The following is a 57,671-nucleotide window of genomic DNA, read 5'->3' as shown; positions in this document are numbered from 1 at the left end:
GATCCACGCGAGTGACCGCAGGCACACGCTGGCACTGAGTCGGTCGTTCACCCGGCGGTCGATCTGGAGCGCCTGCCCGAGGAGCCGGACCGCCCGTGCTCTGTCCCCGAGCCGCCACACCGCAACGGCCAGCGCCCACAACGAATACGACCGATACACCGATTCGCCGTGCGCCTCGGTGATCGCGAGGACGCGCTGATGGCATTCGATGGCTCGTTCGGTGTCGTTCAAGAGGTCGTGCGTCATGCCGAGCCCCACGACGGCGGCGACCTCGTGGAGGTCGTTGCGTGCCGCGAACCCCTGGACGGCCTCCTCGAGGTGTACGCGCGCGTCGGGAAGGCGCCCCGCGAACAGTGCCGCGTATCCGACCGCGTGTTCGGCGTGCGCGCGGACCAGCGGATCGGTCGTCTGTGCGGCGACCGCCTGCGCCTCTTCGGCCAGTGTGTCCGATACCGGTATGTCCCCCTGCACGCCGGCCAGCACGCTGCCGGCGTAGAGCGCCTTGGCGCGATCGACCGAGGGCTCGGCCGGCTGCCCGGGCAGGAGGCGGCCGAGCCAGCGCCGTCCCTCTCTGAACAAACCCCGGGACAGCCAGAACGGGTACATGGCGGCTGCGATCCGAAGTCCGGACTCGGGACTGTCGGACACGCAGAAATCCAGCGCCTCGCGGATATTCGGTTGTTCCCGGCCCAGACGGGCGATCAACTCGAGCTGCCGGGAACTGATCCATTCGGATTCCGCCTCGACGGCCAACCGCTCGCACCAGTCACGGTGCCGACGGCGAAGCTCGGTGTAGTCGCCACTCTCCTGCGCCTTTTCCCGCCCGTAGGCGCGGACGGTCTCGAGCATCCGGAACCGCACCGCGGTACCCGACTCTTCCCGCGTCAGAATCGACTTGTCGACGAGGAACGTCACCGTGTCGAGAAGGTCCTCGGCATCGTCACTGCCGCAGACCTGTTCCGCAGCCTCGAGTTCGAAACTGCCCGCGAACACCGACAGCTGCGCCCACATCCGTTGTTCCGCAGGGGTACACAGGTCGTAACTCCAGTCGATGCACATCCTCAACGTCTGTTGCCGCGACGGCGCGTCCCTGCTGCCACGAGTGAGCAGCAGGTAGCGGTCGGTGAGGCGTTGCAGGATCTGGTCGGGCGTCATCGCGCGAAGTCGGGCGGCTGCCAGCTCGATCGGTAGCGGCAACCCGTCCAGCCGCTGACATATTCGGGCGATGGTGACCTTGTTGTCCTCGGTGAGCTCGAATCCCGGGACGGCGGCGGCGCCCCGCTCCGCGAACAGGGTGACCGCATCGTTGCGGGGCAGCCCTTTCGGCAGGTGATCGGGATCCGGGACGGGCAGTGGGGGGATCAGGAGCGTGGATTCCCCGCCGATCCCGAGCGGTTCGCGACTCGTCGCGAGAATCCGCAACCGAGGGCACGCGCGTAGCAGGGTTTCTGCGAGCCTCGCCGCAGCGGCCACCACCTGCTCACAGTTGTCCAGCACGAGCAACAGCTCACGCGGGGCAAGGAACTCGACGAGCACCTCATGTAGGGAGCACGCCGACTGGTCGCGCAATCCCAGTCCGGCCGCCACTACCCCCGCCAGTAGCGAATCATCGAACAGCTCAGCCAGTTCCACCAGTGTCACACCGTCGGAGAAGTTCCGTTGCGCTTTGGTGGCGGCACGCAGAGCAAGCCGGGTCTTGCCCACCCCGCCGATTCCGGTCAACGTCACCAGCCGGGCCGTCGACAACAAGTTCGTCGCCTCGGCCAGCTCCGTGCGGCGATCGACGAAGCTGGTCAGCTCCAGCGGAAGTCCACCCGTTCGGCCCGAATCCGCCGGTGACCAGGAGTGCCGGACCGAGGCTCCGCCCTGCACCGCGGCCGGTTCCGCATGCATGGCCATCTCGTCGACCGGGAACCCGTGATGACGTTGGGACTCACGGAGTTGCCGACCCAGTTCCACGGCGGAGGGCCGGACCCCGGGTTCGGCAGACATGGCACGTTCGACGATCGCGCTGACGTCCTCGGAAATGCCGTGCACGCGCGGGTCCGGAACCGGCTCGGCCGTGATTCGCACGAACTGTGCCATCAGTTGCTCACCGCTGCGTCGTTCGAAGGCCGCATGACCGGTGAACGCAGCGAACAGGGTGGCGCCGAGCCCGTAGACGTCGGCGGCAGGAGTCGGGGGCTCGCCGGCCACCACCTCGGGGGCGGTGAACGCCGGCGAACCCGTCACGATGCCGGACGCGGTTTCGAACCCGCCGGCGATGTGGGCGATACCGAAATCCGTCAGCGCCGGCTCGCCGTAGTCGGTGATCAGGATGTTCCCTGGCTTGACGTCGCGATGAAGGATCCCGAGGCGGTGCGCCGTCTCGAGGGCGCCGCCCATCTTCACCCCGAGTCGCAGCGCTTCGTCGGGCGGGAGCGGTCCGTGACGCCGGATCCGCTCGTCGAGAGAACCCTGAGCGTGGTACGGCATCACGATGAAGGGCCGACCGTTCGCGGTGACACCGGCGTGGAGAACAGTGACGATGTTGGGGTGACCCGTCAACCGGCCCGCCGCATGCTGTTCTCGCAGGAACCGTGCCCGGTTCTCCTCGTCGAGGTCGGCAGTGAGGACCTTGACCGCCACGGTGCGATCGAGCGCAGCCTGGGTGCACCGGTACACGACCCCGAATCCGCCGCGGCCGATCTCCTCGGCGTCCTCGAATCCGGCCGCCGCCAACTCCGCCGTGACCGAACCGGACACGTCGCGTTGCGTCGCGAACGGATCGACGTCCGTCATCGACTACATCGATTCATCCCGCTCGAGGCATTGCCGACGAATGCCACACTGCTCACCTCTCGACGATGTACCCCAGGATATCGCCGCACGACCCGGCCCGGCGCCGAAGATCGCAGCAAGCTTCGGACCAACCACCAGCTTTCCAACCTCCCGATCCGTGCGCCCAGCGGCTCCACTCCTCTATCCAGCCACGACAGTGGACCGCCGCGCCGCACCGCGGCGAAGTCGACGAGAAGGGTGAACACGGAGTTGGCTGCACAGCCGAAGGCGAACCGGGTGGCTCGGAATGAGCCGCCCGGTCGCCCTCAGATCGTGCGCCGGCGCACGTCCCACTTCGGTCGTTATCGCAGCGACCGCAAGCCCACGCGAACCTCGTCCACCAAATGCTGGGGCTGCTCCCAGGCGGCGAAGTGCCCGCCCTTGTCGAGCTTGTTGAAGTGGATGAGGTTGGGGTAGGCCTTCTCTGCCCAGCTGCGCGGTGCCTGATAGAGCTCGTCGGGAAAGACGCTCACGGCAACCGGGATGGAGACGCTACCGGCGGCGAAGAACGGGGCCTTGTTCTCCCAGTAGAGACGAGCAGCTGACAACGCCGTGTTCGTCAGCCAGAACAGGGTGATGTTGTCGAGTACATCGTCTCGCGTCAAGCCTTCGGGCTGTCCCGCGAAGACCCGAGAGATCAGCGCCAAACTCGCCGGGTCGTGGTCGATCATGAAGGCCGCCAGACCGACGGGTGAATCCGCCAATCCGATCAGTGTCTCCGGGCGTGACCCCATCTCCACGGCGTAGCCGATGTGCTGATAGAAGAATGCCAGCTGGTCGCACGCAGCCTGTTCGTCGTCGGACAGATCGGATGGCACGGGATGCCCGGTGAGGAGCGCCTGGTCGATCTCGGGTGGAACCACCTTAGCCATGTTGGTGTGAATGCCGAGCAGTTCCGGCGGTGCCTGCACCGCCATCGCCTCTGTCACGATCGCACCCCAATCGCCGCCCTGTGCCACGTAGCGGTTGTACCCGAGGCGTTTCATCAGCTCCACCCAGGCACGTGCGATGCGGTCGGGGCCCCAGCCGGTCGTCGTGGGCTTTCCCGAGAAGCCGTAGCCGGGCATCGACGGAATCACCAGATGGAAAGCATCCGATGCGTCGCCACCGTGGGCGGTGGGATTGGTCAGGGGGTCGATGATCTTCAGTTGCTCGACGATCGAACCGGGCCACCCATGTGTGACGATGAGCGGCAACGCATCCTCGTGCTTCGAGCGGACGTGAATGAAATGGATGTCCAACCCGTCGATCTCGGTGATGTACTGCGGCAGAGCATTCAGCTTCGCCTCGACCTTGCGCCAGTCGTATTCCGAGGCCCAGTACTGCGCCAGTGCCTTGCTCGTCGCGAGCGGTGTGCCCTGCGACTGATCGGCGACGGTTTCCGTTTCGGGCCAGCGGGTGGCCTCGATGCGCTCACGCAGCGCCTCGAGTTCGGTTTCGGGGAACTCGACTGTGAACGGCCGGATGGTGACGTCGGTTGTGAAAGACATGGAGGTTTCCTTGCTGTGTTGGTGTTGGTCGAGAAGGGGTTTCGTTGCATTGGTGACCCTGGCGGGACCAGGGAGCGATGACGTTGGTTCGGCCCTCGGGGAGCCTTCGACGGTGCGACCGTCTACCTTGGGTTGCTGCTGATCCAGCCGTCGAGGATCTCGTTGCCGATGGTGAGTTCGGCGCGGCGGTCCTGCCTCTGCTCGCGTTGACGGTCGTGCCGGCGCTGCTGCTGCATGGGGTTGTCGTGATCGCGGGGGATGTCGTGGCTGACGACGGCCGCGAGGGGGATGGGCGCCGGTGTGCTGGTGGATGCGGCCGAGACGCCGGCGGGGATGATGCCGACTGCGGCGGCGGCGACTCCGACGGTGGCGAACCGCTTCCAGGAGCTGCCGGTGGTGTGTGCCTTGGCTTGGTGGGGGTGTGTGCTGTTCATGCCGATAAGACTCGCAATTGCTGGGCGAGTGGAACGGCGAAGATCTACGTGCTTCACTACCCGCGTTTCCTACGCAGGTACCTGCGGGGACCAGCGAAGCCTTCGATGACTTCAGCCCGGTCAGCACCCAACGCATCGGGTGGCACTGCCCGAATTACGGATTTCGGGACTCGATGCTCTCCTGGCGGGCGATCCAGGCGGCAAGCTGCGCGCGGGATCGATGTCCGGTCTTCGTGAGGATCCGATCTACGTGTCCTTCTGCGGTGCGGGGCGAGATGACCAACTTTTCCGCGATCTCCTTGTTGGTGAGTCCCTGGGCCACCAGCTTTCCCACTTCTTTCTCACGAGGTGTGAGTTTCACCTTCGCTGAAGGAGTGGCCGGCGCCGCTGGCTCGGACGTGCGCTTGTGCAACGCGAATTCAATCGACGCGAGGTGTTCGAGACGTTCACCGGCCCGGGATTCTTTCTCGAATGCGGCGTCACCCAGCAGCTGACGGGTGCGTTGTTCGTAACGAGTCCGCGTGCGGATCAACGTGTCGTTTCCGAAGAGTGGAGAGCTCCCCATCTCGCCGCACAGTGTGCGCCCGATACCGAGCAGGCGGGCGGATCGGACGGGGTTTGCTTCCTCGATCGCGATCCACGCCAGAATCTCGGTGCATGTACTCACGCCCAACCAGTCACTCAATGACTGCTTCAGTTCGAGCGCTTCTTTCAACGAGTCCGAAGCGTCCGGGTACTTGCGCTGGGTCCAGAGGGCAAGTCCGCGGGCCCACAGCGCCCATGACGTCGAGAAGTGCTCCTTCAGCGACTTACCTGCGGCGATGGTTTCGTCCGCCCAGGCAAGGGATTGTTCCAGGTTTCCGGACAGGCAGTGCACTAAAGCGAGCTGAGCGCCGCCCAGCAGTGTCAGAGAATTGACTTCTCCTGACTCGGCGTGAAGTGCCATGCCTGCAGTCAGGTACTCCAGTGCGACGTCGAGATTTCCGTTTCCGAGCATCTCCGCCGCACCCCGGAACTGAACTGCAAACGCCTGGGCGGCTCGATCACCGATCGCTTCCGCGACGGCGCTGCATTCCAGCAAATACTGTTTGGAGGTCGGGTTGTCGCCCTGAACCATGGCGTTCCACGCGATCACCCAGAGCGCTTTCGCCCTCTCGCTGCTCGCCTCCCGGTCTGCCTCCAAGGCCCGGGACAGCCAGTACCGCCCGTCGCGCAGCAGACCACTCGCGTTCCAGAAGAACCACAGCGCACCCGCCATCCGGAGACCCGTTCGGGCCTCCCCGGGCGTGGACAGGCAGTACTCCAGCGCCGACCGCAGATTCGCCCGCTCGTGCCGCAGTCGACGGTTCCATACCAGCTGCCCTGACCCCAGTGACTGGCTCTCGCTGCGTTCGGACAAACGCAGGAAATAGTCTCGATGATTCCTGCGCCACGTGTCCTCGTCGCCTTGCTCGGCAAGTTTCTCGGCCGCGTAGTCCTTGATGCTTTCCAGCAGTTTGTATCGAACTGTCGATCCGGATTGGACCGTGGAAATGACCGATTTTTCGACAAGACTGGAGATTATCTCGAGAGCGTCCGGAACCATTTCCGGATCTGTGCAGACGCTCTCGACCGCATCGAAGTCGAAGCCGCCCGCGAAGACGGACAGCCGCGCCCACAAAACTTGCTCCTCCGGCGAGCATAGATTGAAGCTCCAATCGATGGCGCCACGCAGCGTTTGATGGCGCACCGGCCCGCCACGGTTTCCTCGGGTCAGAATTTCGAACAGTGCTCCCTCGCGCGACAGGACGCGGTCGAGGGGAAGGGACCTGATCCGGACCGCTGCGAGTTCGATCGCCAGAGGGATGCCGTCCAGCCGCTGGCACAGGCGTGCAACCTCCAGGCGGCTCACGTCGTCGAGGGTGTATCCGGGGACTACGGAGGCAGCGCGTTGCTCGAAAAGGTCGACCGCCTCGGAATGAAAGCTCTTGGCGTTCTGTCCGTCGGCGAGTTCAGCTTCGTCGGGGACCGGCATGGGGGGTACCTCGAACACCGTCTCACCCAGCACACCGAGAGGCTCCCGACTCGTTGCCAGGATCTCCACGCGGTCCGACCGCCGAACAATCTCGGCGGCGACGCTTCCGCTCGCATCGATCAGGTGCTCGCAGTTGTCCAAGACGATGAGTGCATGTCTTCCACCGAGGAATTCGAACAGGAAGTGACTACCGTCCGCATTCATTCCGTCTCGAATGTCGAGCGCCTCGGTAATCGCGCTGACGACAAGGTCTGGGGTGGAGATCGCGGCGAGATCCACAAACCAGACGCCGCCGGTGTAGGTTCTGCGAACTTCCGAGGCGACGCGGCACGCCAGCCGGGTTTTCCCTACCCCACCAAATCCGGTGAGGGTCACTATCCGGGAATCCGACAGACGTGCCTTGACGGCGGCTACTTCATTGCGGCGTCCGACGAAACTTGTCACCTCGCGAAAGAATTCGTGCGCATGGGAGACGAGTTGGTGAGGCGGCGGCACCATCACGTTCTCCTTTGGCTGCACCGTTCCCGCCTCGGCGTGCAGTGCCATCTCGACGACGGGAAAACCATGGAGGCGTTGAGATGCTCGGAGTTGCTGACCGAGTTCCGTGGCGGAGGGACGGCCCTCCGGGGTGCCTGACATGGCACGTTCGATGATCGTGCTGACGTCCTCGGGGACACCGTGCTTCCGTGGGTCCGGACCAGGCTCGGCGGCGATCCTCAGGAACTGGGCAACCACCTGCTCCCCGCTGCGGCGTTCGAAGGCAGCGTGACCGGTCACCGCAGCGAACAACGTGGCACCGAGGCCGTACACGTCGGCAGCAGCACTCGGGGGTTCGCCGGTCACCACCTCGGGGGCGGTGAACGCCGGCGAACCCGTCACGACGCCGGCGGTGGTTTCGAACCCGCCGGCGATACGGGCTATGCCGAAATCTGACAGTGCCGGCTCCCCGTAGTCGGTGAGCAAGATGTTCCCGGGCTTGACGTCGCGGTGCAGGATCCCGAGGCGGTGGGCGGTCTCGAGGGCACCGGCCATTTTCACCCCGAGCCGCAGCGCTTCGTCGAGCGGGAGCGGTCCGTGGCGCCGAATCCGCGCGTCGAGTGAGTCCTGGGCGTGATACGGCATGACGATGTACGGCCGACCGTTATTGGTGACACCCACATGGAGCACATTGACGACATTGGGGTGCCCGGTCAGCCTGCCCGCCGCGCGCTGCTCGCGCACGAATCGTTCCCGGTTCTGCTCGTCGAGGTCTGCGGTGAGGACCTTGATTGCCACGGTGCGGTCGAGCGCCGCCTGGGTACAGCGGTAGACGACGCCGAAACCACCGCGCCCGATCTCTCGAGCGTCCTCGAATCCGGCAGCCGCCAGGTCGGCCGTCACCGAACCCGACGCGTCGCGTTGCGTCGCGAAGGGATCGATGTCAGTCATCGACTACATCGATTCTTACGGCCCGAGCCACTGTCGAAGGAAATACACCACTGCTGGCCTCTCGAGGATGTACCAAGGATATCGCCGACTACGCCCACTCGGGGCGGGGTTCTCTCGGGATTCCCTTCAAGGGGCGACGAAGCCTCCGACTTCGGGGAACGCCGACTGCATCGCCACCCGCAAAGTTCGTGTTACGCGCAACTAAACACCCGCGCACTCGTTCCCGGGGCCTCGCGCTCTCGTGCGCGTCCGGCGGGGTCACTCGGGCGAAACTTTTCCTGCCCGAAGCGAGTAGCCCCGCACGTCGGCGGGTACCCGGCATCCACGCTGCCCCGGGCTCGACGGCCCCGAGTGGCAGCCAGGCCCCCTGACCGGTCCCCCTCGGCTGGGAGGCCGTCCGCCGCTCGTGGCCGGGGACGCCCCCCTCTTCCTCGGCCGCGGGCGGCTCCTCGTGCATCGCGCGCGGTGCTGTCAGGACGAGGCACGCTGTGCTGGCGATGGGGCGAGTGCCGCCCGAACCATGTGTAACAACTTCGCCGACAACAGAAGTGGAACATTTCGGCACTACCGGATACGGTCAGGGGCGTCAGATTTTCGCCGGACTCCAGTCGGGCGCCTCGACGAGGGCGACCTGCTTCAGGAGGTTCGCCGCCCGGCCGACGCCTTCGAGGGAATTGACGAGTGCGTCCTCGTGCTCGATGTTGAGGGTGCCGTCGTATCCGACCGCGCGAAGGTTGTAGACGAAATCCGCCCAGAACGTGGCGCCGTCCGGGTGGCCGAGACCGAGGGTGACGTAGTTCCAGGCCCGCCCCAGCGGATCGGTCAGGGGCCCGGTGTCGAGGAGTCCGTCGCGCTGCGCGGTCCAGGCGTTGATGCGAATGTCCTTCGCGTGCACGTGGAAGATCGACGTTCCGAGGGCGCGAATGACGGTGGGGATGTCGGCGCCCATCCACATCAGGTGGGACGGGTCCAGGTTCGCGCCCACCACGTCGGCGCCCACGCTGTCGATCAGCCGGAGCATCGCCGAAGCGCTGTGCACGAGTTGGCCTCCGCACGCTTCGACGGCGAGCTTGACGTTGTGGTCCCGGGCGAAGGCGGCGAGTTCCTTCCAGTAGGGGATTGCGACCTCGTTCCACTGGTAGGCGAGGACGTCGAGGTTCTCCGGCGGCCACGCCGTGGTGATCCAGTTGGGGTTCGTGTCACCCTTCGCGCCCGGCAGTCCGGACATGAGGACGACGGTCGGGACGTCGAGTGCGCTCGCGAGTTCGACGGTCTTGCGGATGACGGCGTCGTGCGCCTTTCCCGAGACCGGATGCAGTTGGTTGCCGTTGGCGTTCAGGGCGCTCAGTGTCAGACCCCGGGTGGAGATCTTCTCGGCGAACTCGGCGCGGGCGTCCGCGGACGAGACGAGTGCGTCGAGGTCGGCGTGCGGCGCCTCCGACCAGTTTCCCGTTGCGACCTCGACCGAGTTCAATCCGTGTTCCTGCGCGAGGTCGAGTGCTGTCTCGAAGGGCAGATGGCTGACCGAGTCGGTGATCAGTCCTATTTCCATACCTGTTCTTCCTCACACTCGGCGTCCTACAACTAGTACGTTCTAGTCCTCCTATTTGTCAAGACATTCTCAGCTGTGACTGTGCAGTGGTGTTCCCGCGAGAGCGAGGTGTGCCTCGCCGAGCGCTTCGGCCTGGGTGGGGTGCGCGTGCACGAGGGTGGCGACCTCGTCGGGGTAGGCACCCCAGTTGACGATCAGTTGGGCCTCGCCGATCAGTTCGCCCACGCGTTCCCCGACCATGTGGATACCGACGACCGGTCCCTCCGTCGCTCCGGCCCGCACCAGTTTGACGCCGCCGCTGGTTCCGAGGATCTGACTCTTGCCGTTGCCTGCGAGGTCGTAGACGACGGTGGCGACGTCTCCGTGCCGCTCGCGGGCCTGGTCTTCGGTGAGCCCGACCGACGCGACCTCGGGGTTGGAGTACGTCACCCGGGGGATGCCGCTGTCCTCGATCGAGGTCGGGCTCAGGCCTGCGATTGTTTCCGCGACGAAGATGCCCTGCTGGAAGCCGCGATGCGCGAGTTGTGGTCCGGCGACGATGTCACCGACCGCGTACACGTCCGGCTGTGAGGTGCGCAGCGAGTCGTCGACCGTGACGAAACCGCGGGAGTCGAGTGCGACGGAGTTCTCGGTGAGTCCGATGCCTGCGGTCCGGGGTCCGCGGCCGACCGCGACGAGGAGCAGGTCCGCCTCCATCGTGTCGCCCGACTCCACGGTGACGCTGACCGTGCTCTCGTCCTGGACCGCTTTCGCGAATCGGGTGCCGGTCATGATGGTGATGCCGCGTTTGCGGAGGGCCCGGGTGAGTTGCTTCGAGGACCACTCGTCCTCGGCGGCGACGAGCCGGGGCAGCGCTTCGACGATCGTGACGGCCGCGCCCAATGATGCCCAGATACTGGCGAACTCGACCCCGATCACGCCGCCGCCGAGTACGACGACGCGCTTCGGGAGCTCGGGAAACGTCAGTGCTTCGTCGCTCGTGAGGATTCGGCCGCCGATCTCGAGTCCGGGCAGGCTCCGGACCTGCGACCCGGTCGCCAGGACCAGCGAGGCGCCGGTGATCGTGCGGTCGCCCACGTGGACGGTGCGGCCCCCGCCGTAGCGGCCGGTGCCGTGCACCACCTCGATCTTGTGGCTGCGAACCAGCCCCTGCAGACCCTTGTAGAGGCGTTCGACTGTCGCGTTCTTGTAGGCGTGGACACCACCGAGGTCGATCCCGTCCAGCGTCGCACCGATCCCGAGGGCCGACGCGTGCGTGACGGTGTCGGCGACCTCCGCGGCGTGCACGAGCGCCTTGGTGGGGATGCACCCTCGGTGCAGGCAGGTGCCGCCGACCTTGTCCTCTTCGATCAGGGTGACGGTCTTGCCCAGTTGCGCGGCGCGGAAGGCGCAGGCGTACCCGCCGGATCCACCGCCGAGAATCAGGACGTCCGGTTGGTCGGACATGGGAGAACTCCCTCGGTCGGGCACGCCATGGGACGTGCAGCAAAGGTCGAGTGGACTGGTTTCAGCTCAGTGCGATCAGGGTCAACGGGTCCGACAGGATCTGCCCGATGGCCGCGAGGAATTTCGATCCCTTCTCGCCGTCGACCAGTCGATGGTCGAACGACAGGCTCAGCGTGGTGACCGACCGCAACGCGATCTCTCCCTGGTATTCCCACGGCTGCCTGCGGATCGCCCCGAAGCACAGGATCGCCGCCTCGCCGGGGTTGAGGATGGGGGTGCCCGCGTCGATACCGAAGACACCGACATTGGTGATCGTGATCGTGCCGTCGGCCAGATCTGCGGGCCCGGTCTTGCCCTCCTTCGCCGTGGTCGTCAGGTCCGACAGGGCGATCGCGAGGTCGCGCAGACCGAGGGTGTGGGCGTTCTTGATGTTCGGCACCATCAGCCCGCGCGGGGTTGCGGCCGCGATGCCGAGATTCACGGCGCGTTTGAGGACGATCTCCTGGGCATCCTCGTCCCAGGACGAATTCAGGGTCGGGTTGGTGCGCAGCGCCACGAGTAACGCCTTGGCCACCAACGTCAGTGGGGTCAGCCGCACGTCGGTGAAGTGTTTCGTTTCGCGCAGCTGATCCAGTAGGTCGAGCGTCGAGGTGACGTCCATCGTGACGAACTCGGTGACGTGCGGGGCGGTGAATGCGCTGCGGACCATCGCTGCGGCAGTGTGTTTGCGGACGCCCTTGATCGGGATGCGTTCCTCGTCGGCGTCCGGCGGGACGGCAACCGGCGACGTCGTCACCGGGGTGGCGGTGCGGTGGCGCTCGAGGTCGTCCCTGGTGACTTCACCGCGCACCCCGGTTGCGTCCACTTCGGTGAGGTCGACTCCGTGTTGTTTCGCGGCGAAGCGCACTGGCGGAGAGGCCAACGGCCGCAACGGAGCCGGGGCAGCTGTGATCCCGGTTTCCGCCACCGGACGCCGCTGCCGGCGTCGGCTGGACGAGTCCTCGGCCACGCCGTAGCCGACCAGGACCGGCGTCCGCTCGGCCGGGGCTGCGGGCGCGCTCGGCTCGGGTGCGTTCGCCGGGTCCTCGCCGGCGACGGCGACGTCGATGAACGGGCTGCCGACGTCGACGGTCGTCCCTTCCTCGGCGCGCAACGCGACGACCGTTCCGGCGTAGGGCGAGGGCAACTCCACGGAGGCCTTCGCCGTCTCGACCTCGGCGATGATCTGGTTGAGCGTCACGGTGTCGCCGACCTTCACCAGCCAGGTCAGCAGTTCGGCGTCGGTGAGGCCCTCGCCGAGGTCGGGCAGCAGGAATGTCTTGACAGTGGGCATGGGAAACTCCTGGTCCTACGCTGTGAAGGTGCGGTCGACGGCGTCGAGGATGCGGTCGACGTCCGGCAGGAAGTGCTCTTCGAGTTTCGCCGGCGGATACGGGACGGTGAAGCCGCCGACGCGGGCCACCGGCGCTTCGAGGTGATAGAAGCAGCGCTCGCTGATGCGGGCAGCGATTTCGGCACCGATCCCGAGGAACACGGGTGCCTCGTGCGTGACGACCAAGCGTCCGGTGCGCTGCACGGACGCGGCGACGGTGTCGACGTCGAGCGGGGAGAGGGACCGCAGATCGATCACCTCGATCGATCGTCCTTCGCCCGCAGCGACTTTCGCGGCTTGGAGTGCCGTCGTCACGAGCGGTCCGTACGCGACGACGGTGGCGTCGGTGCCCGGGGCGACCACCCGGGCCTTGTGCAGTGGGCTCGCCTCGGCAGCCGGGTCGATCTGCCCCTTTTCCCAGTAGCGGCGCTTGGGTTCGAAGAACAGCACCGGATCATCGGACGCGATGGCCTGCTGAATCATTGTCTGCGCATCGGCGGCATTGCTGCAGGTCACCACGCGAAGACCCGCGGTCGCGGCGAAGTACCCCTCCGGCGACTCGGAGTGATGCTCGATCGCGCCGATCCCGCCGCCGTACGGGACGCGGATGGTGATCGGCATCTTCACGTTGCCGCTGGTGCGGTAGTGCAGTTTGGCGACCTGCGAGACGATCTGGTCGAAGCCGGGGTAGATGAACCCGTCGAACTGGATCTCGCACACCGGCCGGTATCCGCGCATCGCGAGACCGACTGCGGTGCCGATGATCCCGGATTCAGCGAGCGGGGTGTCGATGACACGGTTGGGACCGAAGTCCTTCTGCAGTCCATCGGTGATGCGGAAGACGCCGCCGAGTTTGCCGATGTCCTCTCCCATGAGCACGACCTTCGGGTCGTTCTCGAGGGCGCGGCGCAGGCCGGCGTTCAGCGCCTTGCCGAGCGGGAGCGTGGTCGGGACGGCCGCGGAGATCGCTGTGCTCATGCGTCGGTTCCTTCGAAACTGTCGAGGTAGGCGGCGAACTGGCGCCGCTCTTCGTCGACGAGGGGATGGGGTTCGGCGTACACGTTGTCGAACAAGGACATCGGCTCGGGTTCGACGGTCTCGAGGCAGCCGCGGCGCAACGCCGCTGCGGTGTCGTCGGCGCGCTGCTGCACGGCGGCGAGGTAGTCGTCGTCGATCGCGCCTGCCGAGTCGAGAAGGGCGCGGATGCGGTCGAGGGGATCCTTGCGTTTCCATTCCTCGTCGAGCGCGGCCGGCCGGTACCGGGACGGGTCGTCGGACGTGGTGTGCGGGCCCATCCGGTAGGTGACCGCCTCGATCAGGGTGGGTCCGCTGCCTTCCCGTGCCCGTTCGAGCGCGGCCCGGGTCACGGCGATCACGGCGAGGACGTCGTTGCCGTCGACGCGCACGCTGGGAACACCGAAGCCCCGGCCCCGCGCGGCGATACTCACCCGCGATTGCAGACTGACCGGTTCGGAGATCGCCCACTGGTTGTTCTGGCAGAAGAACACCACGGGCGCGTTGAAGCTCGCGGCGAACCCGAAGGCCTCGGAGATATCGCCCTGACTGGTGGCGCCGTCGCCGAAGTAGGTGATCGCGGCGCCGTCGGAGCCGTCGAACTGCATGCCCATCGCATACCCGGTGGCGTGCAGCGCCTGCGCGCCGACGATGATCGCGGGGGTCGTCATGTTGTATTCGAACGGGTTCCAGCCCGAGTGCGTCGACCCTCGCCAGAACCTGAGCATGTGGGTGGGATCGACGTCGCGGCAGTACGCAACCCCGTGTTCGCGGTAGCTGGCGAAGACGAAGTCGTCCGGAGCGAGGGCGCGCGCCGACCCGACCTGCGCCGCTTCCTGGCCCAGCAGCGGAGCCCACAGACCCAGTTCGCCCTGACGCTGCAGCGCGGTCGCCTCCGCGTCGATCCGCCGCACCACGACCAGATCTTCGTACAGCGCGCGCACCGCCGGTATGTCGACATCGTCGACGAACCGGGAGTAGTCCGGATGACCCACTCGCGCACCGGCTTCGGTGACCAGCTGCACTACATCGTCATTGTCGAACACGAAAACCTCCGAAAGAGATGTCACGGGAGAGCCGGCCGCCCGCGGGTGACCGCTTCGGTCAGAATGTTGCATTCACACAATCATCAGGATTCATCATGCGCAAGTGGTGTCTGCCAAAATGAGCAGAATGCTCAACTATCGAGCTACGATCTCTGGAATACTGCGCTACATGACGAAACTCGATCGGACCGACGCCCGACTGCTGCTCGCCCTGTGCGACGCGCCTCGCGCCACCGGGGTGCAATTGGCGTCCCTACTGGGAATGGCACGGAATACCGTGCAAGCAAGGATGTCTCGCTGGGAAGAGCACCGCGTGCTCGCACCCGTCGACCGCTGCGTGTCACCCCGCGACCTGGGATACCCCCTGCAGGCGTTCGTCACCGCGGTGGTCGACCAGCACCGCCTCGAGAATGTCATCGAACACCTGCGGGACATCGCCGAGGTCGTCGAGGTCGTCGGCATCTCCGGTGCGGCGGACCTGCACATCGGCGTGGTCGCAGTCGATGCAGACGATCTGTACCGGGTCGCCGGTCTCATCCTCGCCGTGCCCGGGATCGAGCGCACCACGGTGTCCGTCGCGATGCGCGACGCCATCCCGTACCGAACCCGTCCACTGCTGGAGCGGATCGCCGAGGAGCAATGATGAAGGCGCGGCCCACAGTTGGGCCGCGCCTTCGCGAGTTCACCGGCTCGCGGCGACAACACTCCCGCTGATGTCTTCGTCGCTGCGAGTGGGACTTACCCGCGATCTGAGCACGAGAACCAGCACCACGGCGACGAGCATGACCGCCCCGACGACCCACAGGCCTGCGCGTGAGTTCCCGGTGGCGTCGAACAGCCACCCCGTGACGTACGGGGCGCCGAAACCGCTCATGTTGCCCACGGAGTTGACGACGGCGATACCTGCGGCGGCACCCGCGCCGGTCAGGAACGTGCTGGGCAGGTACCAGAACACCGGCAGGGCGCAGAACACACCGACCGCATTGACGGTGACCGCGATCATCGTCGTGAGCGGCGACTGCATGTACAGGGCCACCGGAATGGAGACGGCTCCGATCAGGGTGGGGACGGCGACGTGCCAGATCCGCTCACCGGTCCGGTCGGAGTGCCTGCTCCACAACACCATTGCGACGGCACCGACCGCGAACGGGACCGCAACGATCAACCCGGTGGTGAACAGCGAGAAGTCGGTGTCGAACGTCTTCTTGAAACCGGCGACGATGCTGGGCAGGAAGAAGCTGAGCGAGTACAACCCGTAGGTGATTCCGAAGTAGACGAGCCCCAGCATCCACACGCGGGAATCTGTCAGCGCCCGGCGCACCGACCCGCTGATATGGGAACCGGATTCGGATGCCTCGGATTCGAGTTCGCGAGTGAGCCACACCTTTTCGTCCTCGTCCAACCATGTGGCCTGCGAGGGCCGGTCCGTCAGGTAGAACCAGGTGACCACCGCGAGCACGACGGCGGGGATCCCTTCGAGCAGGAACATGACACGCCAGCCGGACAATCCGAACAGCCCGTCCCAGTATTGAATGATGGCGCTCGACAGCGGGGCCCCGAGCGCCGACGAGACGGGGAGCGCGAGAAGGAACAGACCCATCAGCCGGACCCGATAGGCACGGGGAAACCACAGCGTGAGGTACAGCAGGACGCCGGGAAAGAATCCCGCCTCGGCGATACCGAGCAGCATCCGCAGCGTGTACAGCGAGCCGGCATTGGGCACGAAGGCCATCGCCGCCGCGATGATTCCCCACGTGAGCATGATCCTGGCGATCCACCGGCGTGCCCCGAACCTGTGCAGCGCGAGATTGCTCGGCACCTCGAACAGGAGATACCCGATGAAGAAGAGCCCGGAGGCCAGACCGAACATGGTCTCGGTGAGCCCGAGTTCCTCGCTCATGGTCAGCTTCGCCAGCCCGATATTCGTGCGGTCGAGGTAGTTGACGAAGTAGGCCAGGCCGAGGAACGGAATCAGCCGCCGAGCGACCTTCCGGACCACCCTCGCCTCGATCTCGGGTTTCTGCAGTACAGACGACATGAATGACTCGGCTTCCTGAAGAGTGGGCGCCCGACCGGGCAACGTGATGCAGACCACTGTATGAGCCGGATCGCGTGGAAACCATGGAGAAATCACCCACACCGCGACAGGATCAATGGAGAGAATCACCGCCTTCGGCGACCAGGGTGTGCATCACGCCGTCGAGGCGTCGGAGTCGCCGCGTCCGACGAGCCCGTGCAGGAGTGAGTCGACGAGGAGCTCGGGTAGCTCCGGGTCGAGAGGTTCGCGGGTGAGCACGACCTTGAAGTGCATTGGGGCGACCAGCATTTCGATGGCGAGTCGGACATCGGTGGTCTCGGGCAGCTCACCCCGTCCGATTGCCCGCTTCACGATCTCACTCGACCGCGCGAAGCGCGTCTCCCAGTACCGGTTGCGCGCCTCGGTGGCGGCGGGGTCGTCGCCGGAGGCAGCCAGCGCCCTGTCGAAGGCGGAGCCGACCGGGCTGGTCAGGTACGTCGCGAGCCGACCGGCGTAGGCGATCAGATCGTCGCGAAGCGATCCGGTGTCGGGCACCTGGCCCCATTCTTCTGCTTCCTCGAGCAGCGCCTCGATCATCAGGTTCTCGCGCGTGCCCCACCGACGGTAGATGGATGTCTCGTGTACGCCCGCCCGGGACGCGACGTCCGCGACCGCCATGCCCGCCATGCCGTGCTCGTGCAGCGCGTCGAGAGCGGCATCGAGGACTGCGCGGCGGACTCGAGCGGAACGGCCACCGGGTCGACGCTGGGCTCCTTGATCACTCATGACCCCACCTTAACGCAAGACCCTTGCGTTTATGACGTGACTCAGCTCATACTGTTAATGCAAGTTTCTGGACTTAAGAAGGTGGGTAGTCATGACATCGCAAACCAGTGCGGAGATCACCGAGCGCAGCGAGACGGCGGACGGAATGCGCATCGACTGGGACGTACCCGTACCGATGGCGGACGGCACGATCCTGCGGGCCGACGTCTTCCGGCCCGACGACGAGGGCCGACACCCGGTGCTGATGACTCTCGGGCCGTACGGCAAAGGCTTGGCGTTCCAAGAGGGATTCGGGCCGATGTGGCAGCAGCTGATCAGCGCGTATCCGGAGGCAGCGGCCGGGTCGAGCAACCGCTACCAGGTGTGGGAGACCGTCGATCCGGAGAAGTGGGTTCCGGACGGATACATCTGCATTCGGGTCGATTCCCGCGGCGCCGGCCGCTCGCCCGGACTGTTGGACATGCTCAGCGAGCAGGAGGCCCGCGACTACTACGAGGCCATCGAATGGGCCGGCACCCGAGACTGGTCGAACGGCCGGGTGGGACTGCTCGGGATCTCCTATTACGCGGCCAACCAGTGGCTCGTGGCGGCACTGCGTCCGCCGCATCTGACGGCGATCTGCCCGTGGGAGGGCTTCACCGACTTCTACCGAGACCTGAACCGGCACGGTGGCATCCTGACCCGGTTCGGCCAGGCGTGGCAGGAGCACCAGATCTTCACCGTCCAGCACGGGGCCGGGGAGCGGGGCCGACGCAATCCCAACACCGGTGAGTTGGTCGCCGGACCGCCGACACTGACCGACGACGAACTCGTCGCGAACCGGGTCGACTCGATCGGGGAGGGGAAGCGCCGGGCGCTGCTCGACGAATTCGCGCAGGCCCGCACCCCGGACCTGACGCGGATCGAGGTCCCGGTGCTGTCGGCGGCGAATTGGGCGCACCGGTTGCACACCCGCGGCAATTTCGACGCCTACGCCCAGGTGTCCTCTTCACAGAAGTGGCTGGAGGCGCACGGTCACGAGCACTACGCGGAGTTCTACACCGACTACGGCGTCGACCTGCAGAAGCGATTCTTCGGCCACTTCCTCAAAGGCGAGGCGACCGGCTGGGGAGACCAGCCCCCGGTTCGACTGAACGTGCGCCACCTCGACGGCTCGTTCGAGGGCCGCGACGAACAGGAATGGCCGCTGGCCCGCACGCAGTGGACGCGGTTCCACCTCGACGCCGCGTCCGGAGCGATGAGCCCGACCGAACCACCGGCCGAGGGCACCGCCGAGTTTGCGGCGCTGGGGCCCGGTGTCGACTTCTGGACCGCGCCGCTGACCGGGCCGTTGGAGATCACCGGACCGGCCTCCGCCCGCGTACGTCTGGCGTCCTCGACCACCGACGCCGACCTGATCGTCACCCTGCGCGTGCAGGACCCCGACGGGAACGAGATCTCGCTGGTGGACGCGATCGATCCCCACGGTGCGCTCGGCGTGGGCTGGCTGCGCGCATCCCACCGCGAGCTGGACGAGGAGGCCAGTCTGCCGTACCGCCCGTGGCACCGGCATACGAGCAAGCAGCCGCTGACGCCGGGCGAGGCCGTCGATCTGGAGGTCGAGATCTGGCCTACTTCCATCGTCGTGCCCACCGGCTACCGGCTCGGCGTCACCCTCGCCGGCCGCGACTTCGACATGCCCGGCGACGGACCGTGGCCGGTGATCTACGGCATCGAGATGCGCGGCAACGGATTGACCCCGCACGACGATCCGGACGACCGGCCCGCCGGCATCTTCGACGGCACCACCACAGTGCACACTGGCCGGGACGCCGGCACCTCCCTGCTCCTTCCCGTGATCCCGCAGTAAGGGCCCGAAATCATGCGACGAATCATCGATCTGTCCGTGTCATTGCAGGCAGGTATTCCCTCCGACCCACCCGGTCATCGACCCGAGATCGACTACCTGGACCACGAACACACACGTGGTGATCTGCTGCAGTTCTTTCCCGGCGCTCGGGTCGACAACCTTCCCGACGGGGAAGGGTGGGCCATCGAGCGCGTCCAGCTGTCCACCCACAACGGCACCCACCTCGACGCCCCCTACCACTACGCGTCCACCATGGACGGCGGCCAGCGGGCCATCACCATCGACGAAGTCCCGCTCGAGTGGTGCTTCGGGCGCGGCGTCAAACTCGACTTCCGGCACTTCGACGACGGCTACGTCGTCACCACCGCGGACATCGACCGCGAACTGGACCGGATCGGACACACCCTCTCCCCGTTCGACATCGTCCTGGTCAACACGAGCGCCGGCGCCCGCTACGGCCACGACGACTACGTGAACACCGGCTGCGGCATGGGCCGCGAGGCGACACTGCACCTGCTGCGCCAGGGCGTGCGGGTCACCGGCACCGATGCGTGGGGTTGGGACGCACCGTTCATTTACACCGCCCAGAGGTACGCCGAGACCCAGGACGCCGGCATCATCTGGGAGGGCCACCGCGCCGGCCGCGAAATCGGGTACTGCCACATCGAAAAGCTCGGCAATCTCGAATCGATCCCGTCCTCGGGTTTCCAGGTGGCGTGCTTCCCCGTGAAGATTCACAAGGCCTCGGCCGGATGGACCCGCGCCGTGGCCATCTTCGACGAGGAGCAGGCATGAAAATCGGTTCCCTGTTCGTCGACGGTGTCCAGCGTTACGGCGCCGTCGACGACAACCACATCACCCTGTTGGCGGAGTCCGCCGACGTCTTCGACGTGCTCGAGTCGGACGACCCGAGCGTGGCCTCGACCGGTCACCGGCTGCCCTGGGATTCGACCACCGAACTGGCGGTGCCGGTTCCGGTCGCGAGCATCCGTGACTTCATCACCTTCGAACAGCACACCGCGGGCTCGCTGCGTGCGGTCACCGGGGCCGGCGCGATCCCGGACGCCTGGTACGAAGCGCCCGCCTTCTACTTCTCCAATCCCCACGCGGCGATCGGCTCGGGCGCAACGGTTCCGATGCCGCCGGGCTGCGAGGTACTCGACTTCGAATTGGAGGTCGCCGTCGTGATCGGCGCAGCCGGTTACAACCTGACCGTCGACGAGGCCTTCGATTATGTCGCCGGGTTCACGATCCTCAACGACTGGTCCGCCCGCGACCTGCAGGGACGTGAAATGCGGGTGGGCCTGGGAGCTGTGAAAGGCAAGGACACCGCCACCACCCTCGGACCGGTGCTGGTCACCGCCGACGAGTTCGTCGACCACGAGGTCGATGGTCGCTTCGACCTGAACATGGACGTCTTCGTCAACGGCACCCGCATCGGCGGCGACACCCTGGCGAACATGGCGTGGACCTTCGCCGAGTTGATCGCCTATGCCAGCCGCGGCACCTGGGTGCGGCCCGGTGACGTAATCGGCTCCGGAACCTGCGGGGGCGGCTGCCTCGCCGAACTGTGGGGATGGCGCGGCGAACAGCAACCACCACCCCTGCGAATCGGGGACACCGTCACCATGACCGTGGAAGGCATCGGCAGCATCCACAACACCGTGATCGCCGGACCACCACTCCACGAGGTTCCACCAGCGCGCCGCCGGCCCTCTGTCAGTGCGTCGTTCGGCGACGACCGCCGCGGAGAGGCTGCTCGGCTGTGAGCCGTGGGCTTCTCGCCGCCCGCTGATGGGCGGCGAGAGGCCGAATCAGAGAGTAAGGGCAGGCTATGCTCGCCCCATGGAGAATTCCGACTCTCCCTCCCCGCGGCTCGGCGAAGGGCTGTCCCTGCGCCGGATGCCTGCCCACTGGATGCTCGGGCGACTCGGCAAACGCGTCATGAGGCCGGGCGGACTCGGCCCGTCCCGGCGCATGATCGACACACTCGGCATCAGCGCGGACGACGACGTCGTGGAGATGTGGCCCGGTCTGGGACAAACCACCGCACTGGCGCTCACCGGCGAACCTCACTCGCAGCCTTCCTCGGCCGCGCCCTCGCACACCCCACCGTGCTGCCACGACTCGCCGACATCTGGCGGACCTTCCACCGTTACCGCGACCACCTGGGCGCCATCACCCTCGTCGCCGAACGAACAGAAGGAAGCTAGACGGACTACTCGAAGATCTTCCCGGGGTTCATGATTCCGCCCGGGTCGAGCGCGTTCTTCACCGCTCGATGCATGCCCAGGACGACCGGATCGAGTTCCTGGGCGAGGCCGTCCATCTTCAGGAGACCGACACCGTGCTCGCCGGTGACCGTGCCGCCGAGTTCCAGTGCCGCGTCGATGATGTCCGCGAACGCGGCCTGTGCCCGGGCGCGGGCCGCCTCGTCGTCGCGGGGTGTGATGAGCAGCGGGTGCAGGTTTCCGTCACCGGCGTGTGCGATGTTGGCGATGGTGGTCTCGTGGGCGATGCCGATCTGTTCGATACGCGCAAGCATTTCGGGGACAGCCCGTTTCGGCACGCACACATCTTCGGTGAGCACCGGTCCGAGTCGCTCCATCGCGGGGTAGGCCAGACGACGCGCAGCGAACAACGCGTCCGCCTCCTCCTGGTCGGTGGAGACGGCCGACCACGTGGCTCCGGCTTCGTCGAAGCACGACAGCATCTTTTCCGCTTCCTGGTCGCCGACGACTCCCGCGGTGTCGATGCGGCCGAGCAGAACGACGTTCGCCTCCACGGACAGGCCCATCTTCTTCCAGGCGTCGACGGCGATGAGGCACTGCTTGTCCACCAGTTCGAGCGCCGACGGGGTGAGCCCCGCCGCGGCCACCGCGCTGACGGCCCGACCCGCGTCGACTATGGAGTCGAAGTAGCCGGCCACCGTGCGCTGCGGGTCCTGGAGTGGGCGCAACTTGACGGTGATTTCGGTGATGACGCCGAGCGTTCCCTCGGAGCCGACCATGAGGCCCGCCAGATCGTAACCGGCCACACCCTTGGCGGTCTTGCGTCCGAGGCGCACGAGGTCACCGGTGCCGGTGACGATCTGCATGCCGAGCACGTAGTCACGGGTGACGCCGTACTTGACGCAGCACAGTCCGCCCGCGTTGGTGGCGACGTTCCCTCCGATCGTCGACCACGGTGAACTGGCCGGATCCGGGGGATACCAGAGTCCGTGTTCGGCGCACGCGGCGCGGAGATCGTCGTTCACCACGCCGGGCTCGACGACGGCGTACCGCTCGAGCGGATCGATCTCCTTGATCGCGTTCATGCCCTCGAGCGCGAGGACGACGCAGCCGTCGGTCGCGTTGGCTCCGCCGGACAGGCCCGTGCCGGCACCCCGCGTGACGACGGCGGTGTCGTGGTCGAGGCAGGCGCGCACGACCGCCTGGACTTCGAGGGCCGTTCGGGGCCTGACGACTGCGACCGGGGCGGCGTACGGCGCCCACTCCGCTTCGTCGTGCTGGTACTTGGCGACGACGTCGGGGTCGCGCACGACGCGATCCGCGGGAAGGGCTGCCAAGAGCGCATCGATCAACATGACGAAAACCGGTCCTTTGCGGGCGAGAAGGTGATGTCTCGAATCTAGCTGTGATCTGGATCTCGGCCAATGTAGATTTCATCTATCAAATCCAGTTGCCCATGGATGGAGGCACCAGTGAGTACTGCCGATCGCGGCTGGATGGAACTGCTGCTCGACGACGCACCGATCGACGAACTCGATGCCCTCCGGCGCACGTTGATCGAGGAATCCGGCGCGTCCGACCGGGCCGCGGTCGAACGCGAAGCCAACGCTGCGCTCCGGCTCCGGGCGCAACTCGACCAGCGCCAACAGCGCAGTAGGGAGTTGGCGGCGCTCAACGACATCGCCGTCCGTTTGACGACGGTTCGCGACGACCGGGTGTTGCTGCAGGAAGTGGTCGATCAGGCGCGGCAACTGCTCGGCGTGGATCTCGCCTACATGGGATCGGTCTACGACGAGGAATTCGTCATCGAGGTCACCAGCGGGGCCTTGACCCCGAATCTCGTCGGAATCCGACTGTCCCTGGACGAAGGACTCGTGGGTCTGATCGTCCGCAGGTCCGCGCCGGAGTGGACGCCCGACTACCAGAGCGAACCGGCGTTCCGGCACATCACCGGAGCCGACAGTGCGGCGCGGTCGGAGAACATGCGCGGCCTGCTCGGGGTGCCCCTGCGCGTCGCCGATCGCGTCATCGGCGCACTGTTCGCGTGCAAGCGTCAGGAACGGGCCTTCACCGAATCCGAGATCGCGCTGTTGTCGGCACTGGCAGCCCATGCGGCGATCGCGATCGAGAACGTGCGCTCGTTGGAACGTGAGCGAGACACCGTCGCACGGCTCGAATCGGCGAACACCGAATTGTCGCAGCGCACAATCGAGCTCGAACAGATATTGCAATGGGATCGGACCCTGACTCAGGTGGTGCTGCTCGGCGCGGGGGTGCAGCGGCTGGTCCAGGAGGTCGCTCAGCTCTCCCGGCAACCGGCCTATTTCGTGCAGGACGAATCCGCGTTACCCGTCGACCTGATACCGCACGCCGACGACGTGTCCGCGGCGGTCGGTGAACTACGCGCGGGCGGGAAGGACCACGTCGAACGCGGCGAGGTGATCGCGCAGCGCGTCGCGGCGGCCGGCGAGATGCTCGGCGCACTCCTGTCCGTGGGAGCCGGGCAGCCGACCACGCGTCTGCTGCTCGAACGCGCGGCACCCGCGATCGCACTGTCGCTCGCCGAGGAACGTGCCGCGGGGGAGGCGACGCGGCGCGCACGGGATGCGTTTCTCGTCGACCTGCTGACCCATCCCGCCGCCACCGCACAGGACGAGCGCCGCCAACTGCGGTTGGCCGGGCTGAACCCCGACACGACGTACTGCATTGCCGTGGCGATCACCACGGGCCAGAACACGTCGGTCCGCACCGCTCTCGGGACGTTGCCCTTCCCTTCGGGAACCGTTGCAGCGGAACACGGTTCACGGGCGCTGGCAGTCGTGCCCGCCAAGGATTCCGCCTCTGTCCGGGGGGTGTTCACCGCCGGACGGCTCGACGCGACGATCGGCATCGCGGAGCCCGCGCGCGGTGCGAAGGCGCTCGCCGACGCGTACGTCGAAGCCCAGCAGACCGTCGACGTGCTCGACACATTGGGTCGCGCGGGCGAGGTCTCGTCCGCGCGCGGTCTGGGCATCTACCGGATCCTGCTGAGCCACCTGGCCCGCGAGCACCTCGACGAACTCACCGAGGCCCAACTGGGGCCGCTGATGACGGAGCAGGCCAAACGCGGAGTGCCACTGCTGGAAACACTGTCGGAGTATCTGGCTCACGGCCGCCACCATGCGGCGACCGCGTCGAGTCTCGGCGTGCACGTCAACACCCTCTACCAGCGTCTCGACGCGATCGACCGCCTCCTCGGCCCGGACTGGCGTAACCCCGACAAGGCCCTCGATCTGCAGGTGCTGATGCGGTTGCGCAGAACCGCGGAACTCCTCGGCACTCGCACTCGGTGACCCGGTTCAGGCGCTGATGCCGCCGGTGAGGATGGCGGCGAGTTCCGCGTAGGCGTGCGCGTCGTCGAGTCCGGTGCTGTCACGGACCCCGCGCTGCTGGATGCGGACCATCATGGTGGCGGCGAGATCGGCGGCGAACGCGGCGTGCACGTCGCGGAAGTCCCCGTCGGCGACACCTTCGGTGATCAGCTCCTGGACCCGCACGGCGGCGAACTGGGTGTTCCGTTCGTACACCTCCCGGGCCGGCGGGAAGGCGTCGAGGTCAGCCATGAACTGGTCGGATGCGGCAGAGAGGGCGTTGCCCACGGCCGACAGATAGGCGGTGATCCGGGCACGGGCCCCGGTGATCGGCTCGACGTGGGACTCGACGTCCTCGGTCGCGCGGCGGAAGAAGTGCACCGTGGCGGCCCGGACCAGCTGTTCTTTGCTGCCGGCGAGGGTGTACAGCGTCGACTTCGAACAGCGCAGCCGGTTCGCGATCTCGTCGAGCGTCAGGTGGGCGAACCCCTCGACCAGGATGAGGTCGACGAGGGCGTCGAAGAGCTGGGTGCGCCGTCGGGTGGCGAAACCGGTTCGGGTGGGCTGCTCCATGACAGAAATAGTACTGGTCGATGCCTTGCAGTACTATTTCGCAATCAGTACCCTGGGGCGTAATCCAGTACTGTTTTCCGTAGCCTTCTCGAGGAGAAACCGTGGCCGTCGATCGCTTGCTGCCTACTGACGAAGCCCGTGACCTGATCCAGCTCACGCGGGACGTCGCCGACAAGGTCCTGACGCCGATCGTCGACGAGCACGAGAAGGCGGAGACCTACCCCGAAGGGGTGTTCGCCACCCTCGGCGAGGCCGGACTGCTGAGCCTGCCGTACCCGGAGGAGTGGGGCGGCGGCGCACAGCCCTACGAGGTGTACCTGCAGGTGCTCGAGGAGATCGCCGCCCGCTGGGCCTCCGTCGCGGTGGCGGTCAGCGTCCACAGCCTCGCCTGCCACCCGCTGATGGCGTTCGGCACCGACGAGCAGAAGCAGCAGTGGCTCCCGGAGATGCTGGGCGGCAACACCGTCGGCGCCTACAGCCTGTCCGAGCCGCAGGCCGGGTCCGATGCCGCTGCACTGACCTGCAAGGCCACCGCGACCGACGGCGGGTACGTCGTCAACGGCGCAAAGGCATGGATCACCCACGGCGGCATCGCCGATTTCTACAACCTCTTCGCCCGCACCGGTGAGGGATCGAAGGGAATCTCCTGCTTCCTGGTCCCGAAGGGCACCGAGGGACTGACGTTCGGCAAGCCCGAGGAGAAGATGGGCCTGCACGCCGTGCCGACGACGTCCGCGCACTACGACGACGCCTTCGTGCCCGCGGAACGACGGATCGGCACAGAGGGTCAGGGTCTGCAGATCGCGTTCAGCGCGCTCGATTCCGGCCGACTGGGCATCGCCGCGGTCGCCGTCGGTCTCGCGCAGGCCGCCCTCGACGAGGCCGTCGCCTATGCCACGGAGCGGACCGCGTTCGGGAAGAAGATCATCGACCACCAGGGCCTCGGCTTCCTGCTCGCCGACATGGCCGCCGCCGTCGACTCCGCGCGCGCCACCTACATCGACGCGGCCCGCCGCCGCGACGCCGGCCTGCCGTACTCGCGAAACGCGTCCGTCGCCAAGCTCGTTGCCACCGACGCCGCCATGAAGGTCACCACCGACGCCGTCCAGGTGCTCGGCGGCTACGGCTACACCCGCGACTTCCGCGTCGAGCGGTACATGCGCGAAGCGAAGATCACGCAGATCTTCGAGGGCACCAACCAGATTCAGCGCCTGGTCATCAGCCGCACCCTCGCCGCGAACTGACGCACCCACCACCAGAGAAAGGCTCTTCGCCTCATGCCCACCTCCGTGATCGTCGCCGGCGCCCGTACCCCGATCGGCCGTCTGCAGGGTTCTCTCGCCGGATTCTCCGGCGCCGACCTCGGCGCCATTGCCATCGAGGCGGCGCTCGGCAAGGCCGGTGTCGCCCCGGACCGGGTGCAGTACGTCATCATGGGGCAGGTCCTCACCGCCGGCGCCGGGCAGATGCCCGCCCGTCAGGCCGCCGCGAAGGCCGGCATCCCGATGAGCACCCCGTCGCTGAACATCAACAAGGTGTGCCTGTCCGGGGTCGAGTCGATCATCCTCGCCGACCAGTTCATCCGGTCCGGCGCGTTCGACGTGATCGTCGCCGGCGGCATGGAGTCGATGAGCCAGGCACCGCACCTGCTGCCCGGTTCACGCAGCGGTTTCAAGTACGGCGACGTCACCCTCGTCGACCACATGGCCCTCGACGGTCTGCACGACGCATTCACCGATCAGCCGATGGGGCTGCTCACCGAGGCCGGCAACGACAGGGACGTCATCGCCCGCGAAGACCAGGACGCGTTCGCGGCCCGCTCCCACCAGTTGGCCGCCAAGGCCTGGGACAACGGGATCTTCGACGACGAGGTCGTCCCGGTCGAGATCCCCGCCCGCAAGGGTGAGAGCACCTGGCTGCGCCGCGACGAGGGCATCCGCCCCGACACCACCGCCGAAACCCTGGCGCGGTTGCGCGGCGCGTTCCGGGACGGCGGCACCGTCACCGCGGGGAACGCGTCGACGATCAACGACGGCGCCGCCGCCGTCGTCGTGATGAGCAAGGAGCGCGCCGAGGCCGAGGGACTGACCTGGCTGGCCGAAATCGGCGAGCACGGCATGGTCGCCGGACCGGATTCGGGTCTGCAGTTCCAGCCGTCCGGCGCCATCGCGAAAGCCTGTGACGCGGCAGGTATCTCGGCCTCGGAGCTGGATCTGATCGAGATCAACGAGGCGTTCGCCGCGGTCGGGATCGCCTCCACCCGCGAACTCGGTGTCGACCCCGACCGGGTCAACGTCAACGGCGGTGCCATCGCCCTCGGTCATCCGATCGGCATGTCCGGCGCCCGCATCACCCTGCACCTCGCGCTCGAACTGCAGCGCCGCGGCGGCGGCACCGGCGCCGTCGCCCTCTGCGGCGGCGGCGGACAGGGCGACGCCCTGATCCTGCGCGTCCCCTGACGTCCCCCTTTCCTATCACTGCCGCAACCACATTCGAGGAGAACTTTGTGAAGATCGATGGAGCCGTCGCTGTCGTCACCGGCGGAGCATCCGGGCTCGGGAACGCCACCGCCCGGGCCCTGCACGAGCGCGGCGCCCAGGTCGTGCTGCTCGACCTCCCGTCGTCCGACGGGGAAGTGGCCGCCAAGGAGATCGGGAAGGGCGCCTACTTCACGGCCGCCGACGTCACCTCCGCCGGTGACGTCACGTCCGCAATCGACTTCGCCGCGTCGCTCGGCGACCTCCGCGTGCTGGTCAATTGCGCGGGAATCGCGACGCCCGGCAAGGTTCTCGGCAAGGCGGGCGCCCTTCCCCTCGCGGACTTCGAACGCGTCGTCCGCATCAACCTCGTCGGCACCTTCAACGTCCTGCGCCTCGCCGCGGAGAAGATCGCCCAGACCGAACCCGTCGACGGGGAACGCGGCGTCATCATCGACACCGCCTCCGTCGCCGCGTTCGACGGCCAGATCGGCCAGCCCGCCTACGCGGCATCCAAGGGCGGCGTCGCCGCGATGACACTGCCGATCGCCCGCGAACTGGCCCGCCACCTCATCCGCGTCGTCACCATCGCACCTGGAATCTTCGAAACGCCCATGATGGCCGGGCTCCCCGAGGAGGCGCAGGAGTCCCTCGGACAGCAGGTGCCGCACCCCTCCCGGCTCGGCAAGGCCACCGAATACGCCGCCCTCGCCGCGCACATCATCGACAACGCCATGCTCAACGGCGAAACCATCCGCCTCGACGGAGCCATCCGGATGGGTCCCAGGTAGAAGTCGACGAATACTGCCGGCGGCACCGAGTCATCGGGTGCCGCCGGCGGCACCGACCGGACGGATTCCTCGATCAGACTGGGGCCGGATCGATCGGCCTACATACCTACGTAGTTCGCGCATTTGACTGCTGATCGACGCACCCGCGCTTTTCGGAGGGGGTCGAAATTTGCCGTCACACATGCGACCACATCTTCGGTGCGGGGGCATGCAGGCCGCGGTTGCAAAGTGAGACATCCGGTGCGGAGGCGAAGACTTGGCTCCATTCCACGCAACAGCCTGGAGATGGAATGATTTCTCCACTTGGAGTGCGTTGCGAGCAGCGGAGCCTTGTCTGAGCCCTACGTCGGAACGGTTTGTCTTTCGGCAGCCGATTGCATTGTTCCTCGGTCGCGAAGATCATCCGCTCCCGTCCTTGCTCCACTCCCTTTCGCACTGTGCCTACGAGGCTGCCAGTCGCTTTACGCAGCAAAGCTTTCCGACCACTGAGGTCGTTCGCGAGGGCCACCACGCGGTATGGGCTGACTGGCCAGACGATATACGGTGACGAGATCAGGCTTGGCCGCACGTTGTGCCTGAACGGAACAAGGACCGGAGCGTCGCACGTCAAGAATCGCCCTTGCGGATCGTGCCAGATCTCAATCTGTCGAGTCGTGAGGACGTCGGCGGCTTCCCACATAGCCTTGAACAACAGTTCGGTGTGGATGCCTGCCAGTCGATTCGGGTTTGCTGCGTCGTTATCGATCGACTGGTGCTGCTCAGGATTCTGGGCGAGCAGCCACTCGTCGTACTGAAGGTGAAGGCGCCGCTGCTGCAGCGTTCGCATTCTTTGAACTGCGATTGAGACGCACAATCCTACTAAGTCATCGAAGTCGAGAATGTGGGGGTCCTCCAGCTCGTTAAAGAGACGCTGGACTCGCCGCAGTTCGGTATCGACGACGCCGAACAACAACTCGACGCGGTTGTGCGGCGATCCGTCAGGTCCAACAACTCTGTAGAAGTTTTCCTTCACGCAGACATTCGAGGTTCCGAGGGGCTTCGATATGCCGGTGACTGTGTCGAGGGTCCAGACTCGCTTTCCGTCGAACGACCACTGCCGAAGGTACGACTGCGGTACGTAGTGATGTCGCCGGCTCGGCGGGTCCTCGGCGCGCTGCTGCATGAGCAGGCGATCCATGTACTCCCGCGCTCGACCAGGCAATGATCGACCGCCAGCGGTCAGAGGAACCTGGCCCCAAGGGTTGGGAGTCGATTGGATTATCTGCCACCTCCCGCCTTCGACGGCGCCTGAGTTGATCTGCATAGTCCAGAGGCTACGACATTCAGGCCAACCAGTTCGGCCGTATCCGTGTCGTCTTCCAGTGGTGCAACGCCACCCGGCTACCGTTCAAGCTCGTCGGCGGCATCAACAAGGGACGACGCGACGCTACAGACCTCGAGGCGGCGCGCACGTTTGCCGAAGGGCTACGGGCCCAGTCCAACCGCGTTACCGCGTGATCGCCGGCAGCATCGGCCGGGACGGGTCAGGGAGCCTCGGCTGCGAGCTGCTCGAGGATCCAGGCGGCGGCGTACGGACTGGAGCGCAGGCTGGAGTGGTCGACCGCGGGTGCGTCCGGATAAGCCTCTTCGAACAGCGTGTTCGTCACTCCGGGCTCGGTGATGAACGAGCACGTCCCGGCGGGTGTCGCGATCTCGTCGTTCGCAGTGGCCAGCGCGGAATAGCTGACGCCGGGTTGGGTGATCGACCCATCGCCGAACACCGCCGTGTGCACTTCCGAGCCGGGCGCCAGCTGAAGGGCGACCGCCAGCTCCGGTGACGCGTGCCCGAGCAGCGGCGACAGGAACGGTAGCGCCTGCAGCGCCTGCACTGGGGTGACGGGCGGATTGTGTATGCCGTACGTGGCGAGGAAGCCGGCGCCGTCGCAGTCCCGTCCCTCCGGTGCCAGGAAGACGGCATGCGTCACGTTTTGGGCACCGCCGAGCACCTTCAGATAGTAGTTCGAGACGACCGTGCCGGCCGAATGCGCGACGATGTCGACGGCATCGGCCCCCGTGACATCAGTCACCGACGTGACGAACTCCGCGAGCTGGGCAGACTCGTCGGGAATGGCTCCGGCCCAGCGTTTTCCGTCGACGACACCACCCTGGAACACCAGGGTGCAGGCCGCCGATTCGCGCAGCGCCGACGTCACCGTCGACCACTGGTCTGCGGTCTCGGCGGTGGTGCCGTCCGCGCCCGGCAGCACGATCACCGGGCGTGGATGCGCGGCGGTAGGACTACAGTCGATCGGCGGAGTCACCACCTCGCCCGCGGGCAGCACGACCGGATCCACGGATCCCGTGGATGGCGCCGCCTGCGCGGACCCTCCCGCAGTCACAACAAATCCGACCGTCAGTGCCACGAGAACACTCGCGCATCGTCCACCCATGTTCGAAGTCTCCCCACCTCGTGTGCGACGCCCAGATGGTAACCCGAATCCACGGACATCTCGGGTGTTCAGTCCGGCACAGCCAGCAGGATACGGGTGCGAGTGCCGCGGTCGACGAGGTCGTGAGCGCGCGCGGCCTGATCGAGAGGCACGGGTTCGTCGATGGCGATCGACAGGGCACCGCCTGCCGCTGCGGTGGTGAGGTCGGTGGCGGCCTGTTCTTTAGCCTCGGCCGGGAAATCGTCGCTACCCAGCAAGCGAATGGTGATGTTGTCGAACAGCATCGGCCAGAACGGGAAGCTGGGTCGGTCCTCGCTGGTGCCATAGGCGGCGATCACGGTGTTGTTCTTCGCTACCGCGGCGTCGAGGTCGACGTTGTCGGAGAAGGCGACCTCGACAATGCGATCGACCCCGCCCGGCGCATGTTCTCGGATCTGACCGGCAGGATCGGGACCATCCAGTGAGACGACCTGCTCGACGCCGCGGCGGTGGGCATTCTCGAGGTCGAGGCGATGACGCACGGTCCCGATGACGGTCGCTCCGCCCCACGTGGCGAGTTGCGCCGCAAGGGTTCCGACGCCGCCGAGCACGCCGTGCACCAGGACGGTGCCGCCCCGAACCGGTCCGTCACCGAAGACCGCACGGTGGGCGGTGATGCCGGGGATACCCAGGCACGCGCCGACATCGTCGCCGACGGTATCGGGAAGAGTCACGGCCTGAGCGGCAGGGACAACCGTGAACTGGGCCGCAGTGCCGAACGCGCGGTAGGACTGCGCACCGAACACCCAGACCCGTTCGCCGATGCGGGCAGAATCGACACCCGCACCGACCTTGTCGACCACGCCGGTGCCGTCGCTGTGCGGGATTACCCGCGGGAAGGGCATCGACGACCCCAACCAGCCCCGACGCTTCTTGGTGTCGCCGGGATTGATCCCGGTTCGGGTGACCTTCACCCGAACCTCACCGGCGCCGGGTTCGGGCGTCGGCAGGTCCCCGAATCGCAGCACCTGCTCGGCCGGGCCTTGCATGTCGTACCAGACTGCCAGCACAGGGGGTCCTTTCTTGCGCCCGCACACGCGATGATGTCGTTGGGGATGCTCTACCTGGGATCAACTTTCGGTTCGGCAAGTATTTCGTGCAGCCAGGATCGCTCCGCGGTACTGGTCGCCCGGGCGACGCGGAGCATCCCGCGGCGGTAGGGGTCACCGACCTCCTCGGCGCGCAGCGGCCGGTCGCCCTCGTAGAAGAAGCTGGCCGGTTCCTCGAGGAACGCCAGGCGCCGCCGCAGCACCGCCGCCCGAGCGACGGGGTCGGGCAACCGGGACAGGAACGCCAGGATGGTCATGAACTTGGTGTTGTCGGTGATCTCGTGCTCGTCCGGTTCCCGCAGGCGGCGCAGCAGTTCGCTACGGCCGACGGCGGTCAGGTGCAGTACCTGCCGTGGGGCCGCCGCCGAGCCGGGTTCGGCCCGCTGTTCCAGAAGCCCTTGCCGCACCAGGCGTTTGATCGCCGGGTACAGGCTGCCGTCGCTGACCGGGCGGGTGTAACCGGACAACTGGGTGACGCGGCGGCGCAGCTCGTAACCGTGCAACGAACCGTCGGCGAGGAAACCCAGGATGGCCAACTCCAGCATGCCACAAGCGTACACCTCGAAACGAGATACCTCGATACGAGGTATCGTTTGCCTGCGCAAACTCGGCGCCTGACTCTTCGACACCCCGGAGTGCACTTCCTCATGACGATCAATCCCGCTGCCCCCGACCCTCAGGGGCCGCCCACCGCAGGCAACGCGGCCACCGACCACCCGCTCCCACGGGCCTCGATCGTGGTCGCGGCCCTCTCGACCGTCGTCGAGTGGTACGACTTCACCCTCTATTTGTTCATGGCCACGGTGCTCTCCCGGGTGTTCTTCGGCGACGGACCAGAATCGATCCTCACCACCCTCGCCGTCTTCGCGATCGCCTATGTGATGCGACCGATCGGAGCGCTCGTGTTCGGATACTTCGGTGACAGACTCGGCCGACGCCCTGTCCTGCTCGCATCGATGACCGTGATGACCGCCGCGATGCTCGCGACCGCGCTGCTACCCACCCAGACGCAGATCGGGCCCACCGCCGGGGTCCTGTTGCTGTTGTTTCGGTGCGTCATGGGGTTCTCCGTGGGCGGGGAATACACCGGCGTGATGACCTACCTCGTCGAGGGTGCGGTTCCGGGCCGTCGCGGGTTGGTGGCGTCACTTGCCGCCGCGGCGAGCGAGATCGGCGGTCTGCTCGCCGCCGGGGTTTCCGCATTGACCGTGTTCTTCGTCAGTGGTGATGCGCTGGAGGAGTGGGGTTGGCGGATCCCGTTTCTGGTCGGAGCCGTGCTTGCCGCGCTCACCCTGGCAGCTCGCTCGATAATGCAGGAGTCGCCGGCTTTCGAGCAGTTGCGAAAGTCCGGGTCGGCGCCTTCGCGCCCGCTCAGCTCCATTCTGCGATTTCATCGGCCTGCGCTGTATCGAACGTTCGCAATCTCCGCGTTGGCCTCGGTGACCTACTACGTCGGCATCACGTACGTGCCCGTCTTTCTGTCCACCGTGACCGGCTACGACGAACGGTGGTCACTCGGGCTGACGACGATCGCGTCGGTGGCCGTCGTCGCGGTCACCCCGATCGCCGGAGCACTGACCGACCGGTTCGGGCGGCGACCGACACTGATCGTCCTCGGCGCACTCGCGGTTGCGTTGCCCGTGACCATGTTCGGGCTCATGGCCCACGGCTCGCTCGCTCTCGCGCTGACCGGCGCGGTGACCCTGGCCTGCATCGCCGGCGGCCTGAGCGCTGTCGGGGCCTCCGCCACTCCCGAACAACTCCCCGTCGCCGGCCGGTTGAGCGGTCTGGCCGTCGGCACCGTCGCAACCACCATCTTCGGTGGCCTCACCCCCTACCTTTCCCAGGCGCTGGTCCAGGACAGCGGTTCGGCGATCGTCCCCGGAGCCATGGTCGCCGCTGTCGCCCTACTGGCCCTCCCCGTCCTGTGGCGCATGCCCGAGACCGCACCCGGGTTTCTCGCACCCGGCCTGCCGTCGGTCTTTACGTTCTGTGAAACAACTCCAACTGGATGTTGTCCGGATCGCGGAAGACGACCACAGAGTAGGGGCGTGCGCTGTCCTTGTCGATGACACCCGAGTGCGGAACACCCAGCTCACTCAGCCATGCCGCCCAGGCGTCGAGGTCGCTCCGCTGGGGCACACCCCACGCGATGTGATCGAGGCCGACACGACGCTCGTCGAACGAGCCTGCGACGACAGCCGTGTGGTGGTGCAACCCGATGAGGAAACCAGTGCGCGGATCGATCAACAACACCGCATATCCGCCCTCCTCGTCGCCATGGTGAGGAGCGACGGTCGGTAATCGTTCGAGTCCGAAGACTCGGCTGTACCAGTCAGCCGACGCCTCCACGTCGGAGACCGTCGGGGAGAAGTGGTGAATTCCGGTCGTGGGCGGTGCGTAAGAGTGCGACATACGCGATCACCCGATTTCTTTGTGGAGCACCGACGACGTGCCGTTCCTGCGGAATATGAGCCGGAACATCACGACTCCTGCCGCCGACTGTCCGTGGACTCGGTCACCGGCGGCCGCCAGCGTCGTAGTTCGGTGCCGGCTTCGTAGGCCTGCGAGGAAGGGTAAGTCACCAGCTCGACCGTGCTTCCCCAGGGAGTTCTGGCGTACAGGTACCGGTTTCCGGGCCCGGCGTCGCCGCCGGGCAAGTCACCCGGCGCACTGAGCAGAGTTCCACCCGCCTTCTCCAGTTTTCTAGCGGCGGCGTCGATGTCGTCGACGTAGACGCAGAAGTGCTGGATGCCGAAATCGCTCGGCAGCACGGGATCTCGCTGTTTCGTCCCGGAGTAGACGAACAATTCGAGGTTCGGGCCGTTGCCCAACCGCAGCATGCGGATCGACTCGATCGCGGTTCCCGGTGGAACACCGAGGCCGGATTCGATGCCGGGACCGGACAGCGGGGCATCGATCATGTCGTAGATCTTCTCGGCGCCGAACGCGTCGGCGAAGAAGGTGGTCGCTTGTTCGAGGTCCGGCACGGTGATGCCGATGTGTTCGATCGCTCGGACGGTCATCTTGTTCCCCCTCAGATTCGTGCGGCTGTCCAGAAACCGGACTGGGTGGCCTCGTACAGGCGGCCCCCGCGGAAGCGGGTGCCGATGGTTTGCACACGATCGTCGTCGACGGCAGCGGACAACACTGTGGACGGGACCCGTGGGGTGGCCCAGACGACGGTGCCGGTGTCGGGGGCGGACGCACCGAGCCGGATGGTGACCCCGTGCTCGGTGGACAGGCCGGTGAGGTGTTCTCGCTCCATGTCGTTGGTGTCGACGCCGACGACGTCTTCCGGGGAGAGCAGGGTCGTGTGCTTGCCCTGCTCGGCGAGCCACAGGGCCGCGAACATGGCAGTTTCGGTCTCGCCGAAGACGGTGACCTCGTCCGCCTCCGGGGCGCGCCGCTCGGTGAGCATGGTGACCGCGTCGAGGCCGTCGTGGGTGGGGACGGTGCCGGTTGCCAGCAGCACCGAGTCCCACGCGTCGAGGTCGAGCGAATCGCCCGCGGTACCGAGACGGAGGGTCACGTCCGATCGGTCGAGCTCGGTCTCGTAGAAGGCCATAAGGTTCTCGATCTCGGCGCGGAACGCACCGGGCGCGGCCCAGGCGTGAAGCTGCCCACCGATGCGGTCGGCGCGATCGACCAATTCGACGTCGTGACCCCGGGCGGCGGCGAGCAGGGCGGCCTCGCAGCCTGATGGGCCGGCGCCGACGATGAGCACCCGTCGTCGTACCGCCACCGGCCGTCGGGCCTCGGCTGCGCGGCGTTCCTGGCCGAGGGCGGGGTTGATCACGCATTGAGTACGTTTGCCGTTGAACATCCACCGTGAGATACATTCGTTGACGGCCAGGCAGCGTCGCACCCGATCAGGTTCGCCCCGGCGGGTTTTCGCCACCGTCTCGGGGTCGGCGAGTTGTGCCCGGCCCAGTGCCACGAAGTCGAGTTCCCCGTCGCCGACGGCCTTGTGCATGTCGTCGAGGATCCAGGTCAGGCGACCGACGCCGATCACCGGCACGGACACCCGCTTCTTGACCGCTTTTGCGTAGCCGACGAGGGATCCCGGGGCGATCATCGGCAGTAGCGTCGCGGCGGTGTCGTAGTTGCCCGCACTGACGTCGAGTGCGTCGACGAGCGGGTCGAGCATCTCGCAGAACGCGAGGCCGTCGTCGAGGCTGAGGCCACCTTCGTAGGGTTCCTCGGCGCTGAGTCGGTACATCAATGGGACGTCGGGTCCGATCTCGGCGCGGACGGCCTTGACGACCTCGAGCGCGAACCGGGCGCGGTTCTCGAGTGGGCCGCCCCAGTCGTCGGTGCGGTGGTTGGTGAACGGGGACAGGAACTGTCCCAGCAGGTAGCCGTGGGCGCCGTGCAGTTCGACGGCGTCGAATCCGGCGGCGACGGCGCGGCGGGCACCCTGCACATAGCGGTCGATGAGGCCGGGTATCTCGTGTTCCTCGATGGCCCGCGGCGGCGTGCCGAACGCACTGGTGATTCCTGCGGTCGGGGCGAGGGGTGGTTCGTTGCGCTCGGTGTTGCCCTGCGAGTTTTGGCGGCCGGTGTGATGGAGTTGGACGGCGATCTTGGCGCCCTCGTTGTGGACGGCCTCGACCAGGTCCGACAGACCGGCGCGGAACCGGTCGTGGTCGATGCGGATCGGGTGACCGACGGTGCGGCCGACTTCCCAGTCGATGGACGTGTTCTCGATGATGATCAGTCCGACCCCGCCGCGTGCACGTGCGCGGTGATATTCGATCAGTCGTTCGTCGACCTCGCCGAAGGTGCTCGCGAACTGGGTGAAGATCGGGGCTTGGACGAACCGGTTGCGCAGTGTCATCTTTCCGATTCGGCCGGGCTGGAAGAGTGGGCCGTCCTGCGGCGCGCGCACGCCGGCGGGATCGGGTGTCGTGATCGTCATGGTGGTGCCTGCCTTTGCGTCGTTGAAATGAGGCGCTGATCACAGGCTGGCATGCACCCGGGGGGCGAGTCTTGGCGTGGTGAGCACGAAACTTCACCGGAAGCGCACACCCTTACGCGGCAGTGGACTGCCGCCGCGCCTCGCGCGGTGCCACACCGAATCGGGTGCGGTACGCGCGGCTGAAGGACGACGGGCTGTCGAAGCCGCTACGGATGGCGACCTCGGCGACCGGTAGCTCCGGTCCGGAACCGAGCAGCAGGCGCTGGGCGCGCTCGAGGCGGCGGCGTCGCAGGAATTCCCGGGCGGTCTCGCCGGTGCCCTGAAAGAGCATGTGCAGATAGCGCACCGAGACCGCATTCGCCCGCGAGACCATGTCCAGCGTCAGATCCGGGTCTCCGAGGTTGCGGTCGAGGAAGTCCTTGATCTGCAACAAAAGGACTTCCCGGGAGTCACTCACATCGCCGCGAGTACGCGCGAGGGCGGAATGCAGCAGATCGACCGCCATCCGGCCCGCGGTGTGCGCCGCGTCGCGGTCGAGCGCGGTCTGCCGCATCGACACGTCGAGCCATCCGGTCAGCAGTCGCAGGGTCGCCGAATTCTCGATCGTGCGCACGAACACGGATTCGAGTTCGGGGATCCCGGCCAGCGACGCGCGTGGGATGAACATCGTGCTCTTGACGAGCGTTGCGGCACTGAAGCACTCGACGGGACGCACGCCGTCCCACAGCGCGGCAGTGCCTGCCCGCACCTCGGTGGTCCTGCCTTGCTGGGTCAGGATTTCGGTCCCGCTGTGCACCATCAGGACCGCGGCATACTCACCCTGTGTGTTTCGTATCTCGGGAGCACGGCGACGTCCACTCATGCGCCCGACGCGGCAGCCGACCACCCACGGTTCACCGAGATCGACACGGGTGGTGGTGGGCGCCACTGCGGGATCGAACTCCAGGTTCCACGGCAGATGGCTCGTCCTGAACGGGTTACCCGGTGCGTCATCGACGAAGGTGCGAGTGGCCGAGGGGTTGTCGTGTGCTGATGTGTCGCGCATGTGTTCATCACCGTTCGCCGGAGAGCCTGTTGGTGTGAATCACATCATACCGCACGTCAACCATGTTGCCCACCAAGGTGACTGGTCCGTGGGCGACCCAACGGACGGGTTCCGCCCTTCCATCGAAGGACGGAACCCGTTGCAGCCGAAGACTAGAAGCTGGTGCGACCGGCGTCGACGAGTTGCGCGAGTAGTGGTGCCGGCGTCCACGTTCGACCGTGTAGGTTCTCGAAGTCGCGGATCTTCTGCAGGGTGACGTCCAGACCGAGGGCTTCGGCGTGGTACATCGGCCCGCCGCGAAAGGCGGGAAATCCATATCCGTCGACGTAGACGACGTCGATGTCGGAGGCGCGCTGGGCGATACCTTCACCGAGCAGTGTGGCGCCTTCGTTGACGAGGGCCAGTACGCATCGGTCGATGATTTCCTCGTCGGTGATCGTGCGGCGTTCGATGCCGTCCTCGGCGGCGCAGGTGCGGATGATCTCGTCGACGACGGGGTCCGGAACTGATGTGCGGCTGCCCTTCTCATACCGGTAGTAGCCTGCACCAGTCTTCTGCCCGAACCGTCCGTTCTCGCAGAGGGTATCGGCGACCCGCGAATACCGGACGTCTTTCAGCCTGGTCGGGGCCAGTCGCTTGCGCGCCGCCCAGGCGATGTCGAGGCCGGCCAGGTCCGACATCGCGCACGGTCCCATGGCGAACCCGAACTGGTGCAGGGCCGTGTCGATCTGCTGCGGAGTCGCACCCTCTTCGAGGAGGAATTCGGCTTCGCGGCGGTAGGGGGTGAGCATGCGGTTGCCGATGAAACCCTCACACACCTTCGACAGCACCGGGATCTTCCCGATCTGCTGCGCGAGCGTCAGGCCGGTGGCGACGACGTCGTCGGCGGTGGCTTCCCCGCGGACGACCTCGACGAGTTTCATGATGTTGGCGGGGCTGAAGAAGTGCAGACCGATCACATCGGACGGACGGCTGGTGGCACGTGCGATCTCGTCGAGGTCCAGTCGGGACGTGTTCGACGCGAGGATCGCCCCCGGCTTGCAGACGGCGTCGAGTTTGCCGAACACCTCCTTCTTCACGGCCATGTCCTCGAAGACGGCTTCGACGACGAGGTCGGCCTCGGCGGCGGCGTCGAGATCGAGGTTCGGTTCGATCAACGCGATGCGGTCGCGTGCCTGCGTCTCGGTGAGTTTGCCTTTGGTGGTAGATGATTCGTAGGTCTTGCGCACCAGGGCCGTTCCCCGGGTCAGGGCGTCCTGGTTCTGTTCGATCAGCGTGACCGGGAGTCCGCCGTTTGCGAACGCCATGGCGATCCCGCTGCCCATGGTGCCGGCGCCGATGACCGCCACCCGGGAGATCGGCCGTGCGGACGCGGCGGGAACGCCGGAGAGTTTGGGGGCGGTCTTCTCCGCGAAGAACACGTGCCGCAGGGCCGCGGATTCCGGGCCCCCGAGCAGGCCGAGGAAGGCGGCCCGCTCGAAGGCGAGGCCGGCGGCGGTAGGAAGCCGGGTCGCGGTCTCGACGGCGTCGATGGCGGTGAGCTGGGCCAGACCGTTGCGGGTGCTGGGCCGCACCGTACGGCGGGCGTCGTCGAAGTCGACACCTGCCGTGTCGGCGGGCGGCAGACTGTCGACCACCGGTCCCGAGGTACTGGTGTCGACCTGGGTGCGCAGGAAGTCGAGGGCAGCGCCGAGCGGGTCGCCGTCGAAGCAGTCGTCGGCTATACCGAGTTCGGTGGCCCGGGCTCCGGACACCGGCGTGCCCTGCTGGATCATCCGCAGCGCGGCCGCGGCGCCGATCAACCGGGGCAGACGTTGGGTGCCGCCGGACCCGGGGATCAGTCCCACGTTCACCTCGGGCAGGCCGAGTTTCGCGTCCCGGTGTGCGATGCGGTAGTTGCAGGCGAGAGCGAGTTCGAGTCCACCGCCGAGGGCGAAACCGTGGATGGCGGCGATCACCGGTTTCGGTGAGTGGGTAATGGTGGAGACGACGTCCGGCAGGGTGGGGTCGGCGGTCGCTGCGGGGGTGCCGAATTGGCGCAGGTCGGCGCCACCGCAGAATCCCTTGCCCTCGCCGACGATGATGACGGCCCGTACGTGGTCGTCGGCGGCGGCACGGCCGACGGCCACGGCGAGACCGGCGCGGACGGTGTCACCGAGGCCGTTGACGGGCGGATTGGCGAGGCGGATGACGGCGACGCCGTCGCGTACCTCGTACCGCACTGTCGGCGACGGCTGGTTTTGCTGGGACGTACTCATGGACCCTTTTCCTCGGATGCTGATTGCGGGTGTCGCGGTCTTCTCCGTTGTCGCCTCTCCATCGTGTCCGATTCTGCGGCGCCGTGGTGTTCCGATTTGGAACAACCGGACGCCCCCTGGTTGACCGATCCTGGAAGTACACACCACACGCCGCATCCGGCGTCCCGAAGTTCGCCTGCCGCGCGAACTGACGATCAATTCGCATTTCGATTTTCAGGAGACAACCGTGACCGCCACCGCGACCCGTGATCCGAACACCGAGTTGGACGACGACGACTTCCGCGACATCCTGGCCCACACCCGGACTTTCGTGCGCAACGTCGTTGTCCCGCGTGAGCAGGAGATCGACGAGACGGACGCGATCCCCGCCGAGATCCGGACCGCGGCCAAGGACATGGGCCTGTTCGGGTTCGCCATACCCCAGCAGTGGGGCGGCCTCGGCATGAACCTCGTGCAGGACGTCGAACTCGCGATGGAGTTGGGGTACACCACCCTCGCGCTGCGGTCGATGTTCGGGACCAACAACGGCATCGCCGGTCAGGTACTGGTCAATTACGGCACCGAGGAACAGAAGACGACCTGGCTCGAGGGTCTTGCGTCGGGTGAGGTCGTTGCCTCGTTTGCTCTGACCGAGGCCGGCGCCGGCTCCAACCCGGCCGGCCTGCGCACGAAGGCGGTACGCGACGGCGACGACTGGCTGATCACCGGCGAGAAACGCTTCATCACCAACGCCCTGATCGCGAACCTGTTCGTGGTGTTCGCCCGTACCCGGCCCTCCGACGGTGACGGCCCCGGCATCGCCGTGTTCCTGGTGCCGTCCAACACCCCCGGCGTTCAGGTCGGAGGCAAGGACCGCAAGATGGGGCACGCGGGATCGACCACGGCGACCGTGCACTTCGACGGCGTGCGGGTGCCGTCGTCGGCGCTGGTCGGTGGCAGTGAGGATGTCGGCTACCGTGCCGCGATGACATCGCTGGCCCGCGGCCGGGTGCACGTCGCGGCGCTGGCGGTCGGGCAGGCGCAGCGTGCGCTCGACGAGTCGGTGGCCTACGCGGCGACCGCAACCCAGGGCGGCACCGCGATCGGGGACTTCCAGCTGGTGCAGGCGATGCTCGCCGACCAGCAGACCGGGGTCATGGCCGGGCGGGCCCTGGTGCGTGAGGCCGCGCGGGCCTGGGTCGAGGGCACCGACCGGCGGATCGCCCCGTCCATCGCGAAGCTGTATTGCACGGAAATGGTCGGCAAGGTCGCCGACCTGGCGGTGCAGATCCACGGTGGCAGCGGGTACATGCGCGAGGTCGCCGTGGAGCGGATCTACCGCGACGTCCGGCTGTTGCGCCTCTACGAGGGCACCAGCGAGATCCAGCGCCTGATCATCGGCGGCGGCCTGGTCAAGCAGGCCCGCAACACCGCAGGCGGGCAACGATGAGCAACCAGCTACCCGGTCTACTGCCCCTCGACGGAATCACCGTCGTCAGCTTCGAGCAGGCCGTCGCCGCCCCGATCGCCACCCGGCACCTGGCCGATCTGGGTGCCCGCGTCATCAAGGTCGAACGCATCGGTGAGGGCGATTTCGCCCGCAACTACGACAGCGCCGTGCACGGAATCGCGTCGCATTTCGTCTGGCTCAACCGCGGCAAGGAATCGGTGACCGTCGACCTGAAAACGGCCGAGGGCGTCTCGATCGTCCGCAAACTCGTCGGCCGGGCAGACGTCGTCGTCCAGAACCTCGCACCCGGCGCCATGGACCGGCTCGGTCTGGGCGCGGAGGAACTCCGCCGGGATCGTCCCGAGCTGATCGTGGTCAACATGTCCGGATACGGCACCGATGGGCCGCTGAAGGACCGCAAGGCCTACGACATGCTCGTCCAAGCCGAGACCGGGCTGTGCTCGATCACCGGCACCCCCGAGTCCGCCACAAAGACCGGTATTCCGGCCTCGGATATCGCCACCGGTATGTATGCCCTCACCGCAGTGCAGGCGGCGCTGTTCCGGCGGGAACGGACCGGCGTCGGCGCCGTTGTGGATGTGTCGATGTTCGATGCCACCGTCGAGTGGCTCGGGCATCCGATGTACCTGCAGATGTACCAGGACACGCAGGTGCAACGGATGGGACTGAGTCACGCCTCGATCTCACCTTACGACGCCTACCCGACCATCGACGGCCGGATCCTCATCGGCGTGCAGAACGACCGCGGCTGGCGGGCCCTGGTCACCGAGGTGTTCGACCGCCCCGACCTCGTCGAGCACCCGAAGTTCGCGACCAACATCCTCCGGGTCAGGCACCGAGCCGAGACCGACGCGGTCGTCGCCGAACACACCCGCCGGTTCGACACCGATGAACTCGACAAAAGGCTCGCCGCAGCGGGGGTGCCCGCTGCACGGCTGAACGACATGCGCGATCTCATCGACCACCCGCAGCTGTCCGAGCGCGACCGGTGGCGTCAGATCGACACCGAGTCCGGCCAGGTCCGGGCCGTGTTGCCACCGATGACGTTCACCGACGTGGAACTGCCCATGGGACCGGTCCCCGCCCTGGGGCAGCACACCGACACCGTGCTCACCGAACTCGGCCTCACCGACGCCACCATCGCCGGACTGCGTACCGGAGGAACCGTCGGGTAGATACCTCACTTCTCCGACATATCGCCGGTGTTTCATTGTGGAACACCAGCGCATACTTGAACTGACCGAAAATGTGACGTGGAACACTGTTGTATCGGGTAAGGGGAGCACATGGCTCAGCGCGCCGCCGGCGGCAAATCCGGTCGTGTCGCCGGTCCACTCGATCAGGAGCGGATCCGACGAGCGAAAGAGGAACTCCTCGCCAAGGGATTGCTGGACCCGGACACGCTGCGCTCCGGTGTTCGAGAGGTCATCGACCGTAGCTGGCGACGTTGCATCGGCGAGGAAGTGCAGTCCGTCCAGCCGCCGCACCGGGGCAGTCTGGTCACCAATTCCGCTCTCGAAGAGGCTGCGGAGCCGGTGCTGGCGCGCTTGGCGGATCACCTGGCCGACGTGCGCGTCGCGATGTTCCTCAGTGACAGCAGTGGCAACATCCTCAGCCGCAAGGCCAGCGAACCGCGCCAGCGCTCTCGACTCGACAGCGCCTACGCTGCAGAAGGGTTCGACTTCTCGGAGCGCACCATCGGTACCAACGGGATGGGGACCTCTCTCGCCGAGAGGCGTCCGCTGGTGATCCAGGGCAACGAGCACTTCAGCGAGCGATTGGCCGCGTTCTCCTGCGCCGGGGCCCCGGTCTTCGAGCCCTTCACCGGTCGCCTGCTGGGGACGTTCTCACTCGCCGCCAACACCGAGGATGCGTCTCCGCTGATGGGGGCGATCACTGTCGACGTCGGACGGCAGATCGAGAGCAACCTCGCCGCGACACTCGAAATGCACGATCATGCCCTGGTCCGGTCCTACCTCTACGCGAACCGAAACAAGCGCGATCAGGTCATCGTGATCAACGAGCAGACCATGTTCGCCAACACTGCCGGCCTGTCCCATCTGGGTCCTGGCACGCACGCCATGCTGTGGCATTACCTGAACGACAACACACCCACCCGAGACAAGTGCCGGATGCCGATACCTCTGCAGTCCGAGTGGCACGAGGCCGAGGTGGAGATGATCGACCGCGGGTCCGGATCGAGCCCCACATACATGATTCGTGTGCTGCCCGAACAGGACAGCGGCCTGCGACTGGGCCGGGGTGAGGCCGCGACCGTGCGTCGTCGATCGCCCACGGCGACGAGATCACCCCGACTGCCGGTGCATCCGGTGCCCGCGGTCGACGAGCAGCTGTCCCTGGTGGCTCGGCACCGTGAATGCCTTGCACTCGACGGGGGTCCGGGCACCGGGAAGCTTCACACGGCCGTTGCGTTCCTGCGCACGCACTTCGCGCAGCAGGATCCCCACGTGGTCGATGTCGCAACCCTTCTGCCGGACGAGGGACCGCAATGGTTCGTCGCAGCGACCGCCGCCCTCGAGTCGGGACGGCCGGTGATCGTGCAGCACCTGCAAGACCTCGCCCCGCTGCAGGTGAATCGGGTCAAGGCGCTCATGCGTCCCGCAGATTCGCACGTTCCGGTAGTCGTCACCGTCGAAGGCGACAACGCCCCCGCGCACGTCAGTTCCCTGATCAGTCAGATGGCCACCACCGTCGCGTTACCCGACCTCCGGGACATGAGCGAACACATCCCCGGCCTGATCGATGCGGCCTTGTCGGAACTGGAGGGTTCTGAGCACTCGACGAAATTCTCCTCCGAGGCGCAGCAATTGCTGATTCGCTGGAGCTGGCCCGGAAACCTCGCCGAATTGCGTCGGACCGTAGAACAACTCGTCCGCCGTATGCCCGGCCGGGTGATCCAGATTGCCGACCTGCCGGCTCAGATTCAAGGGGCGCGGTCCGGGCGTCGGCTGTCCATGATCGAAACCTCCGAACGCGAGACGATTCTGCGGGCTCTCCAACAGTTCTCGGGCAATCGCAGCAAGGCCGCGGAGGCATTGGGAATCGGCCGGACCACGCTGTATCGAAAGATGCAGGCTCACAACATCGAGGTGTAAGCCTGCATCCTCCGGGCCACCTCAGGTTCGGGCGCTGAGTTTCTCGGTCACCACGGGGATGACCTTGTCGGCCAGGTACTGGATGCGCGCCGATCCGGATTCGACGGACTCGCCGGGCAGTTGGGCCCAATAGTGGAAGTCGCGGATCTGAGGATAGGTGGTCGCCAGTGACACCAGTTCGTCGACCGCCATCGAGGCGTCCATCAACCGGTAGGCGCCGGCGTCGAGGATGGACTGGGTGTCGGGGAATTGTGATGGCTGATTCGGGCCCTCGAACGATCCCCACTCGATGTATTTGTTGAGTTGGTATCGGGCGTGCTCGCCCACCTGCGACCAGACTCGCTCAGGATCGTCGGCGACGATCGCCCACTGACTCGCGTAGATCCGCGCATCGGCAGTGCTTCCGCCATGGCGTTCGACGGCGTCCAGGTAGACCTGGCAGTGGTCGTTCGACAGGGTGATCAGGCCGTCGCCGAGTCGGGCGGCCCGATCGATACCCGGCTCGGACTGGCCTCCGATCAGCAGTCGCGGCGACACTTCCGGGAGGGGTGTCACCGGAACTCCGGGCAGCGAGAAGCGCTTGCCGTCAAAGGGTTCTCCGCTGCCGCTCCAGGCGCGTCGGATCACGGCGATGGCATCTTCGAGAAGGCTCGGGCGTTGCTTGACCGTGCGACCGAAGGCGGCGAACTCCATTGCGCGGTAGCCCAGTCCGACGCCGAGCTCGAACCTATTGCCGGTCAGCAGCGACAGCGCCGCAGCGTCCTCGGCGAGGCGCACCGGCTCGTGCAAACCCGCGACGATGATGTTGGTGCCGATCCGCATCTTCGACGTCCGTGCGCCGATCGTCGCGGCGACCGTCAGAGGGGAGGAGGCGTAGTCATCGTCGGCGAAATGATGTTCGCTCAGCCACGCGGAGGTGAATCCGAGTTGCTCCGCCCAGACCACCTGGTCGATGGAATCCCGGTAGAGACTGCCGAGCGGCTGCCGCCACTGGGCCGGGTTTCGGAAGTCGTACCAGAGGCCGAACGTCGGGACGTGAGAGGAGGTCATGAGGGGCTCCACAACTGTGGGGAGGGGTGACGGGAAGTGCGGATCAGACGAAGAGCATGCCGCCGTCGATGAGGGCGGATTGGCCGGTCATGTAATTCGAGTCCGGTCCGGCAAGGTAGGACACGAACCCTGCGACGTCCTCGCCCCGGGACACTCGTCCGAGGGTGATGCCGGCGGCCATGGCCTTCATGGACTCGCCCTCGCCGACATTGTTGATGGCGCCGAGGTCGCGGTCGACCTCCACCCACATGTTGGTGTCGACGATGCCGGGACAGTAGGCGTTCACGGTGATGCCGTGCTCGGCCCATTCCTGCGCGGCCGCCTGGGTGAGGGCGCGTACACCGAACTTGGACGAGCTGTAGACGCCCAGCAGGGGGAAGCCCTTGTGGCCGGCGATCGAGGACGCGCCGATGATCTTGCCGCCGGTGCCCTGCTTGATCATCTGTCGTGCCGCCTCGGTGTAGCAGAGGAAGACGCCGCGGCCGTTGACGGCGTGAACCCGGTCGTACTCCTCCGGGGTGACGTCCAGCAGTGCTTTGGTCTGCGCGATGCCCGCGTTGGCGACGAAGACGTCGAGGGAACCGAGCTGATCGGCCGTGTCCACGACCAACTGCCGGACCGAATCATGATCCGACACATCGCCGGTCAGGGCAACCGATCGTCTACCGAGCGCTTCGATGCCCTTGCGGGTGACGTCGAGCTCGTCTTTCATCGAGGGCAGGTCCGAGACGGCGACGTCGTGGCCGTCCTGGGCGAGGCGCAGGGCGATGGCCTTCCCGATGCCGCGTGCGGCACCGGTTACATGTGCAACTGTCATTGTCATTCTCCTGTAGTGAAAGTGGGTGGGATCAGAGTGTGGGATCGACGAGCAGCTTCATCTTCTGGCCGGCACGGAGCGCCTCGAACCCCTGCTCGATGACACCGCTGAGGGGCACGGTGTCGACCCATCCGGTGGTGTCGTAGTGGCCCCGGGCCATGAGGTCGATGACGGCCCGGTAATCGTCGCCGGTGTAGCAGATCGTTCCCTGGATGCGGCGCTCGCGCAGAACGAGGTTGATCAGCGGAGTGGGCAGTGGCTTGTCGTAGATCGCCACGCTGATCAGGGGTCGGCGTTCGCCGACGCACTCGAGCGCCGAGGTGACCGCCGGGGCGACCCCTGCGGCGTCGAATGCGGCGTCGACACCGTCACCGTTGGTGCGGTCGGCGATGAGTGCGGACACGTCCTGGCTCGTCGGGTCGAGTGTCCGCGCGCCGAGCGCCTCGATCGACGCGCGACGGGTCGGTGAGGGCTCGACCACGTCGATCTCGGTCAAACCCATGCCCCGCAGCGCGAACCAGAGACCGATGCCGATGGGGCCGGCGCCGTAGATCAGCGCACTACTCTGGTCGCCCACCTCACCGAGGACGGCGGCGTGGTACGCGACGGCCATCGGTTCGACGAGTGCGCCCATCTCCAGCGGGATGCTCTCGGGGAGGGCGTGCACCTGGTTGCGGGGGACGACGGTGTATTCGGCCATGCCGCCGTCCGCCATGAGGCCGTGGAAACCCACCGACGTGCACAGGTTGTAGCGACCGGACTTGCAGGGGCGGCACTCACCGCAGCGGTAGACCGGTTCGATGGCGACGTGGTCGCCCTCGTGCACATCCGTGACACCTCTGCCGACGTCGGTGACGACACCGGAGAACTCGTGTCCGATGACGAGGGGCATGGCCTTGCCGGTGAGCGGGTGGGGGTCGGACGGCGGGATGAAGATCGGCCCGTCGTAGTACTCGTGAAGGTCGGTTCCGCAGATTCCGTTGCGGCTGACCCGCACCTTGACCTGCCCGTCTCCGGGTGTCGGCTCGGGAACGTCTTCGATCTCGAGCTTCTTGTTGCCGTAGTAGACGGCAGCGCGCATGACTACTCCTGGTGTCGCAGTGGTGGGGTCGGCCGCTCAGACGATGCGGACGAGTTTCTTGTTCGCGAACTCGTCGAGGCCGAAGCGGCCCAGTTCCCGTCCGATTCCGGAGTTCTTGACACCACCGAACGGCAGATCCGGGGCGCTTCGGATGGTGGTGTTGACACCGACCATGCCGACGTCGAGCCGGTTGGCGACGTAGTCGGCTTCGTTCTCGTCGCGGGTGAACACCGCGCTGCCGAGCCCGTACGGTGAGTCGTTGGCCAACTCGATGGCCGCGTCCACCGACTCGACCTTGTGCAACACTGCGACCGGGCCGAACAACTCCTCGTGGAACGCGCGCATCGCCGGGGTGACACCGGAGAGCACCGTGGCCGGGTAGTAGGCGCCGGGGCCGTCCGGGACCTCACCGCCGAGGTGGACGACGGCGCCCTTGGCGATCGCGTCGTCGACCAGGGCGGACAGGTCGGCACGGGCGGCGACGGATGCCATCGGGCCGAGACGGGTGTCTTCACTCATCGGGTCTCCAGCCCGCCATTGCGCGGCCTGTTCGACGAACGCCGGGACGAACTGGTCCCACACCGAGGCCTCGATGATCATCCGCTTCGACGACGTGCAGGCCTGGCCCGCGTTCCAGAACCGGCCGGCGACCGCGGCGGTGACGGCCGTGTCCACGTCTGCGCCGGGCAGGACGATCAACGGGTCGGAGCCGCCCAGCTCGAGCACGCACTTCTTGAGGTTGCGCCCGGCATGCGCGCCTACTGCGCTGCCGGCTCGTTCGGATCCGGTCAGCGACACACCCTGCAGGTGAGGGTCGGCGATCATCGTCGCGACCTGATCGGTGGTGGCGAACACGTTCTGGTAGATCGCGGCCGGTGCTCCGGCCGCGTCGATGATCTCGGCGATCCGCAGGGCCTGCTGGGGGCAGGAGCCGGCGTGCTTGATCAGAATCGTGTTGCCCAACAGCAGGTTCGGCGCGACGAATCGGGCGACCTGATAGTAGGGGAAGTTCCACGGCATGACGCCCAGCAGGGGCCCGATCGGTGCGGTGCGCACAATGGCCCGCCCGGTGCCGGCGATGTCGAGTTCCTCGTCGGCGAGCAGTGCCGGTCCGGTGGTGGCGTAGTAGTCGTAGATCGAGGCCGACAGCTCCACCTCCGCCTCCGCCTGGGCGATCGGCTTGCCCATTTCGAGGGTCATCAGCTTGGCCAGCTCGGTGGCGTGCTGTCGGTGTAGCTCGGCCACCTTCGCGAGCACCGCCGCCCGGTCGGGCAGATCGACCTCACGCCACAGCCGGTAGGCGTCGGCGGCTCGTACGAGCGCCTGATCGGCATCGGCGTCCGACATCGTGGCGAACTCACGCACCACGGTTCCGGTGGTGGGGTCGACTGTTGCGTACTTCGTCATTCCTCGTCCTTCGTTGCAGATCGAATCCGGCCTCGCAGGGTGGTGTCAGATCGCCGGCTCGAGGACGTCGTCATTGGTGGTGTAACTCGGGTATCCGGCCGACGATTCGGCGGCGAGGGTCGAGCGGTAATCCTTGAGTCCGCCCAGGTAGAACAGGACCGTGCGCTTCTTGCCCGGGATGTTGGCGCCGAAGATCCAACCGGCGGCCTTCGAGAACAGGGTCTGATTGGCGATGTCCGTGCAGGTCTGCGTCCATTCGGCTTCGGTGTCGGGCTTGACGTCGATCCAGCCCGCGTCGGTCGCCGAGACGTGGCGGACGGCGTCGCCGATCCATTCGACCTGAGTCTCGATCGACGGGGGGAGGTTCGTGAACGGACCGTTGGGGCCGAGGATCATGAACATGTTGGGGAACCCTGCGGTGGTCATGCCGAGGTAGCTCGTCGGCCCGTCGCTCCAGTGTTCCTTCAGGGTTTCACCCCCGCGGCCGCGGATGTCGACGCGCACGTAGTTTCCGTCGACGGCGTCGAATCCCGTGGCACACACGAGGACATCGAGTTCGTGGAGGGTGCCGTCCTCGGTCACGATGCCCTTCTCCGTCACCTTCGCGATCGGGTTTTCCTTGACGTTCACCAGTGTGACGTTGGGGCGGTTGAAGGTTTCGTAGTATCCCGAATCGCACAGCGGGCGACGCGCGTACAGGTCCGTGGGCGTGAGCTTGCGGGCGGTCTCCGGGTCCTTGACGATCTCGGCGATCTTGCGACGGATGAACTTTGCCGCCTCTTCGTTCGCGTCCTCGTCGGTGGCGATGTCACCGAACGTCTCGAACATGAACCGGAACCCGCCGCCCTCGTTCCACGCCTTCTCGTACACGGCTTCGCGTTCCGCTTCACCGAGGCTGAAGGTCTCGACGGTGCTCTCCACGAAACCCATGGCGGTGCTCGAGTTGTGGACCTGGTCCCAGATGGCGTCGAAGTTGTCGCGGTGATGCTGAATCTGTTCCGGGGTGAGCTCGCGGTTACCGGCGGGCACACTGTACTGCGGGGTGCGCTGGAACGACGTCAGGTGCGCAGCGATCGGGGCGCTGGCAGTGATCACCTGGTTGCCGGTCGATCCGTTACCGATGACACCGACCCGCTTGCCGGTCAGGTCCAGGTCCTCAGGCCACGCGCCGGTATGCACCAGGCGGCCCTCGAACGTCTCGATACCCGGGAAACTGGGCATATTCGTCGCGGACAGCAGACCGAGGCCGGTAACCAGGAACCGGCACCGGTAAGTGACACCGCGGTCGGTCCGCACGGTCCAGCGGCCCGAGAGCTCGTCGAATTCGGCGTCGGTCATGCCGGTCTCGAGCTCGATGCGCTCACGCAGGCTGTAGCGATCCACGACGCCGTTGAGGTACTCGAGGATCTCGGGCTGGGTCACGAACTTCGTCTTCCACGGGGTCTGCTCGTACAGATCGCGGTCGAACGAGTACTGGTAGACGAAACCCTCAGAGTCCGAGAGCGCTCCGGGATACTTGTTCCAGTACCAGGTTCCACCAACTCCACCGGCCTTGTCGATGGCGACGGCGTCGAGGCCCAACTCGTTGCGCAGCTTGTACAGCATGTAGATCCCGCCGAATCCGGCTCCGACGACAAGGGCGTCGAGGTCGTGGATCTGATCGTGGGCGGTTGCATCCATGGCACATGTTCCTTCGGTCTCGCGTGGTGTGGCGTGCGCCACTTGCTTGAGACCATCATGGAAGGGGACACAGGTGCCGCAGTTGTTCCGATTTGAAACAACGCGCAAACATACGCCGTGACCTGCGTCGATGCTTGAGTTGTGCGCTCGAATTTCTCGAAACGACGATGGCCCGGGACGTTATTGCGTCCCGGGCCATCGAAGTCGATGAAGGTATTGACGGTTGGTGGGCGGCTCGCTCTCCCAGCGCTGTGGCTATTCGATGCCCGGTATGAGCAGGACCTTGCCGGCGTTGCTCCCTTGTAGGTCCAGGGCTTCCTGGAATTTAAACAGTCCCATCCGGTGAGTGACGAGCGAGTTCAGATCGAGGCGTCCCTGTGACACCAGGGAACCGAGGACATCCCAGGTCTCCCAGAGGGATCGGCCGAAGCTGCCTTTCAGGGTGATGCCGTGTTTGATGACATATCGGGTGATGTCGAGGGCGAAAGGTTGTCTGGGCACTCCGATACACACCGCGGTGGCCTCGCGGCGCAACGACTGCAGAATGATGTCGAGTGCGCCGGGGGCGCCGGTGCAATCGAAACCCACATCGAACCCGTGCCGGTCGGCGGCGTCGTTCAGGCACCATTCGACCGCCCCGTGGTCGGACTCGAGGGCGACGGCGCCGAAAGATTCGGCGATGCCGCGACGGAAGTCGTTCGGCTCGATCACGACGACCCGTATCGCCCCCGACAGGTGGGCGAGCTGAACAAGTGCCAACCCGATCGGTCCGGCGCCGGCGATGATCACCGAGCGCCCGGCGAGGGTGACCTGGCTGCGCAGCATGGCATGCACCGCAACACCGGCCGACTCGAACAGGGCGCCGGTCTCAGTGGGGACGTTGTCAGGCAATGCGTAGCAGGCGTGTTCGGAGACGACCAGTCGCTCGGCGAACCCACCGTCTACGTGCAGGCCGAGCAGCGCCATGTTCAGGCAGTTGTGTCCTTGACCGATGCGGCAGTGGTAGCAGTTCCGGCACGCGATATGGGATTCGAGGGCGACGCGGTCGCCGAGTCGGAGGGTCTCGACGCCCGGTCCGACCTCTATGACGGTTCCGGCGACTTCGTGGCCGAGGATCACCGACAGCTCGAGACCGAATGCTTTCGCGGTGGCGCTGTATCGGACGAGTTCGCGGTCGGTGCCGCACGGTGACGCGGCGGCGACGGCGAGGCGGACCTCACCGTGCGCGACGGAACGCTCCGGGTAGTCGGTGATGAACTCGAAACCCTCGGTGGCGGTGGTCTTGACGATAGCTTTCATGGCGGTCTCCCACGGACGAGGCGATCAACGAGGAGCTCGTTCAGGCGGCGGCGATACCGGCGGTCAGACCCCCGCACACGTAGAGGATCTGTCCGTTGACGAATCCGGCCCGGTCGTCGAGGAAGAACCCCGCGGTGTGGGCGATGTCGTCTGGTTGTCCGATGCGCCGAACCGGGACGGAGTCGACGATCTGCTTGGTGCGTTCGGGATCGTTCGCCTTCGTGAACAATTCGGTCGCGATCGGCCCGGGGCCGATCGCGTTCGTAGTGATTCCGAGCGGCCCGAGTTCGAGCGCCCACACCCGGGTCAGGCCGATGAGTCCGGCCTTCGATGCGGCATAGGCGGTGCGCAATTCCTTTCCGAGTGCCGCCCGGGAGGTCATGTTCACGATTCGCCCGAAGCCGGCGTCGGTCATCCCGGGTAGCAGGGCCTGGGTGCACTGGACGGCGCAGCGCAGGTTGAGAGCGAATGCGGCGTCCATATCCGCGAGAGTCTGCTCGCGGAGCGGGCCGGGGAAGACAGCGCCGACATTGTTGACGAGCCGGGTGACGGGGCCGTTGGCGAGTACCTCCTCGAGTGCTGTGGCGGTGGACGCGGTATCGGCAAGGTCGGCGAGCACACTCTTGCCGATCGGCGATGGGTCGCGGTCGATGACCACGACGTCCCATCCGCGAGCCAGACCTTCCTCGGCGATGGCACGGCCGATGCCGGAGGCACCGCCGGTCACGAGAAGACGTTCGGGAGAGGAAGACACGTTCATACCGTCGCAATCGGGGTCAGAGGCGACCCGGTTGCGCCGGGTAGCCGAAGTGGGGGGGCAGTAAGCAGAAACCGCGAGCGTCGTTGCGCTCGTAGATGGTTCGCGAGATCGGACAGCCACCATAGCTCACCGAGGTGCACGCCGAGCCGGAACAGGCACAACTCGTGCAGCGGGAGAGCGGGGGCATCGTGAAGCTCGATGGTAGGGGGAAACGCCTCGACCGCGTAGTTGTCGGCGGCGATCGCGACGACTCCGCTGTCGCGGATCCAGTCGTGCAGGGCAGGGTCGGAGCCGTCGAGGACCGCGCACACCCGGAGCGCCTCCGGGGTGGGAGTGCCCTGCTGGGCGAGCACGTGCCGGGCGAAGCCGGTGTGCAGGACCAGCAGGTCGCCGGGTTCGACGACGACGGCGTCGGCCGCGAGGACGCGTGCGAGGTCCTGGTACCCGACGACCGTGCGGTCGGCGCCGAAGTGGGCCTCGAGGTCGACCAGGACGGCGCGGCCCTGCACGCCGTGCCGCGCCATGTGGCTGATGTCGACCGGACCCGCGTGTGAGGTCGACGCCAGACCGTCCTCGGCGCCGTCGAGTCGACCGAGGCTGCCGATTCCGGCACCGTGGGCTCCGTCCGGTCCCACGACGTCGACACCGGCGCGCCAGCCGTTGTAATAGACCCGCTCGGGCACACCGTGTCCGTCCGCGTCGAACAACGCACCCGCGTGACCGAAGGCATCCCACTGCGTCGAGTACTGGGTATGCAAGACCACGAGATCGTCGCTCATCACGTCGGTCGCGCCGGAATGGGCAACGGCCATGTCGCAGTTGAAATTGACCGCCCCGGCCCGCAGTGTGGGACGCACGACGGGCGGGAACCGGTTGGCGTTGAGGGCAGTGCCGCCGGGCAGATCGAGCGGCAAGGACAGGCAGAACACGACGCCGTCACGGACCTCGGCGATGCCCTTGCGGACCTGGTCGGGTCCGAGCAGGTTCAGCCGTCCGAGCACATCCTCCGGGCCGAAGTCCCCCCAGTTCGAACCTTCGGGTCGGTTCCGCCAGCGTGTCATCCTCTACCTCTCCTGCTGCAGTCCAGATCCTGCGGTCTCCTAGTCCGGAAGCGAGCACGTGCCGGTCGGACGGTGGCTCATGACTCGTCGTCGGGCTCCATGACCTGATGGATCTCGATCATGTTTCCCGCCGGGTCGGTCAGGAAGATCTGGTACCAGCCCTCGACTGACCAGATGCCCCAATCGTCGAACGGAATGTTGTTGTTGCGCAGACGCTCCATCACGGCTTGGATATCGTCGGTGCGGAAGGCGACATGTCCGCCGATGAGGGGATTCACCGTATGGCCCTCTGTCAGAGCGAGATACGGCTGGCGGCGTGTGGCATGCAGCTGAAGCTCGTCCTTGTCGCCGGCATCGTAGAAGCGCGCGCGCGTCGCCCACTCCTCGTCACCCGAATCGCCGCTGTCCGCCGACCGAGACGTCGCAATCATCGGGGGGCTGGCGATCTCGCTGAGTCCGAGGGCGTCGGAGTAGAACTTGCCCAACTCCCCCATATCGTCCGAGGTCACGTTCACGTGGTGCAGGCGCAGATACATCGTGTTTCCTTCCTTCGTGCACGGTGCGCGACGGCTCCGTGAGTATTGGCCCCTGTGCTGGGTGTGCCTCGCCGGAACGCTCGGATGTGCTCTCACGGGAGTGACCGGTGGTGGCGAGTACCGCGCCAGGTGGCGCTACTCACATGATTACCCACCTGAACCGGCAAATCCAATACGAATCCTGTGGCAACTAATATCGTCAGAGTATTAGTGTGGCATTTCATGGACCTGCGTGACCTCGAAGCATTCATCGCGGTGGCCGAAGAGCGGCATTTCGGTCGGGCCGCGGCCCGTCTGCACATGGCGCAGCCGCCGCTGAGTAATCGCATCACCCAGCTCGAAAACGAGTTCCGGCTCAAGTTGTTCCAGCGGACGACGCGCAACGTGCGGTTGACCGACGCGGGGGAGCGGCTGCTCGGACCCGCACGGCGGGCGGTGAACCAGGCGGCGTCGGTGCGGGAGCTGGCGACCGCGATCGCGTCAGGCGAGGAAGGTCAGGTCCGGATCGGCTTCGCCGGTGCGTCGAGTCAGCGAGTGCTGCCCCTGCTCACCCGTGCGGTCCGGGCAGAGCATCCCGGGATCGATCTGGTCCTGCAGTCCCAGACGTACGTCTACCGGGCGTTCGACCTGCTCGTAGCGGGCGATCTGGATCTCGCGTTCGTCCGGATACCGGTGGCGCGTCCCGAACTCAGCTATCGGGTCGTCGAGGTGGAGGAGGTGCTCTGCGCGTTGCCGGCTGGGCACCGGCTCGCCGATCGCGACAGCGTGCGCCTCGAGGACCTGATCGACGAGGACTTCGTCAGCCTCCCCGAGGACAGCGGATCGATGCTCCGGTTGACCATGTACTCGATGTGCATGTCGTCGGGGTTCCGGCCGAAAATCACCCAGGTGGCGCCGGATTCGAGCACGGTGCTCGCTTTGGTTGCGGCGGGCGCCGGGGTGACCATCACGCTGAGCTCGGTCTGCCAGGCGCAGAGCGTCGGGATCATCTACAAGCCGATCGAGGGAACCGAGCCCAGTCACCTCTTCCCAGCCCTCGCCTGGCGCACCGACAACACCTCACCCGCACTGCAGCGCGTGCTTGCAGTCAGTGAAACCGCCCTGCCAACCCCCAACCTTGATTCATACGGTCTCGATATCAACAAATGAGAAATGAGTCTTGGACAAGGATAGATCTGGGAAGATAACTTTCTCTCGAAGCCTGTGGCGAGCATCACGCGTTCGAGGGAGCTAGCTCATGACGAGTCCCTGGTGGGCAGACCGCACAACGAGGTACTCCCACTCGGTGAGCCCCCTCAACGGTCGCAGACCTGCCGAACCGGGAACTCCCGGAGTTGCCGCACTGCGGACGAGCATCGACCCCGGGCGTTATCCACCCAGTGACGAGAGCAACGGACAACACCATGAACACAGCGGAAAAGAACCTCCCCACAGTCACGTTCGTCGGAATCGGTGCCATCGGCATGCCGATGGCGCACCGCCTGGTCGACCGCGGCTACTCGGTCGCCGCGGTCGATCCGAATCCCGCCTCTCGTGACCGCGCGGAGAACGACGGCATGCGGTCCTTCGACGACATCGCCGCGACCCCGATCAGCGACGTGGTGCTGGTGATGGTCGCCACCGGGCAGCAACTCCTCGATACTGTCAAGGCCGGAACCGCGAACAGGCAGGTCGATCACCAGATCTGGGTGATCTGCTCGACCGTCGGCCCGCGCGCGGCGCAGGAGGCGGCGCAGATGCTCACGGACGCGGGCGCCGCTGTCATCGACGCACCGGTCACGGGCGGCGTCCCGGGGGCCGAGGCGGGAATGCTGCGCTTCCTGACCGCCGGCGAACCCGCCCCGGTCGAGGCGTTGCGCGATCTGTTCGGCGTGCTCGGTGAGGTGGCACTGGTCAGCGAACGTCCGGGGGACGGTCAGGCCACAAAGCTGGTCAACCAGTTGTGCAGCTCGGTGCATCTCGCGGCGGCCGCGGAAGCGATCGCCCTGTCCACCCATCTCGGTCTCGATCCGGTCAAGACCGTCGACATCATCAGCGGCGGCTCCGGTGCGTCCTGGTTCTTCGACGAGCGCGGGCACCGGATGGCCGACCTCGGCACCGTCCCCGATGTGCTGACCAGGCTGGCGATCCTGGCGAAAGACAACGGACTTGTCGAAGCGGAAGCCGATGAACACCGCGCCCACGTCCCGCTGCTGAAGGCCGCCAAGCAGCAGTACCAGCGCGCCGCCGAACTCGGCCTGCTCGAGTCCGACGACAGCCAGATCATCCGGACCTACCTCACCTGACCCGCACCACCGCAGACCCGTCGGGCACCGAGACCCGCACCAGACCCAATCGATCGCTGGTCCCGTCGCGACGACGGGACCGGTGTCCCGATGCCCGAAATAGGGGAAACACCATGAAAATCACGCACATCCGGGCGATCCCGTTCGCCATCCCGTATCGCAAACCACTGCACTTCGCCAGCGGCCATATCGATGTCGCCGACCATGTCCTGGTCGAGGTCGTCACCGAGGACGGCGTCACCGGTATCGCGGAGGCACCCCCGCGCCCGTACACCTACGGCGAAACCCAGGCCTCCATCGTCGCGGTGATCGAGACCGTGTTCGCCCCCGCCGTCACCGGCATGTCGCTGCTGGCACGCGAACAGGTGCGGGAGAAACTGGCCCGCACGGTCGGCAACCCTACCGCGAAGGCAGCCATCGACATGGCGATGTGGGACGCCTGGGGCAAGACCGTCGACCGGCCGCTGCACGAGCTGCTCGGTGGCTACACCGACTACCTGAACGTCAGCCACATGCTCGGATTCGCCGACCCCGCCGTCATGGCCGACGAAGCCCTCCGCATCACCGACGAATACGGGATCACCTCGTTCAAGATCAAGGTGGGACGGCGCCCGATCGACCTCGACATCGCCGTGTGCCGGGCGATCCGCGACGCCGTCGGTGACGGTGCCGAACTCTACCTCGACGGCAACCGCGGA

At 66.4% G+C, this 57,671-nt stretch carries 46 protein-coding genes (2 of these 46 only partly in view); 15 read left to right on the top strand and 31 right to left on the bottom strand.

Translation table 11 applies throughout. The features are described 5' to 3' along the window. The 9 genes from OYT95_RS21115 to pdhA form a co-directional block, all read right to left on the bottom strand. Nucleotides 1–2,781, bottom strand: the 5' portion of a protein-coding gene (locus OYT95_RS21115; RefSeq protein WP_268788929.1) for a protein kinase domain-containing protein. It extends 459 nt beyond the left edge of the window; 2,781 of the gene's 3,240 nt are visible here — the first part of the coding sequence; the start codon lies at nt 2,779–2,781; the stop codon falls past the left edge of the window. 341 nt (nt 2,782–3,122) lie between these two features. Further along, nucleotides 3,123–4,310, bottom strand: a complete 1,188-nt coding sequence (locus OYT95_RS21110; RefSeq protein ID WP_112299833.1) for an epoxide hydrolase family protein — start codon at nt 4,308–4,310, stop codon at nt 3,123–3,125. A gap of 122 nt (nt 4,311–4,432) precedes the next feature. Beyond that, nucleotides 4,433–4,744, bottom strand: coding sequence for a hypothetical protein (locus OYT95_RS21105; protein WP_268788928.1), 312 nt, complete (start codon nt 4,742–4,744; stop codon nt 4,433–4,435). A 154-nt stretch (nt 4,745–4,898) separates the two neighbouring features. Further along, complete coding sequence (locus tag OYT95_RS21100; protein ID WP_268788927.1) at nt 4,899–8,186, bottom strand: protein kinase domain-containing protein; 3,288 nt, start codon at nt 8,184–8,186, stop codon at nt 4,899–4,901. A 586-nt stretch (nt 8,187–8,772) separates the two neighbouring features. Further along, nucleotides 8,773–9,738: a sugar phosphate isomerase/epimerase family protein gene (locus OYT95_RS21095; protein WP_268788926.1), complete on the bottom strand. Its 966-nt coding sequence runs from the start codon at nt 9,736–9,738 to the stop codon at nt 8,773–8,775. A gap of 69 nt (nt 9,739–9,807) precedes the next feature. Next, entirely contained in the window at nt 9,808–11,184 is a 1,377-nt protein-coding gene (gene lpdA / locus OYT95_RS21090) for a dihydrolipoyl dehydrogenase (protein ID WP_268788925.1), read from the bottom strand. A 61-nt stretch (nt 11,185–11,245) separates the two neighbouring features. Further along, nucleotides 11,246–12,517, bottom strand: a complete 1,272-nt coding sequence (locus OYT95_RS21085; RefSeq protein WP_268788924.1) for a dihydrolipoamide acetyltransferase family protein — start codon at nt 12,515–12,517, stop codon at nt 11,246–11,248. Between the two features lie 15 nt (nt 12,518–12,532). After that, complete coding sequence (locus OYT95_RS21080; RefSeq protein ID WP_112299827.1) at nt 12,533–13,534, bottom strand: alpha-ketoacid dehydrogenase subunit beta; 1,002 nt, start codon at nt 13,532–13,534, stop codon at nt 12,533–12,535. Further along, nucleotides 13,531–14,616 (bottom strand): pyruvate dehydrogenase (acetyl-transferring) E1 component subunit alpha, encoded by a 1,086-nt coding sequence (gene pdhA / locus OYT95_RS21075; protein WP_128640698.1) that lies wholly within the window; start codon nt 14,614–14,616, stop codon nt 13,531–13,533. Before pdhA ends, OYT95_RS21080 begins: the two co-directional genes overlap by 4 nt. Nucleotides 14,617–14,785: 169 nt before the next feature. Here pdhA and OYT95_RS21070 point away from each other — a divergent pair, with 169 nt between their 5' ends. Further along, nucleotides 14,786–15,259, top strand: a complete 474-nt coding sequence (locus tag OYT95_RS21070) for an Lrp/AsnC family transcriptional regulator (protein ID WP_128640697.1) — start codon at nt 14,786–14,788, stop codon at nt 15,257–15,259. A gap of 39 nt (nt 15,260–15,298) precedes the next feature. On the opposite strand, the gene OYT95_RS21065 is transcribed toward OYT95_RS21070, so the two are convergent. Together OYT95_RS21065 and OYT95_RS21060 are read right to left on the bottom strand one after the other, a co-directional pair. Continuing rightward, nucleotides 15,299–16,654 carry an MFS transporter gene (locus OYT95_RS21065; protein WP_128642275.1) on the bottom strand — a complete coding sequence of 452 codons (1,356 nt, stop codon included), beginning with the start codon at nt 16,652–16,654 and terminating at the stop codon, nt 15,299–15,301. Between the two features lie 153 nt (nt 16,655–16,807). Then, a complete protein-coding gene (locus OYT95_RS21060; protein WP_268788923.1) occupies nt 16,808–17,419 on the bottom strand; it encodes a TetR/AcrR family transcriptional regulator in 612 nt (203 codons plus the stop codon). Between the two features lie 91 nt (nt 17,420–17,510). On the opposite strand from OYT95_RS21060, the gene OYT95_RS21055 reads away from it, so the two are divergent. From OYT95_RS21055 to OYT95_RS21045, 3 genes are read left to right on the top strand one after another with little or no spacing between them, the layout of a single operon-like run. Then, nucleotides 17,511–19,268, top strand: coding sequence for a CocE/NonD family hydrolase (locus OYT95_RS21055; protein ID WP_112299824.1), 1,758 nt, complete (start codon nt 17,511–17,513; stop codon nt 19,266–19,268). Nucleotides 19,269–19,280: 12 nt separating this feature from the next. Next, nucleotides 19,281–20,063, top strand: coding sequence for a cyclase family protein (locus OYT95_RS21050; RefSeq protein ID WP_268788922.1), 783 nt, complete (start codon nt 19,281–19,283; stop codon nt 20,061–20,063). Further along, nucleotides 20,060–21,037 (top strand): fumarylacetoacetate hydrolase family protein, encoded by a 978-nt coding sequence (locus OYT95_RS21045; protein ID WP_268788921.1) that lies wholly within the window; start codon nt 20,060–20,062, stop codon nt 21,035–21,037. Before OYT95_RS21050 ends, OYT95_RS21045 begins: the two co-directional genes overlap by 4 nt. A 449-nt stretch (nt 21,038–21,486) precedes the next feature. Here OYT95_RS21045 and OYT95_RS21040 read toward each other — a convergent pair whose 3' ends face one another. Continuing rightward, complete coding sequence (locus tag OYT95_RS21040; RefSeq protein ID WP_268788920.1) at nt 21,487–22,854, bottom strand: FAD-binding oxidoreductase; 1,368 nt, start codon at nt 22,852–22,854, stop codon at nt 21,487–21,489. A 105-nt stretch (nt 22,855–22,959) separates the two neighbouring features. On the opposite strand from OYT95_RS21040, the gene OYT95_RS21035 reads away from it, so the two are divergent. Further along, nucleotides 22,960–24,831: a helix-turn-helix domain-containing protein gene (locus tag OYT95_RS21035; RefSeq protein ID WP_268788919.1), complete on the top strand. Its 1,872-nt coding sequence runs from the start codon at nt 22,960–22,962 to the stop codon at nt 24,829–24,831. A gap of 6 nt (nt 24,832–24,837) precedes the next feature. On the opposite strand, the gene OYT95_RS21030 is transcribed toward OYT95_RS21035, so the two are convergent. Continuing rightward, nucleotides 24,838–25,422 carry a TetR/AcrR family transcriptional regulator gene (locus tag OYT95_RS21030; RefSeq protein WP_268788918.1) on the bottom strand — a complete coding sequence of 195 codons (585 nt, stop codon included), beginning with the start codon at nt 25,420–25,422 and terminating at the stop codon, nt 24,838–24,840. Between the two features lie 101 nt (nt 25,423–25,523). On the opposite strand from OYT95_RS21030, the gene OYT95_RS21025 reads away from it, so the two are divergent. Genes OYT95_RS21025 through OYT95_RS21015 form a run of 3 tightly spaced genes read left to right on the top strand, consistent with a single transcriptional unit; the run spans nt 25,524 to nt 28,690 of the window. Further along, nucleotides 25,524–26,666 (top strand): acyl-CoA dehydrogenase family protein, encoded by a 1,143-nt coding sequence (locus OYT95_RS21025; RefSeq protein WP_268788917.1) that lies wholly within the window; start codon nt 25,524–25,526, stop codon nt 26,664–26,666. A gap of 33 nt (nt 26,667–26,699) precedes the next feature. Continuing rightward, complete coding sequence (locus OYT95_RS21020; protein ID WP_268788916.1) at nt 26,700–27,881, top strand: acetyl-CoA C-acetyltransferase; 1,182 nt, start codon at nt 26,700–26,702, stop codon at nt 27,879–27,881. Between the two features lie 47 nt (nt 27,882–27,928). Then, nucleotides 27,929–28,690: an SDR family NAD(P)-dependent oxidoreductase gene (locus OYT95_RS21015; RefSeq protein ID WP_268788915.1), complete on the top strand. Its 762-nt coding sequence runs from the start codon at nt 27,929–27,931 to the stop codon at nt 28,688–28,690. Between the two features lie 175 nt (nt 28,691–28,865). Here OYT95_RS21015 and OYT95_RS21010 read toward each other — a convergent pair whose 3' ends face one another. From OYT95_RS21010 to OYT95_RS20995, 4 genes are all read right to left on the bottom strand, one after another. Beyond that, complete coding sequence (locus OYT95_RS21010; RefSeq protein ID WP_268788914.1) at nt 28,866–29,993, bottom strand: DUF4238 domain-containing protein; 1,128 nt, start codon at nt 29,991–29,993, stop codon at nt 28,866–28,868. 220 nt (nt 29,994–30,213) lie between these two features. Next, a complete protein-coding gene (locus OYT95_RS21005; RefSeq protein ID WP_268788913.1) occupies nt 30,214–31,119 on the bottom strand; it encodes an esterase/lipase family protein in 906 nt (301 codons plus the stop codon). 68 nt (nt 31,120–31,187) lie between these two features. Further along, on the bottom strand, nt 31,188–32,168 hold the full coding sequence (locus OYT95_RS21000; protein ID WP_268788912.1) for an NADPH:quinone reductase: 981 nt from the start codon (nt 32,166–32,168) through the stop codon (nt 31,188–31,190). Nucleotides 32,169–32,218: 50 nt separating this feature from the next. Then, nucleotides 32,219–32,752, bottom strand: a complete 534-nt coding sequence (locus tag OYT95_RS20995; protein WP_268788911.1) for a PadR family transcriptional regulator — start codon at nt 32,750–32,752, stop codon at nt 32,219–32,221. A 102-nt stretch (nt 32,753–32,854) separates the two neighbouring features. On the opposite strand from OYT95_RS20995, the gene OYT95_RS20990 reads away from it, so the two are divergent. Next, on the top strand, nt 32,855–34,279 hold the full coding sequence (locus OYT95_RS20990) for an MFS transporter (RefSeq protein ID WP_268788910.1): 1,425 nt from the start codon (nt 32,855–32,857) through the stop codon (nt 34,277–34,279). Here OYT95_RS20990 and OYT95_RS20985 read toward each other — a convergent pair. From OYT95_RS20985 to OYT95_RS20960, 5 genes are all read right to left on the bottom strand, one after another. Next, nucleotides 34,191–34,622, bottom strand: coding sequence for a VOC family protein (locus tag OYT95_RS20985; protein WP_268788909.1), 432 nt, complete (start codon nt 34,620–34,622; stop codon nt 34,191–34,193). The two genes, OYT95_RS20990 and OYT95_RS20985, sit on opposite strands and share 89 nt — an antisense overlap. 68 nt (nt 34,623–34,690) lie before the next feature. Next, nucleotides 34,691–35,233, bottom strand: coding sequence for a VOC family protein (locus OYT95_RS20980; protein ID WP_268788908.1), 543 nt, complete (start codon nt 35,231–35,233; stop codon nt 34,691–34,693). A gap of 11 nt (nt 35,234–35,244) precedes the next feature. Continuing rightward, the gene (locus OYT95_RS20975) at nt 35,245–37,128 is read right to left on the bottom strand and encodes an oxidoreductase (RefSeq protein WP_268788907.1); all 1,884 of its coding nucleotides are present in this window, start codon (nt 37,126–37,128) and stop codon (nt 35,245–35,247) included. Nucleotides 37,129–37,240: 112 nt separating this feature from the next. Beyond that, nucleotides 37,241–38,173 (bottom strand): helix-turn-helix domain-containing protein, encoded by a 933-nt coding sequence (locus tag OYT95_RS44445; protein WP_328286504.1) that lies wholly within the window; start codon nt 38,171–38,173, stop codon nt 37,241–37,243. 152 nt (nt 38,174–38,325) lie between these two features. Next, nucleotides 38,326–40,431 (bottom strand): 3-hydroxyacyl-CoA dehydrogenase NAD-binding domain-containing protein, encoded by a 2,106-nt coding sequence (locus OYT95_RS20960; protein WP_268788906.1) that lies wholly within the window; start codon nt 40,429–40,431, stop codon nt 38,326–38,328. 226 nt (nt 40,432–40,657) lie between these two features. Between OYT95_RS20960 and OYT95_RS20955 the strand changes: the two genes are divergently transcribed. The 3 genes from OYT95_RS20955 to OYT95_RS20945 all read left to right on the top strand — a co-directional run bounded on the left by OYT95_RS20955 (nt 40,658) and on the right by OYT95_RS20945 (nt 44,997). Continuing rightward, nucleotides 40,658–41,860 carry an acyl-CoA dehydrogenase family protein gene (locus OYT95_RS20955; RefSeq protein WP_268788905.1) on the top strand — a complete coding sequence of 401 codons (1,203 nt, stop codon included), beginning with the start codon at nt 40,658–40,660 and terminating at the stop codon, nt 41,858–41,860. Further along, a complete protein-coding gene (locus OYT95_RS20950; protein WP_268788904.1) occupies nt 41,857–43,056 on the top strand; it encodes a CaiB/BaiF CoA transferase family protein in 1,200 nt (399 codons plus the stop codon). The genes OYT95_RS20955 and OYT95_RS20950 overlap by 4 nt, the downstream gene beginning before the upstream one ends. Before the next feature lie 111 nt (nt 43,057–43,167). After that, nucleotides 43,168–44,997, top strand: coding sequence for a sigma-54-dependent Fis family transcriptional regulator (locus OYT95_RS20945; protein WP_268788903.1), 1,830 nt, complete (start codon nt 43,168–43,170; stop codon nt 44,995–44,997). Nucleotides 44,998–45,018: 21 nt separating this feature from the next. Here the strand turns inward: OYT95_RS20945 and OYT95_RS20940 are convergent, their stop codons facing one another. The 9 genes from OYT95_RS20940 to OYT95_RS20900 all read right to left on the bottom strand — a co-directional run bounded on the left by OYT95_RS20940 (nt 45,019) and on the right by OYT95_RS20900 (nt 54,688). Beyond that, nucleotides 45,019–46,047 carry an LLM class flavin-dependent oxidoreductase gene (locus tag OYT95_RS20940; protein ID WP_268788902.1) on the bottom strand — a complete coding sequence of 343 codons (1,029 nt, stop codon included), beginning with the start codon at nt 46,045–46,047 and terminating at the stop codon, nt 45,019–45,021. A gap of 43 nt (nt 46,048–46,090) precedes the next feature. After that, nucleotides 46,091–46,864: an SDR family oxidoreductase gene (locus OYT95_RS20935; protein ID WP_268788901.1), complete on the bottom strand. Its 774-nt coding sequence runs from the start codon at nt 46,862–46,864 to the stop codon at nt 46,091–46,093. Between the two features lie 31 nt (nt 46,865–46,895). Continuing rightward, a complete protein-coding gene (locus OYT95_RS20930; protein ID WP_268788900.1) occupies nt 46,896–47,945 on the bottom strand; it encodes a 2,3-butanediol dehydrogenase in 1,050 nt (349 codons plus the stop codon). A 36-nt stretch (nt 47,946–47,981) separates the two neighbouring features. After that, nucleotides 47,982–49,352, bottom strand: a complete 1,371-nt coding sequence (locus tag OYT95_RS20925; RefSeq protein ID WP_268788899.1) for an NAD-dependent succinate-semialdehyde dehydrogenase — start codon at nt 49,350–49,352, stop codon at nt 47,982–47,984. A 45-nt stretch (nt 49,353–49,397) separates the two neighbouring features. Beyond that, nucleotides 49,398–51,032 (bottom strand): flavin-containing monooxygenase, encoded by a 1,635-nt coding sequence (locus tag OYT95_RS20920; RefSeq protein WP_268788898.1) that lies wholly within the window; start codon nt 51,030–51,032, stop codon nt 49,398–49,400. Nucleotides 51,033–51,287: 255 nt separating this feature from the next. After that, complete coding sequence (locus OYT95_RS20915; protein ID WP_268788897.1) at nt 51,288–52,331, bottom strand: zinc-dependent alcohol dehydrogenase; 1,044 nt, start codon at nt 52,329–52,331, stop codon at nt 51,288–51,290. A gap of 40 nt (nt 52,332–52,371) precedes the next feature. Beyond that, nucleotides 52,372–53,091 (bottom strand): SDR family oxidoreductase, encoded by a 720-nt coding sequence (locus tag OYT95_RS20910; RefSeq protein ID WP_268788896.1) that lies wholly within the window; start codon nt 53,089–53,091, stop codon nt 52,372–52,374. Then, on the bottom strand, nt 53,088–54,152 hold the full coding sequence (locus tag OYT95_RS20905) for a cyclase family protein (protein ID WP_268788895.1): 1,065 nt from the start codon (nt 54,150–54,152) through the stop codon (nt 53,088–53,090). The genes OYT95_RS20910 and OYT95_RS20905 overlap by 4 nt, the downstream gene beginning before the upstream one ends. A 77-nt stretch (nt 54,153–54,229) precedes the next feature. After that, nucleotides 54,230–54,688: a VOC family protein gene (locus OYT95_RS20900; protein WP_268788894.1), complete on the bottom strand. Its 459-nt coding sequence runs from the start codon at nt 54,686–54,688 to the stop codon at nt 54,230–54,232. Nucleotides 54,689–54,910: 222 nt separating this feature from the next. Between OYT95_RS20900 and OYT95_RS20895 the strand changes: the two genes are divergently transcribed. From OYT95_RS20895 to OYT95_RS20885, 3 genes are all read left to right on the top strand, one after another. After that, the gene (locus OYT95_RS20895) at nt 54,911–55,837 is read left to right on the top strand and encodes a LysR substrate-binding domain-containing protein (RefSeq protein WP_268788893.1); all 927 of its coding nucleotides are present in this window, start codon (nt 54,911–54,913) and stop codon (nt 55,835–55,837) included. 254 nt (nt 55,838–56,091) lie between these two features. Beyond that, the gene (locus tag OYT95_RS20890) at nt 56,092–56,973 is read left to right on the top strand and encodes an NAD(P)-dependent oxidoreductase (protein WP_268788892.1); all 882 of its coding nucleotides are present in this window, start codon (nt 56,092–56,094) and stop codon (nt 56,971–56,973) included. Nucleotides 56,974–57,086: 113 nt separating this feature from the next. Next, a protein-coding gene (locus OYT95_RS20885; protein ID WP_268788891.1) for a mandelate racemase/muconate lactonizing enzyme family protein crosses the window boundary here: on the top strand, nt 57,087–57,671 show its 5' portion. Its footprint extends 519 nt past the window's final position; 585 of the gene's 1,104 nt are visible here — the first part of the coding sequence; the start codon lies at nt 57,087–57,089; its stop codon lies off the right edge, out of view.

It is taken from the genome of Rhodococcus sp. JS3073, from assembly GCF_026810085.1.
Classification (GTDB): Bacteria; Actinomycetota; Actinomycetes; order Mycobacteriales; family Mycobacteriaceae; genus Rhodococcus_F; species Rhodococcus_F wratislaviensis.
This window is presented reverse-complemented; position numbering and strand designations above follow the sequence as displayed.

Bases quoted from the DNA above. Each gene is read 5' to 3' on its own strand.
- OYT95_RS21110 (WP_112299833.1), bottom strand. From the start codon at position 4,310: ATGTCTTTCACAACCGACGTCACCATCCGGCCGTTCACAGTCGAGTTC.
- OYT95_RS21105 (WP_268788928.1), bottom strand. From the start codon at position 4,744: ATGAACAGCACACACCCCCACCAAGCCAAGGCACACACCACCGGCAGC.
- OYT95_RS21100 (WP_268788927.1), bottom strand. From the start codon at position 8,186: ATGACTGACATCGATCCCTTCGCGACGCAACGCGACGCGTCGGGTTCG.
- OYT95_RS21095 (WP_268788926.1), bottom strand. From the start codon at position 9,738: ATGGAAATAGGACTGATCACCGACTCGGTCAGCCATCTGCCCTTCGAG.
- lpdA (WP_268788925.1), bottom strand. From the start codon at position 11,184: ATGTCCGACCAACCGGACGTCCTGATTCTCGGCGGTGGATCCGGCGGG.
- OYT95_RS21085 (WP_268788924.1), bottom strand. From the start codon at position 12,517: ATGCCCACTGTCAAGACATTCCTGCTGCCCGACCTCGGCGAGGGCCTC.
- OYT95_RS21080 (WP_112299827.1), bottom strand. From the start codon at position 13,534: ATGAGCACAGCGATCTCCGCGGCCGTCCCGACCACGCTCCCGCTCGGC.
- OYT95_RS21070 (WP_128640697.1), top strand. From the start codon at position 14,786: ATGACGAAACTCGATCGGACCGACGCCCGACTGCTGCTCGCCCTGTGC.
- OYT95_RS21065 (WP_128642275.1), bottom strand. From the start codon at position 16,654: ATGTCGTCTGTACTGCAGAAACCCGAGATCGAGGCGAGGGTGGTCCGG.
- OYT95_RS21060 (WP_268788923.1), bottom strand. From the start codon at position 17,419: ATGAGTGATCAAGGAGCCCAGCGTCGACCCGGTGGCCGTTCCGCTCGA.
- OYT95_RS21055 (WP_112299824.1), top strand. From the start codon at position 17,511: ATGACATCGCAAACCAGTGCGGAGATCACCGAGCGCAGCGAGACGGCG.
- OYT95_RS21050 (WP_268788922.1), top strand. From the start codon at position 19,281: ATGCGACGAATCATCGATCTGTCCGTGTCATTGCAGGCAGGTATTCCC.
- OYT95_RS21045 (WP_268788921.1), top strand. From the start codon at position 20,060: ATGAAAATCGGTTCCCTGTTCGTCGACGGTGTCCAGCGTTACGGCGCC.
- OYT95_RS21040 (WP_268788920.1), bottom strand. From the start codon at position 22,854: ATGTTGATCGATGCGCTCTTGGCAGCCCTTCCCGCGGATCGCGTCGTG.
- OYT95_RS21035 (WP_268788919.1), top strand. From the start codon at position 22,960: ATGGAGGCACCAGTGAGTACTGCCGATCGCGGCTGGATGGAACTGCTG.
- OYT95_RS21030 (WP_268788918.1), bottom strand. From the start codon at position 25,422: ATGGAGCAGCCCACCCGAACCGGTTTCGCCACCCGACGGCGCACCCAG.
- OYT95_RS21020 (WP_268788916.1), top strand. From the start codon at position 26,700: ATGCCCACCTCCGTGATCGTCGCCGGCGCCCGTACCCCGATCGGCCGT.
- OYT95_RS21010 (WP_268788914.1), bottom strand. From the start codon at position 29,993: ATGCAGATCAACTCAGGCGCCGTCGAAGGCGGGAGGTGGCAGATAATC.
- OYT95_RS21005 (WP_268788913.1), bottom strand. From the start codon at position 31,119: ATGGGTGGACGATGCGCGAGTGTTCTCGTGGCACTGACGGTCGGATTT.
- OYT95_RS20995 (WP_268788911.1), bottom strand. From the start codon at position 32,752: ATGCTGGAGTTGGCCATCCTGGGTTTCCTCGCCGACGGTTCGTTGCAC.
- OYT95_RS20990 (WP_268788910.1), top strand. From the start codon at position 32,855: ATGACGATCAATCCCGCTGCCCCCGACCCTCAGGGGCCGCCCACCGCA.
- OYT95_RS20985 (WP_268788909.1), bottom strand. From the start codon at position 34,622: ATGTCGCACTCTTACGCACCGCCCACGACCGGAATTCACCACTTCTCC.
- OYT95_RS20980 (WP_268788908.1), bottom strand. From the start codon at position 35,233: ATGACCGTCCGAGCGATCGAACACATCGGCATCACCGTGCCGGACCTC.
- OYT95_RS20975 (WP_268788907.1), bottom strand. From the start codon at position 37,128: ATGACGATCACGACACCCGATCCCGCCGGCGTGCGCGCGCCGCAGGAC.
- OYT95_RS44445 (WP_328286504.1), bottom strand. From the start codon at position 38,173: ATGCGCGACACATCAGCACACGACAACCCCTCGGCCACTCGCACCTTC.
- OYT95_RS20960 (WP_268788906.1), bottom strand. From the start codon at position 40,431: ATGAGTACGTCCCAGCAAAACCAGCCGTCGCCGACAGTGCGGTACGAG.
- OYT95_RS20950 (WP_268788904.1), top strand. From the start codon at position 41,857: ATGAGCAACCAGCTACCCGGTCTACTGCCCCTCGACGGAATCACCGTC.
- OYT95_RS20945 (WP_268788903.1), top strand. From the start codon at position 43,168: ATGGCTCAGCGCGCCGCCGGCGGCAAATCCGGTCGTGTCGCCGGTCCA.
- OYT95_RS20940 (WP_268788902.1), bottom strand. From the start codon at position 46,047: ATGACCTCCTCTCACGTCCCGACGTTCGGCCTCTGGTACGACTTCCGA.
- OYT95_RS20935 (WP_268788901.1), bottom strand. From the start codon at position 46,864: ATGACAGTTGCACATGTAACCGGTGCCGCACGCGGCATCGGGAAGGCC.
- OYT95_RS20930 (WP_268788900.1), bottom strand. From the start codon at position 47,945: ATGCGCGCTGCCGTCTACTACGGCAACAAGAAGCTCGAGATCGAAGAC.
- OYT95_RS20925 (WP_268788899.1), bottom strand. From the start codon at position 49,352: ATGACGAAGTACGCAACAGTCGACCCCACCACCGGAACCGTGGTGCGT.
- OYT95_RS20920 (WP_268788898.1), bottom strand. From the start codon at position 51,032: ATGGATGCAACCGCCCACGATCAGATCCACGACCTCGACGCCCTTGTC.
- OYT95_RS20915 (WP_268788897.1), bottom strand. From the start codon at position 52,331: ATGAAAGCTATCGTCAAGACCACCGCCACCGAGGGTTTCGAGTTCATC.
- OYT95_RS20910 (WP_268788896.1), bottom strand. From the start codon at position 53,091: ATGAACGTGTCTTCCTCTCCCGAACGTCTTCTCGTGACCGGCGGTGCC.
- OYT95_RS20905 (WP_268788895.1), bottom strand. From the start codon at position 54,152: ATGACACGCTGGCGGAACCGACCCGAAGGTTCGAACTGGGGGGACTTC.
- OYT95_RS20900 (WP_268788894.1), bottom strand. From the start codon at position 54,688: ATGTATCTGCGCCTGCACCACGTGAACGTGACCTCGGACGATATGGGG.
- OYT95_RS20895 (WP_268788893.1), top strand. From the start codon at position 54,911: ATGGACCTGCGTGACCTCGAAGCATTCATCGCGGTGGCCGAAGAGCGG.
- OYT95_RS20890 (WP_268788892.1), top strand. From the start codon at position 56,092: ATGAACACAGCGGAAAAGAACCTCCCCACAGTCACGTTCGTCGGAATC.